General features: G+C 66.4%; 45 protein-coding genes, 1 tRNA gene and 3 pseudogenes (1 of these 49 only partly in view). 28 read left to right on the top strand and 21 right to left on the bottom strand.

Features of this window, described 5'->3' with window-relative positions; translation table 11 throughout:
* Positions 1–3178 carry the 5' portion of a pyruvate carboxylase gene (gene pyc / locus ACIDOCELLA78_RS000000101560; protein ID WP_201728099.1) on the bottom strand. 266 nt of this gene lie to the left of the window's left edge, so the window shows 3178 of its 3444 coding nt (coding positions 1–3178); the start codon lies at positions 3176–3178; its stop codon lies beyond the left edge, outside the window.
* A gap of 249 nt (positions 3179–3427) precedes the next feature.
* Between pyc and ACIDOCELLA78_RS000000101555 the strand changes: the two genes are divergently transcribed.
* Complete coding sequence (locus ACIDOCELLA78_RS000000101555) at positions 3428–4117, top strand: OmpA family protein (RefSeq protein ID WP_201728098.1); 690 nt, start codon at positions 3428–3430, stop codon at positions 4115–4117.
* A gap of 88 nt (positions 4118–4205) precedes the next feature.
* Here the strand turns inward: ACIDOCELLA78_RS000000101555 and gltX are convergent, their stop codons facing one another.
* Positions 4206–5540, bottom strand: coding sequence for a glutamate--tRNA ligase (gene gltX / locus ACIDOCELLA78_RS000000101550; RefSeq protein ID WP_201728097.1), 1335 nt, complete (start codon positions 5538–5540; stop codon positions 4206–4208).
* A gap of 92 nt (positions 5541–5632) precedes the next feature.
* Between gltX and ACIDOCELLA78_RS000000101545 the strand changes: the two genes are divergently transcribed.
* The 3 genes from ACIDOCELLA78_RS000000101545 (at position 5633) to ACIDOCELLA78_RS000000101535 (ending at position 7996) form a co-directional block, all read left to right on the top strand.
* Positions 5633–6823, top strand: coding sequence for an MFS transporter (locus tag ACIDOCELLA78_RS000000101545; protein WP_201728096.1), 1191 nt, complete (start codon positions 5633–5635; stop codon positions 6821–6823).
* A 60-nt stretch (positions 6824–6883) separates the two neighbouring features.
* Complete coding sequence (gene mntR / locus ACIDOCELLA78_RS000000101540) at positions 6884–7333, top strand: manganese-binding transcriptional regulator MntR (RefSeq protein WP_201728095.1); 450 nt, start codon at positions 6884–6886, stop codon at positions 7331–7333.
* 144 nt (positions 7334–7477) lie between these two features.
* Positions 7478–7996, top strand: a complete 519-nt coding sequence (locus ACIDOCELLA78_RS000000101535) for a hypothetical protein (protein ID WP_201728094.1) — start codon at positions 7478–7480, stop codon at positions 7994–7996.
* A gap of 114 nt (positions 7997–8110) precedes the next feature.
* Here ACIDOCELLA78_RS000000101535 and ACIDOCELLA78_RS000000101530 read toward each other — a convergent pair whose 3' ends face one another.
* The 7 genes and pseudogenes from ACIDOCELLA78_RS000000101530 to rfaE1 form a co-directional block, all read right to left on the bottom strand.
* A complete protein-coding gene (locus tag ACIDOCELLA78_RS000000101530) occupies positions 8111–9061 on the bottom strand; it encodes an ABC transporter permease (RefSeq protein WP_249675308.1) in 951 nt (316 codons plus the stop codon).
* Positions 9058–10062, bottom strand: a complete 1005-nt coding sequence (locus ACIDOCELLA78_RS000000101525; protein WP_201728093.1) for an ABC transporter permease — start codon at positions 10060–10062, stop codon at positions 9058–9060. Before ACIDOCELLA78_RS000000101525 ends, ACIDOCELLA78_RS000000101530 begins: the two co-directional genes overlap by 4 nt.
* On the bottom strand, positions 10049–11623 hold the full coding sequence (locus ACIDOCELLA78_RS000000101520) for a sugar ABC transporter ATP-binding protein (RefSeq protein WP_201728092.1): 1575 nt from the start codon (positions 11621–11623) through the stop codon (positions 10049–10051). Before ACIDOCELLA78_RS000000101520 ends, ACIDOCELLA78_RS000000101525 begins: the two co-directional genes overlap by 14 nt.
* Positions 11624–11658: 35 nt before the next feature.
* The gene (locus ACIDOCELLA78_RS000000101515; protein WP_201728091.1) at positions 11659–12750 is read right to left on the bottom strand and encodes a substrate-binding domain-containing protein; all 1092 of its coding nucleotides are present in this window, start codon (positions 12748–12750) and stop codon (positions 11659–11661) included.
* A 102-nt stretch (positions 12751–12852) separates the two neighbouring features.
* Positions 12853–13902, bottom strand: a complete 1050-nt coding sequence (gene pdxA / locus ACIDOCELLA78_RS000000101510) for a 4-hydroxythreonine-4-phosphate dehydrogenase PdxA (protein WP_249675291.1) — start codon at positions 13900–13902, stop codon at positions 12853–12855.
* 87 nt (positions 13903–13989) lie between these two features.
* On the bottom strand, positions 13990–15102 hold the full coding sequence (locus ACIDOCELLA78_RS000000101505; RefSeq protein WP_201728090.1) for a four-carbon acid sugar kinase family protein: 1113 nt from the start codon (positions 15100–15102) through the stop codon (positions 13990–13992).
* A gap of 30 nt (positions 15103–15132) precedes the next feature.
* A pseudogene (gene rfaE1 / locus ACIDOCELLA78_RS000000101500) lies at positions 15133–16592 on the bottom strand (D-glycero-beta-D-manno-heptose-7-phosphate kinase).
* Between the two features lie 145 nt (positions 16593–16737).
* Here rfaE1 and ACIDOCELLA78_RS000000101495 point away from each other — a divergent pair.
* The gene (locus tag ACIDOCELLA78_RS000000101495) at positions 16738–17700 is read left to right on the top strand and encodes an Hsp33 family molecular chaperone HslO (protein ID WP_249675287.1); all 963 of its coding nucleotides are present in this window, start codon (positions 16738–16740) and stop codon (positions 17698–17700) included.
* Complete coding sequence (locus ACIDOCELLA78_RS000000101490; RefSeq protein ID WP_201728088.1) at positions 17697–18383, top strand: hypothetical protein; 687 nt, start codon at positions 17697–17699, stop codon at positions 18381–18383. The genes ACIDOCELLA78_RS000000101495 and ACIDOCELLA78_RS000000101490 overlap by 4 nt, the downstream gene beginning before the upstream one ends.
* Before the next feature lie 183 nt (positions 18384–18566).
* Here ACIDOCELLA78_RS000000101490 and pheT read toward each other — a convergent pair whose 3' ends face one another.
* Together pheT and pheS are read right to left on the bottom strand one after the other, a co-directional pair.
* Positions 18567–21050 carry a phenylalanine--tRNA ligase subunit beta gene (pheT, locus tag ACIDOCELLA78_RS000000101485; protein ID WP_201728087.1) on the bottom strand — a complete coding sequence of 828 codons (2484 nt, stop codon included), beginning with the start codon at positions 21048–21050 and terminating at the stop codon, positions 18567–18569.
* Positions 21007–22119, bottom strand: coding sequence for a phenylalanine--tRNA ligase subunit alpha (gene pheS, locus ACIDOCELLA78_RS000000101480; protein WP_201728086.1), 1113 nt, complete (start codon positions 22117–22119; stop codon positions 21007–21009). The genes pheT and pheS overlap by 44 nt, the downstream gene beginning before the upstream one ends.
* A gap of 898 nt (positions 22120–23017) precedes the next feature.
* Between pheS and ACIDOCELLA78_RS000000101475 the strand changes: the two genes are divergently transcribed.
* The 5 genes from ACIDOCELLA78_RS000000101475 to ACIDOCELLA78_RS000000101455 all read left to right on the top strand — a co-directional run bounded on the left by ACIDOCELLA78_RS000000101475 (position 23018) and on the right by ACIDOCELLA78_RS000000101455 (position 28931).
* Complete coding sequence (locus ACIDOCELLA78_RS000000101475; RefSeq protein WP_201728085.1) at positions 23018–23521, top strand: OmpA family protein; 504 nt, start codon at positions 23018–23020, stop codon at positions 23519–23521.
* 169 nt (positions 23522–23690) lie between these two features.
* Positions 23691–24602, top strand: a complete 912-nt coding sequence (locus ACIDOCELLA78_RS000000101470) for a tol-pal system YbgF family protein (protein WP_201728084.1) — start codon at positions 23691–23693, stop codon at positions 24600–24602.
* Positions 24603–24646: 44 nt separating this feature from the next.
* Entirely contained in the window at positions 24647–25879 is a 1233-nt protein-coding gene (gene tilS / locus ACIDOCELLA78_RS000000101465) for a tRNA lysidine(34) synthetase TilS (RefSeq protein ID WP_249675270.1), read from the top strand.
* Between the two features lie 127 nt (positions 25880–26006).
* On the top strand, positions 26007–27932 hold the full coding sequence (gene ftsH / locus ACIDOCELLA78_RS000000101460) for an ATP-dependent zinc metalloprotease FtsH (RefSeq protein ID WP_201728083.1): 1926 nt from the start codon (positions 26007–26009) through the stop codon (positions 27930–27932).
* Between the two features lie 120 nt (positions 27933–28052).
* A complete protein-coding gene (locus ACIDOCELLA78_RS000000101455) occupies positions 28053–28931 on the top strand; it encodes an NAD(P)-dependent oxidoreductase (RefSeq protein WP_201728082.1) in 879 nt (292 codons plus the stop codon).
* Positions 28932–28934: 3 nt separating this feature from the next.
* Here ACIDOCELLA78_RS000000101455 and ACIDOCELLA78_RS000000101450 read toward each other — a convergent pair whose 3' ends face one another.
* Positions 28935–29696: an enoyl-CoA hydratase/isomerase family protein gene (locus ACIDOCELLA78_RS000000101450; protein ID WP_201728081.1), complete on the bottom strand. Its 762-nt coding sequence runs from the start codon at positions 29694–29696 to the stop codon at positions 28935–28937.
* 289 nt (positions 29697–29985) lie between these two features.
* Here ACIDOCELLA78_RS000000101450 and pnp point away from each other — a divergent pair, with 289 nt between their 5' ends.
* A complete protein-coding gene (pnp, locus tag ACIDOCELLA78_RS000000101445; protein ID WP_201728080.1) occupies positions 29986–32139 on the top strand; it encodes a polyribonucleotide nucleotidyltransferase in 2154 nt (717 codons plus the stop codon).
* A 107-nt stretch (positions 32140–32246) separates the two neighbouring features.
* Here the strand turns inward: pnp and ACIDOCELLA78_RS000000101440 are convergent, their stop codons facing one another.
* Together ACIDOCELLA78_RS000000101440 and ACIDOCELLA78_RS000000101435 are read right to left on the bottom strand one after the other, a co-directional pair.
* The gene (locus ACIDOCELLA78_RS000000101440; RefSeq protein WP_201728079.1) at positions 32247–33461 is read right to left on the bottom strand and encodes an MFS transporter; all 1215 of its coding nucleotides are present in this window, start codon (positions 33459–33461) and stop codon (positions 32247–32249) included.
* 30 nt (positions 33462–33491) lie between these two features.
* Positions 33492–34133, bottom strand: a complete 642-nt coding sequence (locus ACIDOCELLA78_RS000000101435; protein WP_201728078.1) for a 2OG-Fe(II) oxygenase — start codon at positions 34131–34133, stop codon at positions 33492–33494.
* A 107-nt stretch (positions 34134–34240) separates the two neighbouring features.
* Here ACIDOCELLA78_RS000000101435 and ACIDOCELLA78_RS000000101430 point away from each other — a divergent pair, with 107 nt between their 5' ends.
* Positions 34241–34615: a DoxX family protein gene (locus ACIDOCELLA78_RS000000101430; RefSeq protein ID WP_249675266.1), complete on the top strand. Its 375-nt coding sequence runs from the start codon at positions 34241–34243 to the stop codon at positions 34613–34615.
* 69 nt (positions 34616–34684) lie between these two features.
* Here ACIDOCELLA78_RS000000101430 and rpsU read toward each other — a convergent pair whose 3' ends face one another.
* On the bottom strand, positions 34685–34888 hold the full coding sequence (rpsU, locus tag ACIDOCELLA78_RS000000101425) for a 30S ribosomal protein S21 (protein WP_007421557.1): 204 nt from the start codon (positions 34886–34888) through the stop codon (positions 34685–34687).
* A 207-nt stretch (positions 34889–35095) separates the two neighbouring features.
* Here rpsU and def point away from each other — a divergent pair, with 207 nt between their 5' ends.
* Together def and ACIDOCELLA78_RS000000101415 are read left to right on the top strand one after the other, a co-directional pair.
* Positions 35096–35653, top strand: a complete 558-nt coding sequence (def, locus tag ACIDOCELLA78_RS000000101420) for a peptide deformylase (RefSeq protein ID WP_201728076.1) — start codon at positions 35096–35098, stop codon at positions 35651–35653.
* Positions 35650–36285: a COQ9 family protein gene (locus ACIDOCELLA78_RS000000101415; RefSeq protein ID WP_201728075.1), complete on the top strand. Its 636-nt coding sequence runs from the start codon at positions 35650–35652 to the stop codon at positions 36283–36285. Before def ends, ACIDOCELLA78_RS000000101415 begins: the two co-directional genes overlap by 4 nt.
* Here ACIDOCELLA78_RS000000101415 and ACIDOCELLA78_RS000000101410 read toward each other — a convergent pair.
* The gene (locus tag ACIDOCELLA78_RS000000101410; protein ID WP_201728074.1) at positions 36275–37510 is read right to left on the bottom strand and encodes a UbiH/UbiF/VisC/COQ6 family ubiquinone biosynthesis hydroxylase; all 1236 of its coding nucleotides are present in this window, start codon (positions 37508–37510) and stop codon (positions 36275–36277) included. The two genes, ACIDOCELLA78_RS000000101415 and ACIDOCELLA78_RS000000101410, sit on opposite strands and share 11 nt — an antisense overlap.
* Positions 37511–37902: 392 nt before the next feature.
* Between ACIDOCELLA78_RS000000101410 and ACIDOCELLA78_RS000000101405 the strand changes: the two genes are divergently transcribed.
* The 7 genes from ACIDOCELLA78_RS000000101405 (at position 37903) to ACIDOCELLA78_RS000000101375 (ending at position 46348) form a co-directional block, all read left to right on the top strand.
* Complete coding sequence (locus ACIDOCELLA78_RS000000101405; RefSeq protein WP_249675263.1) at positions 37903–39177, top strand: ammonium transporter; 1275 nt, start codon at positions 37903–37905, stop codon at positions 39175–39177.
* A gap of 124 nt (positions 39178–39301) precedes the next feature.
* The gene (locus tag ACIDOCELLA78_RS000000101400) at positions 39302–41743 is read left to right on the top strand and encodes a DNA translocase FtsK (protein ID WP_201728072.1); all 2442 of its coding nucleotides are present in this window, start codon (positions 39302–39304) and stop codon (positions 41741–41743) included.
* Positions 41724–42134: a hypothetical protein gene (locus tag ACIDOCELLA78_RS000000101395; RefSeq protein ID WP_201728071.1), complete on the top strand. Its 411-nt coding sequence runs from the start codon at positions 41724–41726 to the stop codon at positions 42132–42134. The genes ACIDOCELLA78_RS000000101400 and ACIDOCELLA78_RS000000101395 overlap by 20 nt, the downstream gene beginning before the upstream one ends.
* Before the next feature lie 52 nt (positions 42135–42186).
* Entirely contained in the window at positions 42187–43101 is a 915-nt protein-coding gene (locus ACIDOCELLA78_RS000000101390; protein WP_201728070.1) for a class I fructose-bisphosphate aldolase, read from the top strand.
* A complete protein-coding gene (thiE, locus tag ACIDOCELLA78_RS000000101385; RefSeq protein ID WP_201728069.1) occupies positions 43098–43721 on the top strand; it encodes a thiamine phosphate synthase in 624 nt (207 codons plus the stop codon). The genes ACIDOCELLA78_RS000000101390 and thiE overlap by 4 nt, the downstream gene beginning before the upstream one ends.
* A gap of 204 nt (positions 43722–43925) precedes the next feature.
* A complete protein-coding gene (locus tag ACIDOCELLA78_RS000000101380; protein ID WP_201728068.1) occupies positions 43926–45446 on the top strand; it encodes an alginate O-acetyltransferase AlgX-related protein in 1521 nt (506 codons plus the stop codon).
* A gap of 26 nt (positions 45447–45472) precedes the next feature.
* Positions 45473–46348, top strand: a complete 876-nt coding sequence (locus ACIDOCELLA78_RS000000101375) for a hypothetical protein (RefSeq protein WP_201728139.1) — start codon at positions 45473–45475, stop codon at positions 46346–46348.
* A gap of 148 nt (positions 46349–46496) precedes the next feature.
* Here ACIDOCELLA78_RS000000101375 and ACIDOCELLA78_RS000000101370 read toward each other — a convergent pair.
* Positions 46497–46572: transfer RNA gene (locus ACIDOCELLA78_RS000000101370), tRNA-Asn, on the bottom strand.
* A gap of 498 nt (positions 46573–47070) precedes the next feature.
* Positions 47071–49704, bottom strand: a complete 2634-nt coding sequence (locus ACIDOCELLA78_RS000000101365; protein WP_201728067.1) for a glycosyltransferase family 2 protein — start codon at positions 49702–49704, stop codon at positions 47071–47073.
* A gap of 273 nt (positions 49705–49977) precedes the next feature.
* Here ACIDOCELLA78_RS000000101365 and rpmI point away from each other — a divergent pair, with 273 nt between their 5' ends.
* On the top strand, positions 49978–50181 hold the full coding sequence (rpmI, locus tag ACIDOCELLA78_RS000000101360) for a 50S ribosomal protein L35 (protein ID WP_012040415.1): 204 nt from the start codon (positions 49978–49980) through the stop codon (positions 50179–50181).
* 13 nt (positions 50182–50194) lie between these two features.
* A complete protein-coding gene (gene rplT / locus ACIDOCELLA78_RS000000101355) occupies positions 50195–50551 on the top strand; it encodes a 50S ribosomal protein L20 (protein ID WP_174503753.1) in 357 nt (118 codons plus the stop codon).
* Positions 50552–50555: 4 nt separating this feature from the next.
* Here rplT and ACIDOCELLA78_RS000000101350 read toward each other — a convergent pair whose 3' ends face one another.
* The 3 genes from ACIDOCELLA78_RS000000101350 to ACIDOCELLA78_RS000000101340 all read right to left on the bottom strand — a co-directional run bounded on the left by ACIDOCELLA78_RS000000101350 (position 50556) and on the right by ACIDOCELLA78_RS000000101340 (position 52941).
* The gene (locus tag ACIDOCELLA78_RS000000101350; RefSeq protein WP_201728066.1) at positions 50556–51608 is read right to left on the bottom strand and encodes a glycosyltransferase family 1 protein; all 1053 of its coding nucleotides are present in this window, start codon (positions 51606–51608) and stop codon (positions 50556–50558) included.
* Complete coding sequence (locus ACIDOCELLA78_RS000000101345; RefSeq protein WP_201728065.1) at positions 51592–52419, bottom strand: UDP-2,3-diacylglucosamine diphosphatase; 828 nt, start codon at positions 52417–52419, stop codon at positions 51592–51594. The genes ACIDOCELLA78_RS000000101350 and ACIDOCELLA78_RS000000101345 overlap by 17 nt, the downstream gene beginning before the upstream one ends.
* A 108-nt stretch (positions 52420–52527) precedes the next feature.
* Positions 52528–52941: a ketosteroid isomerase-related protein gene (locus tag ACIDOCELLA78_RS000000101340; RefSeq protein WP_249675258.1), complete on the bottom strand. Its 414-nt coding sequence runs from the start codon at positions 52939–52941 to the stop codon at positions 52528–52530.
* A gap of 125 nt (positions 52942–53066) precedes the next feature.
* Here ACIDOCELLA78_RS000000101340 and ACIDOCELLA78_RS000000101335 point away from each other — a divergent pair, with 125 nt between their 5' ends.
* The 4 genes and pseudogenes from ACIDOCELLA78_RS000000101335 to ACIDOCELLA78_RS000000101320 all read left to right on the top strand — a co-directional run.
* Positions 53067–54071, top strand: a complete 1005-nt coding sequence (locus tag ACIDOCELLA78_RS000000101335) for an NADP-dependent oxidoreductase (RefSeq protein ID WP_201728063.1) — start codon at positions 53067–53069, stop codon at positions 54069–54071.
* A gap of 160 nt (positions 54072–54231) precedes the next feature.
* A pseudogene (locus ACIDOCELLA78_RS000000101330) lies at positions 54232–54989 on the top strand (ABC transporter ATP-binding protein).
* A complete protein-coding gene (locus ACIDOCELLA78_RS000000101325) occupies positions 54982–55674 on the top strand; it encodes an ABC transporter ATP-binding protein (protein ID WP_201728062.1) in 693 nt (230 codons plus the stop codon). Before ACIDOCELLA78_RS000000101330 ends, ACIDOCELLA78_RS000000101325 begins: the two are co-directional and overlap by 8 nt.
* A gap of 21 nt (positions 55675–55695) precedes the next feature.
* Positions 55696–56868 (top strand): annotated as a pseudogene (locus ACIDOCELLA78_RS000000101320) (ABC transporter substrate-binding protein); the annotation flags it as partial.

Here is a 56868-nt window from a genome sequence, read left to right as displayed (position 1 = left end):
TCGGCACCTTCACCATGCGTGGCTGGCCGTTCAGCTCGAAGAACACCCGCACATCGCCGTCATCGTCGGTTTCGGTCAGCGTCTGCAACCGGATCACCAGCCGTTTGCCCGGCTCGATATCCACGGCGATGTCCTCGCCCGGCTCCATCCCGTAGAAGAACACCGGCGTCGGCAGCACCGCCACCGGCCCGTAATGCCCGCGCGCCTTGCGGTAGGCGGCATAGACGTCCGGATACATCGCATAGGCGGCCAGCTCGTCCTCGTCGATCTTTGCGCCGCACCGCTTCTCCGCCTCGGCGCGCAGCGCGTCGAGATCGGCCGGCGCCAGCAGCGAGCCGGGGCGGACGGTGTAGGCCGCCTCGTCGCGCAGCGCCTTCGCCTGCAACGCCTCCGGCCATCCGCCCGGCGGCTGGCCGAGATCGCCGCGCAGCATCTCGATGGTCGAGGCCGGGAAGGCGATCTCCCGCGTCGGGTCGAGCACGTCGCCCACCGACAGCCCCTGGCTGACCATCATCAGCGCCATGTCCCCCACCACTTTCGACGACGGCGTCACCTTCACGATATCGCCGAACATCATGTTCACGTCGCGATAGGCGCGGGCGATCTCGTGCCAGCGCTCGGCCAGCCCCATCGAGGCCGCCTGCTCGCGCAGGTTGGTGAACTGCCCGCCCGGCATCTCGTGCAGATACACTTCCGACGCGCCGGACTGCAGGTCGCTCTCGAACGCCGCATACTGCGCCCGCACCGCCTCCCAGTAGAACGACAGCCGGCGGATCGCCACCGGGTCGAGCCCGGCGTCGCGTTCGGTATGCCGCCACGATTCCACCAGCGAGCCGAGGCAGGGCTGCGAGGTCAGGCCGGACATCGGGTCCATCGCCGCGTCCACCGCGTCCACCCCGGCCTCCACCGCGGCCAGCACCGTCGCCGCCGAAATCCCCGACGTGTCATGCGTGTGCAGATGGATCGGCAGCCCCACCGCCTCCTTCAGCGCCCGCACCAGCACGCCCGCCGCCGAGGGTTTCAGCACCCCCGCCATGTCCTTGATCGCGAGGATGTGGCAGCCCGCCGCCTCCAGCTCCTTCGCCAGCCCGACATAGTAGTTCAGCGAATATTTCGCCCGCTCCGGGTCGAGAATGTCGCCGGTGTAGCAGATCGCCCCCTCGGCGAGCCGCCCGCTTTCGCGCACCGCGTCGATGGCGACGCGCATGTTCTCCACCCAGTTCAGGCAGTCGAAGATGCGGAACAGGTCGATCCCGCCCGCCGCCGCGCGCCGCACGAAATGCCGCACCACGTTGTCGGGATAATTGGTGTAGCCCACCCCGTTCGCCCCGCGCAGCAGCATCTGCAACAGGATGTTCGGCACCGCTGCGCGGATCTCGCGCAGCCGCTCCCACGGGCTCTCGGTCAGGAACCGCATGGCGACGTCGAAGGTCGCCCCGCCCCAGCATTCCAGCGAGAACAGCCCCGGCAGCCCGGCGGCATAGGCGGGCGAGGCGGCGACGATGTCGTAACTGCGCATCCGCGTCGCCAGCAGCGACTGGTGGGCGTCGCGCATCGTCGTGTCGGTCACCAGCACCCGCGTCTGCTCGCGCATCCATTGCGCGAATCCCTCGGGCCCGAGCCGCTCCAGCACCTGCTTCGTCCCCTCGACCGGCGCCGCCGCCAGCCGCGGCACCTCCGGCCGCCGCGCGCTCGCCGCCGGCCGCCGCCGCCCCCGCGTCTCCGGGTGCCCGTTCACCGTCACGTCGGCGATGTAGCGCAGCAGCCGCGTCGCCCGGTCGCGCCGGCGGGGCAGGGCGAACAGCTCCGGCGTGGTGTCGATGAACCGCGTGGTGTAATCCCCGGCGCGGAACGCGGGATGCGTCAGCAGCGCCTCCAGGAAGGGCAGGTTGGTGCTCACCCCGCGGATGCGATACTCGCGGATCGCCCGCACCATCCGCGCGATCGCCTCCTCCGGCGTCGGCGCCCAGGCGGTCACCTTCTCCAGCAGCGCGTCGTAGAAGCGTGTCACCACCGCGCCGGAATAGGCCGTCCCGCCATCGAGGCGGATGCCGAAGCCGAACGCCCCGCGATAGGCGGAAATCCGTCCGTAATCCGGAATGAAGTTGTTCTCCGGGTTTTCCGTGGTGATCCGGCATTGCAGCGCGTGCCCGTCGAGCACGATCGCCTCCTGCGCCGGAATCCCGGTCTCGTCCGGCCGCCCGATCCGCCCGCCCTCGGCGATGCGGATCTGCGCCTTCACGATGTCGAGCCCGGTCACCACCTCGGTCACCGTGTGCTCCACCTGGATGCGCGGATTGACCTCGATGAAATAGAACCGCCCGGTCTCGCGGTCGAGCAGGAACTCCACCGTGCCTGCGTTGCGGTAATCGGTCGCCCGGCCGATCGCCAGCGCCGCCGCGCACAGCCCCGCGCGCGTCTCGGCGTCGAGATACGGCGCCGGCGCGCGCTCGATCACCTTCTGGTGCCGCCGCTGGATCGTGCAGTCCCGCTCGAACAGGTGCACGAGATTGCCGTGCGAATCGCCGAGGATCTGCACCTCGACATGCCGCGCCCGCCGCACCAGCTTCTCGAAATACACCTCGTCATTGCCGAACGCCGCCAGCGCCTCGCGCCGCGCCGTCTCCACCTGCTCGGCCAGCCCCTCCGCGCCCTCGATTGGCCGCATCCCGCGCCCGCCGCCGCCCCAGGAGGCCTTGAGCATCACCGGATAGCCGATCTCCGCGGCGATCCGCCCGATCTCCGCCGCATCCCGCGGCAGCGGTGCGGAGGCCGGCATCACCGGCACGCCCACGCTCTCGGCGAGCTGCCTGGCCGCCACCTTGTTGCCGAGCGTGCGCATCGTCTGCGGCGCCGGCCCGATGAACGCGATCCCCCGCGCCGCGCAGGCCTCGGCGAATTCCGGATTTTCCGACAAAAACCCGTAGCCCGGATGGATCGCGTCGGCCTTCGCCTCCTCGGCGACGCGCAGCACCTCCTCGATCGACAGATACGCCTCGATCGGCCCCATCCCCTCGCCGATCAGATAGGCCTCGTCCGCCTTGAACCGGTGCAGCGACAGCTTGTCCTGCTCGGCATAGACGCCGATCGTGGTAATCCCCAGCTCGGTCGCCGCCCGGAACACCCGGATCGCGATTTCCGACCGGTTCGCCACCAGCAGTCGCCTGAATGTCTGCACCGCCCTGTGCCTCCCTTGTCATTTTTTGAAGAGCCGAGCCTATGGTCTCCCGGCAACGAGGGCAAGGCGTTTTTGTGCGCTGCGAAAAACCCGGCGCGGGACGGGCGGTTTCCTCCTGACGGCGCATGCTTTAATAACGAAACAGAACATTAAGCACGTTCAAGACGAAACTTTAACCATTTCGCCGCGCCCAGCCGTTGGCGGCCACGGCCCCCGGCCCGACATGGCGGCAGGCGCAAGGAGCAGACAATGTCCGGATCGAAGTCCCTGAAACGAACCGCCTCGGCGCTGATCGCCGTCTCCCTGCTTGCCGGCTGCGCCCAGCAACCGGGCCAGGGCAATGGTGCCGTCACCAACACCGCCGGCGGCGCCCTGCTCGGGGCGGCCGGCGGCGCGCTGATCGGCGCGCTGGCCAGCGGCGGCCATGCGCGCGGTGCGCTGATCGGCGCAGCTGGCGGCGCCGCGGCCGGCGCTCTCGGCGGCTATCTCTGGAACCAGCATCTCCAGGCCCAGCAGCAGCAGCTCAGCCAAACCGCCCAGGGCACCGGGGTGCAGGTCAGCCGCACCGCGGACAACCGGCTGAAGATCAACATCCCCGCCAATGCCGGCTTCGCCACCGGCAGCGCCAATCTCAACCCGCGGATCGATCCCATCCTCGGGCAGCTCGCCAGCGGCCTCGCGCAGAACCCCGCCGAGACGGTCCAGGTGATCGGCTATACCGACAATACCGGCTCGAACGCGATCAACTATCCGCTCTCCCTGCACCGGGCCGACAGCGTGAAGGCGTTCCTCACCGCCCAGGGTGTCGCGCCGCAGCGCATCGCCACCTCCGGCATGGGCCCGCAAAACCCGGTCGCGAGCAACGCCACCGCCGCCGGCCGTGCCGCCAACCGCCGCGTCGAAATCTACGTCGCCGCTCCCGCCAGCCCCGCCGGCTGACCGGGCGCCTGCCTGCTGGCCCCGCGCCGGTTTCGCTCCGGCGCGGGCGCCGCGCCGATTATCCCGCGGCGCGTTCCAATCGCGTTGATTATCCTGCGGCGCGCTCCAGGCGCGCCGCGGCTCGCGCCCGGCCGATCAGCGGCAGCAGCGCCGCTAGCTCCGGCCCGTGGCTCTCCCCGGTCAGCGCCAGCCGCAGCGGCAGATACAGCGCCTTGCCCCGCGCCCCGCTCGCCGCCGCCACCGCCCCGGTCCATCCCTTCCAGGTCGCCTCGTCCCACGGCTCCGGCGGCAACAGCTCCAGCGCCGTCTGCAGCAGCGCGGCCGCCTCCGGCAGCGCTGGCGTCTCGATCTCGCCGCTCACCACCTCCCACCACAGCCGCGCTTCCGACAGCAGGTCGAGATTCCCCCGCACCGCCATCCAGAATTCTGCGCCGCACCCCTCGGGCAGGCGCTCGGCCACCGCCTCGAACGGCAGCCCATGCAGCACCCGCCGGTTCAGCGCCAGCAACTGCTTCGGATCGAAGCGCGGCGCCCCGCGCGAGAAATCGCCAATGTCGAACGTCCCGGCCAGCTCCTCCAGCGTCAGCGGCTCCGGGTCGCGCCGGCTGCCCAGCCGTGCGAGGTACGACACCAGCGCCATCGCCTCGATCCCGTCGCGCCGGAACTGCCGCACCGAAACGCTGCCCGCCCGCTTCGACAGTTTTTCGCCCGTCACATCCGAAATCAGCGGCAGATGGCCGAAAGCCGGCACCGCCCGCCGCGGCTCCAGCGCGCGCATGAGGTCGATCTGCACCGCCGTGTTGGTCACATGATCCTCGCCGCGGACCACATGCGTCACCCCCAGCTCCAGATCGTCCACCACCGAGGTGAAGGTATAGAGCGGCGTGCCGTCGGCGCGGATCAGCACCGGGTCGGATACGGTGCCGAGCGCCACCTCCCGCCGCCCCAGCACCAGGTCGTTCCACGCCACCGCCCCGTCCGACAGCTTGAACCGGAAATAGGGCCGCTTGCCGCCCGCCTCCGCCGCCGCCCGCTGCTCGGCCGTCAGGCTCAGCATCGCCCGGTCATAGACCGGCGGCAGATGCCGCTTCGCCCGCAGCGCCCGCTTCGCCGCGAGTTCCTCCTCCGACTCGAAACACGGATAGAGCAGCCCCGCCGCCTTCAGCCGCTCGGCCGCCGCCGCGTAGCGGTCCATCCGGTCGGACTGCCGCGCCGTCTCGTCCCAGGCGATGCCGAGCCAGCGCAGATCCTGTTCGATCCCCGCCTCGTATTCCGGCTTCGAGCGCTCGCGGTCGGTATCGTCGATGCGTAGCAGCAAACTGCCGCCCATCGCCCGCGCGGCGAGGGCGTTGACCACCGCGAGGCGTGCATTGCCCGCGTGCAGATGACCGGTGGGGGAGGGCGCGAAACGGAACTTGACCATGCCTCTCCGCTAGCATGGCATGATTGCGCCGGGCGAGAGGCCACGCGCGCATTTTCATGGCATAGTTGCAGCTCGTCCGGGAGAGCAAACACGTGAGCGCCACCGTCCAGACCCGCCCGCAGGCCGCCGGCCGCGCCACCATGGCCGTTCTCGTCGGCGTCAGCATCTGCCACATGCTGAACGACATGCTGCAGGTCCTGCTGCCGGCGGTCTATCCGCTGCTCAAGGGCGGCTTTCACCTGAATTTCGCGCAGATCGGGCTGATCACCCTGGTCTACCAGGCCACCGGCTCGCTGCTGCAACCGCTTGTCGGCCTCTATACCGATGCGCGGCCGCTGCCCTATTCGCTGCCGGTCGGCATGGCGCTGTCGATGTCCGGCATCGTCACCATCGCCTACGCGCCGAGCTACGGCATTCTGCTGGCCGGCGCCTGCCTGCTCGGCATGGGCTCCTCGATCTTCCATCCCGAATCGGCGCGCATCGCCCGTGCCGCTTCCGGCGGCCGGCACGGCTTCGCCCAGTCGATCTTCCAGGTCGGCGGCAATTTCGGCCAGTCGCTCGGCCCGCTGCTCGCGGCCTTCTTCATCCTGCCGCGCGGGCGGGCGAGCATGGCCTGGTTCGCCATCGCCGCGCTTTGCGGCATGGCGATCCTCACCGCGCTCGGCCACTGGTTCCGCGCCAGCGGCCACGCCCGCCCGCGGCAGCGGACAGCGCTCACCGCCGCCGACCTCGATACGCGCAAGGTGCTGGTGCCGCTGATCCTGCTCGGCGTGCTGATGATGTCGAAATTCGTCTATCTCTCGAGCATCAACTCCTATTACATCTTCTACCTGATGCACCGCTTCGGTCTGAAGGTGCAGGCCGCGCAGATCGACCTGTTCATCTTCCTCGCCTCGGCGGCGGCGGGAATCATGATCGGCGGGCCGATCGGCGACCGGGTGGGCCGGCGCACCGTGATCATCGGCTCCATCCTCGGCGTGCTGCCCTTCACCCTCGCGCTGCCCTACGCGGGCGAGACCATGACCGTCGTGCTCTCGATCATCATCGGCCTGATCCTCTCCTCGGCCTTCGCCGCGATCGTGGTCTATGCCAACGAGCTTGTGCCGGGCCGGGTCGGCGCCGTCTCCGGCCTGTTCTTCGGCCTCGCCTTCGGTCTTGCCGGGCTCGGTGCCGCCGGCCTCGGCGTGGTGGCGGACTGGACCAGCATCACCACCGTCTACCAGATCTGCGCGGTGCTGCCCGCGCTCGGCATTGTCGCGCTCTGGTTGCCGAAACTGCACTGAGCGCGCGCGGTTGGCGTTTCCCGGCCGGGGCGGCTATGCAGGGCCGATGCGGAGACCAAGATGCCAGCTGCCGTGAAATCCTCGCCCGCCGCCCTGCCCGCCGAGCCCACCCAGGCGCGCCGATTCGGCAAGGCGCGCACGGCGCAGGCGAGTGCCGTGCTCGAAGACTATGTCGAGCTGATCGCCGACCTGATCGCGATCAACGGCGAGGCGCGGCCGATCGACATCGCCCGCCGCCTCGGCGTCTCGCACCCGACGGCGGTGAAGACCATCGCCCGGCTCAAGCGCGAGGGGCTGGCCACCGCGAAACCCTATCGCGGCGTCTTCCTGACCGAGGCGGGCCAGGCGCTGGCCGAGCGCGTGCGCACCCGGCACCGGCTGGTGGTCGCCCTGCTCAAGGCTGTCGGCGTGCCGCCCGAAACCGCCGAGGCCGATGCCGAGGGCATCGAACACCACGTGTCGGACATCGCGCTGAACGCCTTCAGCCGCTACCTCCAGTCCCGCGGCTGATCAGCCCGGACGGGCATCGTCCAAACAGGCAGGGGGTCTGCTTGCGCTGGATCAAGGGGGGATCAGCTGTCGCCGCCTAGCCTCTGCCCGCCGGCGTGCCATGGGCGCGCCAGCGCAGCGCACAGGCAGAGGAGACCAGTTGCCATGTTCATCCATCGTCCCCGCCCCGCGGGATCGTTCCGCCCGGCCCGCCGCGCCGTGCTCGTGTTCACCGCGTCGGGCCTGGCCTCGCTCGCCGCCGGCCGTGCCTTCGCCCAGGACCAGACCCGTACCCAGGATCAGCTTCGCACCCTGGACCAGACCCGCACGCAGGACCAGCAGCGCCTGCTCGACCAGCAGCGCCTGCGCGAGCGTCAGCAGGATCGACTGCATCAGCGCGCCGACGCCGAGACCGAACGGCTCCGTGCGCGCGAGCAGGAACGCCAGCGCGAGCGCGATCGCGAACGCGAACACGCGAGGATACAGGAGCGCGAGAGAGCCCAGACCCAGGCCCGCGATCAGGCGCAGACCCAAACTCAGTCGCAGACACGCGGCGCGCCCGGCATGTCCGGCGGCGGCATCGGTGCCGGCACGGGGGCCGGCATGGGGGCCGGCATGGGTGGCGGTATCGGTGGCGGCATGGGGGGCGGTGGCGTGGGCGGCGGCGGGCGCGGCGGGCGCTGAGCGGGAAGAGCGAGAGCACTTTCCGATCCATCCGGATCGGATGTAGTGCTCCATGATATTGATAAACAGAGCATCTTTATCCGATCAGATGACACCATCTGATCGGATGACGCTCTATGTCCGGCGCTTCAGGAACAGCAGCGCCAGCGCGAGAAGTATGGCGCCGAAGATCAGCTGGCGCGCGCCCTCGGAAATGTTCAGCGTCACCAGGATGGCCTGAAGCAGAACAACGGTAAGCGCGCCGGCGATGCTGCCGGCGTAGCCGCCGTCGCCGCCGGAAAGCCGGGTGCCGCCAATGACCACGGCGGCGATCGGCGGCAGCAGATAATCGTTGCCCATGCCAAGATAGGCCTGCGAGGCATAGCCGCTCAGCAACAGCCCCACGAAGGCCGCGCAGAGCGCGCTGGTGATGAAGACCAGCGCATGCACGCGCCCGACCGGCACGCCCGAGAGCAGCGATGCCGCCGGGCTGTTCCCGATCGCATAGACCGAGCGGCCGAACGGCATCCTGCGCAAGGCCACGATCGCGGCGCCGCCGCAGGCGATCCAGACCAGGAACGCCGCCGGCATGACCCCCACATTGCCGAGGGCGAGGGCGCGCGCGGCGCCGGGGATATGGGTCGTGGGCGCGACCGCATTGGTATAGACCAGCGTGATCCCCTGAAGCATCAGGTTGACGCTGAGCGTCCAGATCAGCGAGTGCACCCGCAGCACGAACACGCCGAGCGTGTTCAGCAACCCCACGCTGACGCCGATCATGATGACGACCGCGAAGGCGACCCACTGATGGCCGTAGACCGAGGCGAGATTGGTGCTCAGGATGGCCGAGAGCGTGATCGTCCACGGCACCGAGAGATCGATCTGGCCGATCAGGATCGCCAGCGTCTCGCCGATCGCGATGAGGCCGATAAAGGTCGCCTGCACGAGTTGCAGCCGCAGCGTTCCCCAGGCGAGGAACTCGCGATTGACCGCGACGGCGCAGCCATAGACGAGCAGCAGGATGAGATAGGCGAGCAGCGCCCGCCGCGCCGCCGGCCGGATCGCGATGCCGGAGAGCGCCGTCACGACCGCAGAACCGTGAGCCAGTTGCCGCCACGCAGCAGGCGCAGCCCGCCAAGGGCCAGAACGGTCATCAGGATCAGCCCTTCGATGCAATCCTGCCAGAAGGCGGAGACGTTGAAGACGCCGAGGGCGTTGAGGATGATCGAGAGCAGGAAACTGCCGAGGATCGGGCCGATGGCCGTGCCGCGCCCGCCGGTGAGGGCGACGCCGCCAAGCACCGCGGCGGCGAGCGAGTTCAGCGTGTAGATGCTGCCGATGGTGGGATCGCCCGATGTCGTTTCGGCGGCGAGGAACAGGGCGGCGATCGCGGCGAACAGCCCGGCCAGCACGTAGCTGATCAGCTCCACGCGGCGGACCGGCAGGCCGGAGACGCGCGCGCTTTCGGCATCGTCACCGACCGCGACGATGAACCGGCCGAGGCGGGAGCGGAACACGGGAAGCCAGGCCAGCAGCACGGCCGCTGCCAGCAGCACCACCGAAAACGGCAGAATACCCCAGTTTCCGGTGAGCGCATTGGCGAAGCCGGCGGGAATGGTCCCGCCCGGGCGCGGCAGGACGATCAGTGCCGCGCCGCCATAGATGAACGAGGTGCAGAATGTCGCGATCAGCGGTTCCACGCGCCCGTAGGCGATGATCAGCCCGTTCACCGCGCCCAGCCCGAGCCCGATCAGCAGCGACAGCACGACGATGCCGCCGATGCCGAGCGGGCTGCCCTGCATCGTCGTTGCCGCGAAGCAGTTGACCAGGGTGATCTCGGCGCCGATCGACAGATCGAGGCCCGCGCCGAGCAGCACGATGGTCTGGCCGATCGCGGCGAGGGCGAGCGGCACCGAAACATTGGCGAGGCTGGCGAGGCCGAAGGGCGAGAGGATCAGCGGCTGGCGCAGCGCATAGAGGCCGATCACCACGGCAAGGCCGATGGCGCAGGAGACCGGCCCCAGATGCTTCTCAAGCCGCCCGCGCCGGCGATGTGCTGCGGGGTGTGCCGTTTCAGGCGGCTTCATGCGCGGCCTCGTGGAAGGAGAGATCGAGAATGTTCTGCTCGGTGATCGCCGCCCCTTCGAGCGTTCCCGAGACCCGGCCCTCGCGGAACACCAGAACACGGTTGCACAGCAGCGGAAACTCCGAAATGTCGGTGGAGTAGAACAGCACGGCGGTGCCCTGCGCCGCGAGGTCGCGGATCACGCCGAAAAGCTCGCGCCGCGCCCCGGCATCCACCCCCCGCGTGGGGTCGCAGAAGATATAGACCGGCATGCGCCGCGCCAGCCATTTGGCGACGACGACCTTTTGCTGGTTCCCGCCGCTCAGGCTGCCGAGCGGTGCAGCCGCACTGGAACACTTGATGCCGAGGCGGCGGACATACTCGTCCACGAGGTCCGCCTCGGCGCGCCGGCTGAGTAGCAAACCCCGGCGCAGCGAGCCGAGCACGGTGATGGCGATGTTTTCCGCGATGCTGAGGCCGAGAAAGCCGCCGAGCGTCTTGCGGTCATCCGGGATCATCGCGATCCCCGCCGCGATCGCATCGCGCGGCTGGCGTGGCCGCAAGGCCCGGCCGCCTACCTCGATGATCCCTTCCAGTCCGCGGCGGAACAGGCCGAACAGGGCGAAGAGGAATTCCTTCTGTCCCTGGCCTTCGAGACCGGCAAGGCCGAGCACCTCGCCGCGGCGCAGGTCGAATCCGATATCGGCGAAATGCGGCGCCAGGGTGAGGCCGCCCACGCGCAGGATCGTGTCGTCCGGCCGGCCGGCATAGGCGGCCGCGCGCGCGCCGGCCTGCCGCTCCTGCCAGGCCTCGCCCAGCATCAGCGAGAGCGCCTTGTCGCGGCTGAAATCGCCGGGCGGAAACTCGCCGACCTTCTCGCCGCTGCGCAGGATGGAAACGCGGTCCGCCAGCCGCTCGATTTCGCCGAGCCGGTGCGAGATCAGCACGATCGCCGCCCCACGGTCCCGCAGCCGTTCGATGACCGTGATCAGGTGCTCGACCTCGGCGATGGAGAGAGCGGAGGTCGGCTCGTCGAGGATCAGCACGCGCGGGTCGGTCGAGAGCGCCTTCGCGATCTCGACGAGTTGCGCCTGGGCCAGCGGAAGATCGCCGACGGTCGCATCCGGTTCGATATCTGACGCGCCCAGCATCGCCAGCAGGGCGCGCGCCCGCTCGCGCATCGCCGCGGCGTCGATCCAGTAGCCGCCGCGCAGCTTTTCCTGGCCGATGAGGATGTTCTCGGCAACGCTCAGGCTCGGGAACAGCGAGAGTTCCTGGTGCACGGTGGCGATGCCGGCGGCGAGGGCGGCGCGCGGGCTGGCGAACCGCATGGCGGCGCCGCCGACCTCGATGCTGCCATCGTCCGGCTGCTCGATGCCGGCGAGCAGCTTGACCAGCGTGCTCTTGCCGGCGCCGTTCGCGCCGAGCAGGGCGTGAACCTCGCCCGGATAGAGCGCGAGATCGGCCCGGCGCAGGGCAACGACGCCGCCAAAGCGCTTGGACAGGCCGGTTGCCGCCAGGGCCGGCGCGCAAGCGGCGCCCGCGCCGGCTGCCCGCCGGGTTCCGTCAGCCGCGATTGGCACCGGCCTTGCCCTTGTGTCCTCGTCCCCGCTTTGCCTCAGCTGCCGTGGACCACGGCGCCGACCGGGATCTTCACCCCGCATTGCGGAATGTCGATATCGGTGACGAAGCTGTTCGGCAGCTTCGGGAAGTAGTTGACGCCGGCCTTCATCTGCGCCGTCGTCACCGGATTGAGCGGGATGTTCGCGGTGCGCGGCAGGCTCTGGCCGTCGAGTGCGGCGATCGCAGCACGGATCGCGGCGGCAGCCAGCGCCGGCGACTGGCCGATGACCAGCGCCGGGATATGATGCGCGACCGCGAGCTTCATGAAGCCGTTATCCGACTCGCTCGTCATCGGCGCCAGCTTCGCCTTGACCTGCAGGAAGGCCTGGAGCGCGCCGGTGGCCCCTTCGGTGCCCCACACGCCGGCGATGTCGTGGCTGGTCGAGAGCGCATCGGCGGTGACCTTCTGGTTCACACCCACATCCCAGTTGCCATAGACCTGCTTGACCGTGATCCCGGCCGATGTCTTGAACACGGCCATGGCGCCGTCGCCCTGGTCGTTGTCGACAGTGGTGCCGGCCAGGCCGCGGACCATCAGGATCCTGCCCTTGCCGCCGGTTTCCTTCGTGAGAAACTGCGCCCACATGCGGCCCATCGCCGCCTGGTCCTCGTTGATGTTGATCGCCTTGTCGGTCGTCACCGTGTTGTCGAAGGCGACGACGACGATGCCGTGACTGACCGCTTCGTTGATCACGCTGTTGAGGCCGGAGGGCGAGGCGGCATCGACGACGATGGCATTGTAGCCGCTCAGGATCATCTGGCGGATCTGGGCCACCTGCTGGGCGACGTTGTTGCCGGCGTTCTGGATCTCGAATTTCGAGATATATTTCGCGACCGCCGGCTGCTTCACATAGGCGCGGGCGATGTTCAGCATCTCGGTGCGCCAGTTGTTGCCGTAATACGAGTTGCTGAACGCGATCTTGTAGGGCCCGTGCTTCGCCTTGGCCGCGACCATCGGGGTCGCTGCCGTCTGCGGAACGAAGCAGGCGGCGAGGCTTTTCGGCGCGACGAGGCTGTCGGCGGCGGCGGTGCCCGTCGCGGCGAGCATGGTCGCCGCGGCAAGAGCGGAAACGATGGAATGACGCATGTTGTTATCCTCCCTGTCTGGCTGCCCGGGCTTCTCCCGTGGCGGGCCGGTTGGTCGTTGATGGGTTGGCCTTGACCGGTGTGCTGCGGCGTTGCGGCCTCGTCATGCCCCCGTGCCGGCTTCCTGCCGGCCGCGGGAGAGCTGCATCGCGCAGTCGATCGCCTCGATCAGGCTCTGCTCGCTGGCGATCCCCTTGCCGGCAATGTCGAATGCGGTTCCGTGATCGACCGAGGTGCGGATGATCGGCAGGCCGAGCGTCACGTTCACGCCGCTCAGGGCCTGCCATTCGCCGGTCGCGGGATCGACCGAAAAGCCCAGCAGCTTGACCGGAATGTGCCCCTGATCGTGATACATCGCGACGACGGCGTCGAACTGGCCGGCCCGCAGCTTGACGAACACGGTATCGCCCGGAACTGGCCCGGTCAGGTCGTACCCGTCGCGGCGCATCTCCTCGATCGCCGGCGTGGTGATGTCGATGTCTTCCCGGCCGAACAGGCCGTTCTCGCCGGCATGCGGATTGAGCGCGGCAATGCCGATCCGCGGCCGGGCGATGCCCAGAAGGTGCAGCGCCCCCGATGTCAGCTCGATCACCTGGCGCAGCCGCTCGCGGGTCAGCCGCCCCGGCACGTCCCGCAGCGCGACATGGGTGCAGACATGGCTTACCCGCATGTTGCCGTGAACCAGCAACATCACCGAATTGCGCGCGCCGGTCAGGTCTGCGAGCAGCTCGGTATGGCCGCCATAGTGGTGGCCGGCGAGGTTGAGCGCTTCCTTGTTGATCGGCGCGGTGCAGATCGCATCGACCCGCCCCGCCATGGCCATCCGCACGGCGAGCGCGATGGACTGGTAGGCGATTTCGCCCGCCACCGCCGAAACCTTGCCGGGGACGATGCCGGCGGCGTCCGGCCCCGCTTCGACCACGGCCAGAGGCGGCAGCATGCCCCCCGCGCTGTCGGCCGGCACGGTCTCGAAGCCCGGGTGCAGGTTCAGCCGCTCGCACGTTTCCGCAAGACTGCGCGCCGATCCGGTCACCACGAGGGACAAGTCGCCGGCGGCGATGCGCCCCTGCAGCCGCGCCGCTGCCCTGACAACGATTTCCGGACCGATCCCGGCCGGATCACCCATCGTGATCGCGATACGCGCAACGCCCACCGGTCAGCCCCCAGACATTATGACAGCGCTACCATGGTCCAGCGCGCTTGTGCTGTCAACAATCGCGGCCCGGCCGTTGCCTCCGGTTCACGCGCCGGCGGCGAGCAGGCGGGCGAGGAAATCCGGCCCGCCGAAGGCGCCCGACCGCGAGATCAGCGTGGTCCCGTCCCAGGCGCCGCCGATCATCCGGGAAACCGGCACGCCGGACACGATCTCGCCGCCGGGATGCAGGGCGGCCGCCCCGACGGCCTTGCATACCGCGTCGAGCGTTTCGCCACCGATCACGATGATCTCGGCGGGCTTCGCCAGCCTCGGCAGGGTTGCGCGCAGGCGGGCCTCGATGGCGGCGGCGGCGGCATCGGCCGCCAATCCGTCGGGCAGCCCGGGTGTGACGATGCAGTTGCCATGCTCAAGGCTGGCCGCAATCCGAAGGGCCGCCCGTTCCGCATCCTCCCCGAGCGGTATCCGCGCCGCCACCGCTGCCGGAACCGCGGCGATCTGCCCGCGCGTCACACAATGGTTCGAGCCGATGATCGCCAGCCGCAGCCCGGGGCGCGGCACGATCAGAGGCGGCGCGCGCCCGGCGAGCGCCCGAGCAAGGCCGGCGCTGCCGCACCAGAGGATCGGTGGGCCGTCTCTCCGTGCTGCGGCGACGAGCCGGTCCAGATCGTCCTGTTCGATCGCATCGCAGACCAGCACCGTCCCCGGCGCGGCGGCGAGACCGGCGTCGGCCGCAATTCCTCCCGGTATCTGCGCGGTGCGAAGCCCCACCCTCGCAAGCTCATGCGCCGCGCTGCGCTCCAGCCGCACGAGCGCGCCATCCGCGCGGGGGGCGTATTGCCGCCCGCCCCGCGTGATCCGCTGCTGGGCAGGGAAGGCCGGCGCGAAAACGCAGAGCTGGTCCGGCCCGGCCTGCAGCGCCATCGCGATGGCCTCCGGCCAGTGTCCGCGCAGCAGGCTGTCGATCTTCAGGAACCTGAGTTCGGCCCCCGCGAGGAAGGCGGTCGCGCCGTCCATACGCGCAGCCGCCGCCGCAGCGTCCAGATCCCGCGCATTGGTGCTGATCGCGGCGCTGGCGGGCACGGCGCCGCCGGTGTCCGTGCCGAGCAGGACCGCAAGATCACGGTCGAGGACCGTGAATTGCACCGCCGCATCCAGGGCGCCGGTCAGGTCATCGGCAACAAGGCGTATGGATGTCATCCTTGCCCCACCAGCGCATCCCTCCGACGCTCAGCCGCGCAGGCGGGTGACTGTGGCCGTGGTGGAATGGCCGGGCAGGAGTTCGGCGAGCATCACGCGCCCTCCCCAGGATTCGACCTCGCGGGCGCCCACCACGGTGTCGTGCGTGTAGTCCGCGCCCTTGACGAGCACATCCGGCCGGATGACGGAGAGCAGGTCGAGCGGCGTGTCCTCTTCGAAGATCACTACGAGATCGACGCTCGCCAGCGATGCCAGGACCGCCGCGCGGGCCGCCTCCGGCTGGACCGGGCGGGTCGGCCCCTTGAGGCGGCGCACCGAACTGTCGGCGTTGATGCCGACGATCAGCCGGTCGCATCCGGCGCGGGCCTGTTCGAGCAGATGGACATGGCCGGGATGCAGCAGGTCGAAACAGCCATTGGTGAAGCCGACCCGCCAGCCGCGCTGCCGCCAGCGTTCCGCCGCTTCGGCGGCCGCCTGCCTGGTCACTACCTTGCGCAGCGCGCCGGATGCCGGCTTCACCGCATCCATCAGGTCGTTGGGGCGGGCCACGGCGGTGCCCACCTTGCCGACGACGAGACCGCCCGCGATGTTGGAGAGCCTGGCCGCCACCTCAAGGTCGAGCCCGCTTGCCAGCCCGGCCGCGAGCACGGCCACAACCGTATCCCCGGCACCGGAGACATCGTAGACCTCGGAGGCCTCCGCAGGATAATGCCGCACGGTGTCGGCGGTGACGAGGCTCATGCCGTCCTCCGAGCGCGTGCACAGCACGGCGCCGAACCCGAACCGGGCAATGGCCTCGCGGGCCGCCGCGACGATCGCGGCCTCCGTCGAGAGATCGCGGCCCGTCGCCTCGGCGAGTTCGCGGCGGTTCGGCGTGATGACGTCCGCCCCGGCATAATGCGACCAGTCCGCCCCCTTGGGATCGACGATCAGCATCCGGCCGATCGCACGCGCGCTGGCGATCAGGTTGCGGGCGATCGCGGGGCGAGCACGCCCTTGCGATAATCCGAGAGCACGGTGACCGAGGTCGCCGCCATCGCGTCGGAGGCGATCTTGAGCAGCCGTTCGCCGAGCTTTTCGGGCAGTGGCGCCGCCAGCTCGCGATCCGCGCGGATGAGATGCTGGCCGGCGGCGATGTAACGCGTCTTCACCGTCGTCGCCCGGCCGGTTTCCACCAGCAGCCAGGGCTCGACATTGGGCTGCCCGCCGATCAGCGCCGTAAGGTCGGACCCCTCCTGGTCGTCACCCACCACGGAGACGAACGCCGCCGCGGCATCGAGGGCGGTGAGATTGCGGACAACGTTTCCCGCCCCGCCCGGCATCGCGATTTCCCGCGTGACCGTCAGGATCGGAACCGGGGCTTCCGGACTGATCCGCTCGACCCGACCATATGCGTAGCGGTCGAGCATCAGGTCGCCCACCACCAGAACGTTCGCCCGCGCCAGACCCCGGATCGCCGAGATCAGGTCATACCCAACATGCTCCGACATGACTCTCTCGCTAGCTTGCGCGGCGGCAGCGGGCAAGCGGTTTCGTGCACTTTGCATGACACGGCGTTGCCCGGCGGCGTCATCGGCGTGCGCCAACAAATGCGCGGCGATGGCAAAATCGGCGCACTGCCTCTATTTAACGGCCATGACCGATCTGCCCCCTTTTCTCGACCGTACCCGCCCCGACGTCCCCGATATCGTCGTGCCACGGGGCGTTACGCCGTTTTTCCTGCCAAATCAGCCTGTTCGCGGCCGTCTGGTCCGTCTTGGCCCGCTGGCTGACGCGCTGCTCAACCGCCACGACCATGCCCCGCCGGTGCGGGCGCTGCTGGGAGAGGCGCTGGCGCTCGTCGCCAGCCTCGCCACCGCGCTGAAATTCACCGGCAGCTTCTCGCTGCAGGCCAAGGGCGACGGCGCCGTGCCGCTGCTGCTCGCCGACTGCACCGATGGCGGGGCGCTGCGCGGCTATGCCCGCCTGTCCGACGAGATCGCGCTGCCGGAAGAGGCCTTCGCGCGGGCGATGATGGGCGATGGCTATCTCGCCTTCACCGTGGATCAGGGGCCAGACATGGAACGCCACCAGGGCATCGTCTCGCTCGAGGGGCAAAGCCTGTCGGACATGGCGCATCATTATTTCGAGACATCCGAGCAGCTGCCCTGCCAGATCCACCTTGCCGCCGCCGAAACGCCGGCCGGCTGGCGCGCCGCCGCCCTCGTGATCGAGCGGATCGCCGGTGCCGGCGGCATCGATCCCGCCCTGAGCGAGGCCGAGCAGGAAGAGGCCTGGCGAACCGCCAAAATCCTCGCCGCCACCATCACCGACGCCGAATTGCTCGACGACGCGCTGCCGCCCGAACGGCTGCTCTACCGGCTGTTTCACGGCGAGGGCATTGCGGTCGACCGGCCGCGACCGCTCGCCTATGGCTGCCGCTGCTCGCGCGCCCGGCTTTCGGACGTGCTGGGCGGGTTTTCCGGGGACGATCTCGATCACATGACCATCGACGGGGACATCACGATGACCTGCGAATTCTGCAATGTCGATTTCCGTTTTCCACGCGGCGAGATCAGCGTCGCGACACAGGCCGACGGTCAGGGAGGCGTGTCATGAGGCGCCGCGTGTTCGCCGGAATGGTCATCCTGCCGCTCGCCCTTTCGGCCTGCGCGAGCGAGCCGCCCCCGCCGACCACGTTTGCCCGGCTCGACTACGCCTATCTGCCGCCGATCACCCTGAAAGTCGCCAGTATCCAGATTCGCAATGATTACCAGCCCGGGCCCGATGCCGCGCAGGTGATCGAGCAGGCGCCGGAAACGCCCGCGCGGGTGCTGGAGCGCATGGCGCGGGAGCGGCTGGTGGCCAATGGCAGCCCCGGTTCGGCCGTTTTCGTGATCCGCCAGGCCTCGCTCCGCCAGGTCGGCGATACGCTCGTCGGCACCATGACGGTTGACCTCAACGTCCGCACCAGCAACGGCCAGCGGGTTGGCTACGCCGAGGCGACGATCTCGCACAGCGTGACGGCCCCGGCCAATGAAACGCCGGACCGCATGCGCGCCGCGCTGTATGGTCTGACGAAATCGATGATGAACAGCATGAATGTCGAGCTGCAATACCAGATCCAGCGCACCCTGCCGGACTGGCTGGCCTTCGCGCCGAATTCAGGCGCCGGCGGCGCGGTGGCGCAGCCTTATTCGGCGGACCAGGGAATCCAGGCGAAACCCTTGCCCGTTCCCGATGCCGGCGCCGCGGATACCGGCGCGCAGCCGACGAGCCTGCCAACCGGCGCCGCGCGATAGCGCGCTTTCCGACCCATCCGGATCGGATATCGTGCTCTATGCTATTTATAAACAGAGCATCTTTATCCGATCGGATGATGCTCTGGGGACACCACCTCGCGCCTTGCCTGTCCAATGAAATACGCCTGCCCCCTGAAATGCGCCTGCCCTTGAAAGGCCTGGGTGAATTTCAGGGGCGGGCTGTCAGTTCCGAAGCGTCGCCCCGGTCGCCTTGGCCACCGCCGCGACGATCTTCGCCGATACGGCCTCGATCTCCGCATCCGTAAGGCTCGCCTCGCGCGGTTGCAGGGTCACCGCCACGGCCAGCGACACCTTGCCTTCCGGCAGTTTCTCCCCGGCATAGCGGTCGAACAGCGCGACATTGGTGATCAGGCTGCGCTCGGCCCCCTTCGCCGCGCGCAGCACCGCCTCGGCCGTCACCGTCGCATCGGCGATGAAGGCGAAGTCGCGGCGGAGCGGCTGGAACTGCGGCAGCGACGGCGCGGCCTTGCGCCGCCGTTTCGGATCGGCGATCGCGCCGAGATCGAGCTCGAACGCCACGCTGCCTTCCGGCAGATCGAGTTCGGCGCAGAGGGCGGGATGCAGCGCGCCGAACCAGCCGAGCCGTGTCTTCGGCCCCTGGCGCAGCGTGCCGGAACGGCCCGGGTGATAATGCGCCGGGGCATCGGCCGTCACCGTCACCGCATCGAGCGGCACGCCGAGTTCGCCGAGCACGGCGACGGCGTCGGCCTTGGCGTCCCACAGATCGGCAGGGCGCGCCGGCTCGATCCAGGAGAGCGGCGTCCGCCCGGCGCGCAGCCCTGCCGCGACCAGATCCTGTCCGTCGGGGGCGATATCGCGATAGGCCGGGCCGATCTCGAACAGCGCGAGATCGCCAAGGCCACGGGCGGCGTTGCGCGCTGCGGCGAGGGCGATGGTGGCCAGCGGCGTCGGCCGCATCTGGTCGAGATCGGCGGCGATCGGGTTTTTCAGCGCGAGAGTGTCGGGCGTCGCGCCGAAGCGCGCGGCGGTGGCGCGGTCGAGGAAGCTGAACGTCACGCATTCGGCCATGCCGCGCGCGGCGAGCACGCGTCGGGCGCGCACCGTGCGGGCCTGGCGGGGGGTGAGCGAGGCCGTGGGCACCGGTGCTGCGCCCGGCAGCGAGACCGGCTCGATCCGGTCCAGCCCGTCGATCCGCAGCACTTCCTCGATCAGGTCGACCTCCGGCTCGATCGTCCGCGCGCCAAGCCGCGCGGCCTCGGCGGTCGCCGCGGCGAGGCCGCCATGCTGGTCGAGCGCGCTGCCGCCGGGCAGGTCGGCCGCGGCGACATCGTTGCGCCAGCTCGGCACGGCGACGGTGACCGACGCCGCATCGCGCGCGACGGCGGCGAAGCCCAAGCGGTCGAGAATTTCCACGGCGCGGTCGGGTGTGACGGTCGAGTGGCCGAAACTGGCGAGGCGGTCGAAGCGCATCGTCGCGGTGCGATGCCAGTCGGGCTGCGCCCCGGCCTCGGTGATCTCGGACGCGGTGCCGCCGCAGAGCTCGATCACCATCGCGGTCGCCGCATCGAGGGCGGCGGGCAGCAACGCGAAATCGATGCCGCGCTCGAAGCGCTGCCGCGCGTCGGAATGGATGCCGGTGCGCTGGCCGGTGAGGGCGATCCGCACCCGGTCGAACAGGGCGCATTCGATGAACACGTCCCGCGTGGTCTCGTCGCACCCCGTCGCCTCGCCGCCGACGATCCCGGCGAGAGACTGCGCGCCCGCCGCATCGGCGATGACGCAGTCATCCGCCGTCGCGGTCACGTCCTTGCCGTGCAGGCCGCGGAAGCTTTCCCCCGCGCCGCGCCGCAAGGTGAGCGCGCTGCCGGCGATCTTGCCGACGTCGAACACATGCAGCGGCCGGCCGAGATCGATGGTGAAGAAATTGGTGATGTCGACCAGCGCGTTGATCGGCCGCAGCCCGATCGATTCGAGGCGGCGCTTCAGCCAGGCGGGGCTCTCGCCGTTGCGCACCCCGCGTACGGTGCGGCCGAGCACCCAGGGGCAGGCCTCGGAATAGGCGTTCTGCCAGGCGATCGCGCTCGCCCCGGCGGCGGCGGCGGCGGGCGGCGCCCAGGGCTTCAGCGTGCCGAGCCCGGCGGCGGCGAGGTCGCGGGCGACGCCGCGCACCGCGAAGGCATCGCCGCGATTGGGCGTCACGCCGATCTCGATCACCGGATCGTCGAGCCCCGCCCAGCTCGCGTACGGCGCGCCCACCGGCGCGTCGTCCGGCAGGTCGATGATGCCGTCATGGCTGTCGCCAAGGCCGAGTTCGCGCTCGGAGACCAGCATCCCGGCCGAGGGGACGCCGCGGATCTCGCCCACCTTCAGCGTGATCCCGGTGCCGGGCACGAAACTGCCCGGCGGCGCGAAGACGGCGCGCATGCCAGTGCGCGCGTTCGGCGCGCCGCACACCACGGTCACCTCGGCGCCATCGCCGGGATCGACGCGGCAGACCCGCAGCCGGTCGGCATTCGGGTGCTGTGTGGCCTCGATCACCCGGGCGATGCGGAACGGCGCGAGGCTGGCGCCGCGATCGGCGATGCTTTCAACTTCCAGCCCGATGGCGGACAGGGTTTCGGCGATGGCATCGAGCGAGGCATCAGTGTCGAGATGCGTCTTCAGCCAGGAGAGGGTGAATTTCATCGTGCGTCCCTTCGTGCAGGGTCACCGGCGCCAGTGGCGAGGTGCCGTAATGCGCGAGCCAGCGCACATCGCTCTCGTAAAAGGTGCGAAGATCGGGAATGCCATGCTTGAGCATGGTGATGCGCTCGACCCCCATGCCGAAGGCGAAGCCCTGGAACGCGCGCGGGTCGAGCCCGCAATTCGCCAACACGTTGGGATGGATCATCCCGGCGCCGAGGATTTCCAGCCAGTCGCTGCCGGCGCCGATTTCGCCGGATTTGCGGTCCCAGGCGATATCGACCTCCATCGAGGGTTCGGTGAAGGGGAAATAGCTTGACCGGAAGCGGGCCTTGAGGTCCGGCCGTTCGAAGAAGGCGCGCAGGAAGTCGATCAGGCAGCCCTTGAGATGGGCGAGGGTGATTCCGCGGTCGATCACAAGGCCCTCGCATTGGTGGAACATCGGGCTGTGCGTCGCGTCATGGTCCGAACGATAGGTGCGGCCCGGCACGATGACGCGGATCGGCGGCGCTTCCGCGAGCATGGTGCGGATCTGCAGCGGCGAGGTGTGGGTGCGCAGCACGACCGGGCGGCTGCCGGCCGCGGCGTCGAGATAGAACGTGTCCATCATCGCCCGCGCCGGGTGGTGCGAGGGGATGTTGAGCGCGCCGAAATTGTGCCAGTCATCCTCGATATCCGGCCCTTCCTTCACGCCGAACCCCATGGCGCCGAACAGGGCGGTGAGTTCTTCCATGGTGCGCGAGATCGGGTGGATCGTGCCCGCACGGTCGGGACGGCCGGGCAGCGTGACGTCGATTCGCTCGGCGGCGAGGCGTGTTGCGAGGGCCTCGGCCTCGAGCACCGCGCGGCGCGCCTCGATCGCGGCTGAAATCGCCGTTTTCAGCGCGTTCACCTCGGCGCCGACGCGCTTGCGCTCATCTGGCGTCAGGCTGCCGAGTGTCTTGAGCAGCGCGGTGACCTGGCCGGTCTTGCCCAGCAGGGCGATGCGGACGGCGTCGAGCGCAGCGAGATCGCCTGCGGCGGCGATGGCTGAGCGGGCCTGGGAGTCGATGGTCGGCAGATCGTCGGACATGGCCGGCAGGGAGCGTGAAGCGGGCGAAATGTCAAGCAAACGGGGCGATCGGAACCCGGTTGTCGATAAAAAAACCTCCGGAACATGTCCGGAGGTTTTGAGCGTCTGGATCAAAAGCTTGTGTCAAAAAGTACGTCGTATTCGAACCTGGCTTCACAAACCCGAGCCACGCGGTCGTCGGTAGGGGCAAGATTATTCCTTGCGATGACTTGCCTGGTTTTCTAATCCAGGCATCCAAAAAAACCCAAAGCCGAGACGGTGGATCGCCGTAATTTTTTGTCTTCACGGTGAGTATAATATGAAATCGTTACAATCTACAAACTATAAGTAGTATATGAGGCATCACGTGTATTAATAATAATAATTTTTCCTTAAAAAGATATATTGTCTCAGATTTTGAAAAATGAGCGTGACCGTTAGTACCGATCACGCTCGAAGGAGGGCTGGCATATGACCAGCCATCAGGGAGGAAACGGAGACCAGCGGCCTCGTTTTTCGTGTTTAAAGCAGGAAAGTTAAGAATAAGTTGCAAAACGGAAACGGCCGGGAAGGCGGCGCTCCAAAAGCTGCATTCAGGCGGTAATGTGTCAAAAAAGTCGCGTTGCTGGCGAATGACACGCCAATAAGCGCGAGCGGCCTCGTGATGCCAAAAGTCCGCTTGAATGGTCGGCACAATCCGAATAGATGAAGTAACGCGTTCTGGTCAGGCCGATACATCGGTCCGGCCGGGTTCGTCGTTTGCTCAGACTGTTTATCGAACGCCGCCCGCCAACCCGGCGAGGCCAGTCGGTGGGTATCTGGGCAATACGTCTGGCTAAAAGTTCAGGCTAACGGTTTCAACGCATCGGCATGGCGCCGGTGCGTCACAATACAGGCACCCAACATCGGGACGGTAAACATGAATATCAAAGCTCTGGGCGCGCTTGCGGCTGTTGCCCTGCTTGCGGCGTGCTCCAACGCCCCCAAGACCCAGTCCATGGCAACCGGCTCTGGCACGACCGCCGCGCAGTCCGGTCCCGCGCCGGGCAGCGAGCAGCAGCTTGTTGCCGACGTCGGCGATCGTGCCTTCTTCGGCTTCAACAAGTCCAACCTGACCGGCGCCGACAAGTCGACGCTCGACCGTCAGGCCAGCTGGCTTGCGAAGTATCCGAATGTCGACGTTCTGATCGCCGGCAACGCCGACCCGCGCGGCACGGAAGCCTACAACCTGGCCCTCGGCGCCCGCCGCGCCCACGCCGCCCGCAATTACCTGGTTGCCAAGGGCGTTGCGGCGTCCCGCATCCGCACGATCTCCTATGGCAAGTCGTGCCTGGTCTCGCCGGGTAACACCGAGCAGGACTACGCGCAGGACCGCGTGGCGATCACCTCGGTGCAGGGCTTCAACCCGCAGCATTGCCACTGAGAATGCCGTTCGGGGGATTTCCCCTGACAGCATGACGTGACCGATCGGCGGCTCGATCAACCCGAGCCGCCGATTTGCTTTCTGCCGGCCCGCGCTTCAACGACGCGGTCGTTCGCACTACATTGGGTCGGGGGCGCAATCCGGCGCGTCTCGCCGAACGAGGAAACCGATGCGCAGTTCCATGTTGAAATCCCTGACATCCGCCAGCATTGCCGTGCTGATCCTCATGCCTGCCGTGGTTCGGGCGCAGATGATCTCGAGCCGGGAAGGAATTGCCCTCGAAAACCAGATCCTCGAACTCAAGCACCAGCTTGCGCAGATGCAGCAGGGCGGCAGCAATGGCGGCTCCGTTCTGGGGTCCGCCGCGCCGCCGGCGCAGACCAGCCAGTCCGCGCGCCAGGGCAGTTCGGGGGGACTCGTCGCCTCGTTGCTTGAGCAGGTCGATACGCTGCACAACCAGGTCCAGGACCTGAGGGGGCGTGTCGATACGCTGGAACACGAGGTCGCCACGCAGCACGACGAAATCAACCAGCAAATCGGCAATCTGAAATTCCAGCTCGACCAGGCGGGGAAACCCGGCGCGACGCCGCCGGCCGCCAATACGTCGCCCGCTCCGGGTGCTACGGGGACGCTCGGCACGCTGCCGGCCGGGAAAACATCCGCGCGGCCGCAAAATCCGCAGTCGCAACCCCAGCCGCGGGCCACGGCCTCGCTCGCCGCCGCGCGCACGGCTCTCGCCCGGCATGACTACAAGGCCGCCGAGGAGGATGCTCGCGCGGTGATCGCGAAGCAGGGCAAACGCGCCGGCAAGGGCGAGGCTTCGATGATCGTCGCCGAATCGCTCTACCACCAGGGCAAGCATCAGGAGGCCGCGATCGCGTTCGACGATGCCTACAACGCCGATCGCGCCGGTCCGCATGCGCCCTATGCCCTGCTTGGACTGGCCAATTCCCTGTCCGCGATCCACCAGAACCAGGAAGCGTGTGACACGCTCGACTCCCTGAACAGCCAGTTCTCCTCGCCCTCGCCGGCGCTGAAGGCACAGATTGGCGCGGCGCGCCGGCGCGCCGCCTGCCGCTGAAGTCCGCGTTCGCGCCCAGCCTGCCCGCTCGGTTCGAGCGGGCCATGGCCCGGTTCGGCCCTTTCGGCCCCGCGCCATGCCTCGCCGCGGGTGTTTCCGGAGGGGCTGACAGCACGGCCCTCGTTCTTCTCGCCGCATCCTGGGCCCGCCAGCGTGGCGGAGAATGCATCGCGCTCATCGTCGATCATGGTCTCCGCCCCGAATCCGGCCGGGAAGCCGCCGAAACCGCCCAACGGCTTGCAGGGCTCGCCGTGCGCAGCCGCGTCCTGCGTCTGCGCCTGTCGCCGGGTGCCGCCTTGCAGGCCCGCGCGCGCGAAGCGCGTCACGCCGCGCTGGCCGGTGCGGCGCGCGAGGCTGGAATCGTTCATCTCCTCCTTGGTCATCATGCGGGCGATCAGGACGAGTTGCGGGTCATGCGCGCCCGCCGCGGCGTTCGCGGTCTCGCGGGGATGGCGGGCGTCTCGCCGCGCGACACGGTGATGATCCTGCGGCCCCTGCTCGGGATTCCGTCCCCGATGCTCCGCGATTTCCTGGTGGAGCAGGGCGTCGCCTGGGTGGAGGACCCTTCGAATCTCGACCCGCGCTTCGAACGGGTCCGGGTCCGGCGCGCCGGCGCATCGCAACCGCCCGGCGATGTCGGGACAGCGGCGGATGACCGCGCGGCGGCGGACCGCATCGCCGCCGCCGATCTGGCGTGCCACGTCACGCTTCGTCCGGAAGGATGGGCGATCATCCGCGGGGATGCGCTCCCGCCCGATGCGCTCGCCGCCCTGTTGCGGGTCGTCGCCGGACAGATCTACCCGCCGGCCCGCGCCGCGATCGGCCGGCTGGCGGGAGGATTGCGCCCCGCAACGCTCGGTGGCGTGCGGATTCTGCCCGCAGGGCGCCACGGTCCTGGCTGGATGCTCGTGCGCGAGGCCGCCGCTTGCGCACGCCCGATCCCGCGGTCGAGGGCGCGCTCTGGGATGGGCGCTTCCGTATCCGCCATGCGCCGCCAGGCGCGCGGACCCTCGGCGCCCTTGGCCCAAGCCCGGTCGACAGGCGTGCCGCCGCCCGCCTTCCCGCCGCCCTGCGCCAGACCCTGCCGGCCTTTTTCGGCGATCAGGGTGTGCTTGCGGTTCCGCATCTCGGAATTGGGCCTGCCTGCGCGGTCGCGTTCGTGCCTCCCGGCCCGGCTGCCCCGGCGCCATTCGAGCCAGCGTCCGGCGGCGGACAGATCTGCGCGTCCCGTTCACCAGAAGGATAGGAAAACGGCGTATCATCCCCACTCTCTATAGGGATTGGCGAACCGACCGGAGCCGTGCCAAGATGAGGCAAGACGCGGTTCGGCGGAATTTCTCGGCCGGTTTCCGCCGGCCCCCTCGGTTTTAGCCTTCCGGGGTGAACAGGACTGGATGAAGCTTGATGAACAATCTGGGGCGCAACCTGCTGGTCTGGGTGATCATAGCACTCTTCTTTGTGTTATTGTTCAACATGTTCCAGCCCACCACCACGGACACCAGCCACGGCACGCAAGTCGCCTATTCGACCTTCGTGTCCGAGGTCAACGCGGGCAAGGTGGATCATGTCACGATCCGCGGGCATGACATCACGGGCGCCCTCAAATCGGGCTCCACGTTCGAGACCTATGCGCCGGACGATCCGGGCCTGGTCAACACGCTGATCTCGAAGAAGGTCAGCGTCGTCGCCAAGCCGCTCAACCCGCCGGAAAACCCGCTGCTTCACTATCTCGTGTCTTGGGCGCCGATGATCCTGCTGGTGGGCGTGTGGATCTATTTCATGCGCCAGATGCAGGGCGGCGGCGGCCGGGCCATGGGCTTCGGCAAGTCCCGCGCGCGCCTGCTGACCGAGAAACAGGGCAGGGTGACATTCGAGGATGTCGCCGGCATCGAGGAAGCCAAGGGCGAGTTGCAGGAGATCGTTGACTTCCTGCGCGATCCGCAGAAATTCCAGCGACTGGGTGGCAAGATCCCGAAAGGCGTCCTGCTGGTCGGCCCGCCAGGCACCGGCAAGACGCTGCTTGCCCGCGCCATCGCCGGCGAGGCCAACGTGCCCTTCTTCACCATCTCGGGCTCCGATTTCGTTGAAATGTTCGTCGGTGTCGGCGCCAGCCGCGTGCGCGACATGTTCGAGCAGGGCAAGAAGAACGCGCCGTGCATCATCTTCATCGACGAGATCGACGCGGTCGGCCGCCATCGCGGCGCCGGGCTTGGCGGCGGCAACGACGAGCGTGAGCAGACGCTGAACCAGATGCTCGTCGAGATGGACGGGTTCGAGAGCAACGAGGGCGTCATCCTCATCGCCGCCACCAACCGCCCCGACGTGCTCGACCCCGCGCTGCTGCGCCCCGGCCGGTTCGACCGCCAGGTGGTGGTGCCGAACCCGGACGTGAACGGCCGCGAGCGCATCCTCAAGGTCCATATGCGCAAGGTGCCGCTGGCCGCCGATGTCGATCCCAAGGTGATCGCCCGCGGCACGCCCGGCTTCTCGGGGGCCGATCTCGCCAACCTGGTCAACGAGGCCGCCCTTCTCGCCGCCCGCATGGGCAAGCGCGTCGTCGCCATGGCCGAATTCGAATACGCCAAGGACAAGGTCATGATGGGCGCCGAGCGGCGCTCGATGGTGATGAGCGAGGACGAGAAGAAGATGACGGCCTATCACGAGGCCGGCCATGCGCTCTGCTCGATCTCGCAGAAGCACTGCGACCCCGTTCACAAGGCCACGATCATTCCCCGCGGCCGCGCGCTCGGCATGGTGATGAGCCTGCCGGAAGGCGACCGCTATTCGATGAGCAAGGCCAAGCTGCTCTCCGAACTGGTCAAGGCGATGGGCGGGCGCGCCGCCGAGGAGATCATCTTCGGGGCCGAGAACGTCTCCAACGGTGCGTCGGGCGACATCAAGCAGGCGACCGACATCACCCGCCGGATGATCACCGAATGGGGCATGAGCGACAAGCTCGGCATGATCGCCTATGGCGACAACGGGCAGGAACTCTTCCTCGGCCACTCGGTGACGCAGCACAAGAACGTCTCCGAGGCGACCGCGCAGGAGATCGACCGCGAAATCAAGTCCGTGATCGATCACGCCTATTCCGAGGCCCGTCGGATCCTGACCGAGCGGCTCGACGAGCTGCACCGCCTGGCCAAGGGGCTGCTGGAATACGAAACGCTCACCGGCGATGAAATCCAGACCGTCCTGCGCGGCGAGCCGGTGGTTCGCCAGGTCGTTGACGAGCCGGCGCCCGACAGTCGCCGCGCCTCGGTGCCGATGGCGCAGAAACCGGAAGTGCCGAAATCCGGCGGGCTCGGGCCGCTGCCCGCGCCGGGCTGAACGGCCCGGTCATTCTGGCCGGACTGACGGAAAGGGCCGGGGGCGATCGCCTCCGGCTTTTTTCATGGCTCGCCACCGCCCATATCCGGCGCTGAACCTATTGCGAACGGGAGCACGAACATGAGTCTGAAGATTGGCGTTATCGGTCTTGGCCGGATGGGTGCCGCGATGGCGGCGCGGCTGATCGAGCGCGGCCATCAGGTCTGCGGCTGGAACCGGACCCTGGCGCGGGCCGCGGCGGTCGAGGGGCTCGCGGTCAAGTCATCGCCGGCCGAGGTGGCGGCCGCGGCCGATTACGTCATTGTGATGCTGCTCGACGAGGCGGCTGCCCGCGCGGTCTATCATGGCGAGGGAGGTCTGCTCGGCGCCACTCTCCGCCAGGCCCTCGTGATCGACATGAGCACGCTGAAGCCCGCCGACATGCAGGCCAACGCCGAAGCGGTGACCGCGCAGGGCGGGCGGTTCGTGGCCTGCCCGGTGGGCGGCACGGTCGGCCCGGCGCGGTCGGGCAAGCTGCTCGGCCTTGCCGGCGGCGATGACGCGACGATCGCCGCCGCGACGCCGGTGCTCGACGAGCTGTGCGACCGGCTGGAGCGCTTCGAGACGCCGCAGGCCGCTTCGGCGATGAAGCTCGCGGTCAACCTGCCGCTGCTGGCCGCGTTCCAGGCGCTGGGCGAGGCCGCGCTGATCACCCGCGATTACGGGATCACGCCGGAACGGCTGCTCGGCATCATCGGCAAGAGCTCCGGCGGCGCGCCCGCCCTCGCCATCCGCAGCGCCGCGATCATTACCGAGATGGGCGGCACGCGGAGCGATTCGGTGGGCTTCTCGATCGAGGCGGTCGAGAAGGATCTCCGCCTGATGGACGAGGCGGGCGAGGGAGCCGGCTTCAACCTCAAGCTGGTCGAAGCCGTCCGCCGCACCGCGCATGACGCCGTGCGCGAAGGCTGGGGCGATCGCGATCTCGCGGCGCTGGCCGCCTTCAACCTGCGCGCCTGAAGCTCAGCCGCCGCGCTTCTTCGCCCGCAACGCCGCCATGGCCTCGATGAAGGCCCGGTCGCGATGCGCGGCGTCGAGCCCGGCGGCGAACGCCTCGCCATCCAGCCTGCCGGATGCGAGCCCGGCGATCGCCGCCTTCATGCCCCGCACGGCGAGGGGCGCGTTGGCTTCCAGCCGGGCGGCGAGGGCATCGACCGTGGCGTCGAGATCGTCGGCGCTGGCAAGCGCGGTCAGGTAGCCGATCCGCAGCAGCGTGTCCGCGTCGATCGTCCGCGCCGCGACGAAGAGCAGGCGCGTGGCGTCCGGCCCGATGCGCTCCACCGCGCGGGCGAGCCCCGAGCGATAGTAATGCAGGCCGATCCGCGCCGCCGGCATCAGCAGTTCCATGCCCGCCACGCCGATGCGGAAATCGCAGGCGAGCGCGAGATCGACCGCGCCGCCATACAGATTGCCGTGCAGCCGCGCGATCACCGGCTGGGGCAGGGCGGCGAGCGCCGTGCCCACGCGGCCGATGCCGCCCGGCCCGTCCTCGGCGTCCCCGGTCTCCCCGCGCGAGAGGGCATCGAGATCGAAGCCGGCGCTGAACACCTTCCCGGCGGCCTCGAACACGACGACGCGGATCGTTTCGTCCGCCGCGATCGTGGCGCAGTGGCCGAGCAGGGCGGCAAGATCATCCGCGCCGAGCCGGTTGCGCAGGGAAGGGCGGTTGAGACGCAGCCGGGCGATGCCGCCGCGGCGTTCGAGAATCGGGGGCGTTTCGGTCATGCGGGTCTCCTCACGCCCCCGCAGTAGCGGAGCGGCGGCAATTGGACTATAAGGATGATATGCGCCGCTGGCGCATCTTCAGCCGGGGGATCGTCCTCCGGTCGTGATCGGAACGGATCAGATCGTTCGGTTGCGCGCAACGCCGGGGTCTCTTCGGCGTTTCCGGCCACATGGCCCGTGGCTGTGACGAGACATCGCCCACAGCCCGACCCATGCCGCCCGAGACGCCGCGTCCCGCACCGCGCCACCGATGGTGTGACCGTACCGGTCCTGTTGTTGCAAGGACCGAATGATGTTTGACAAGTATTTCCGCAAGGAACTCGACTGGGGCGGGCGCAAGCTCATCCTCGAAACCGGCAAGGTTGCCCGCCAGGCCGACGGCGCCGTCGTCGCCTCCTATGGCGACACCGTGGTGCTCGCCACCGTGGTTGGCGCCCGCACGGTGAAGCCGGGGCAGGATTTCTTCCCGCTCACCGTGAACTACCAGGAGAAATTCTATGCCGCCGGCCGCATTCCCGGCGGCTTCTTCAAGCGCGAAGGCCGCCCGACCGAGCGCGAGACCCTGACCTCCCGCCTGATCGACCGGCCGATCCGCCCGCTCTTCCCGCACGGGTTCCGCAACGAGGTGCAGGTCATCGTCAACGTGCTCAGCCACGACCTCGAGAACGAGCCGGACATCGTCTCGCTCGTCGCCTCTTCGGCCGCGCTGACCCTTTCCGGCATTCCGTTCTTCGGCCCGGTCGGCGCCGCCCGCATCGGCTATATCGACGGTGAATACATCCTCAACCCGACCTCGGCGCAGATCGCCGAAAGCCGGCTCGACCTCGTGCTCGCCGGCACGGAAGAGGGCGTGCTGATGGTCGAGTCCGAGGCGCACGAGCTGTCGGAAGAAACCATGCTCGGCGCCGTCACCTTCGGCCATGCCGCGTTCCAGCCGGTGATCCAGGCGATCATCGAGCTTGCCGAACACGCCGCCAAGGACCCCTGGCCGCTGGTCGAGGAAAGCGACGAGGAAAAGGCGCTTGCCGCCCGCGTCGACGAACTCGCCCGCGAGGGGCTGCGCGCCGCCTATGCCGAGCGCGAGAAGACCGCCCGCCACGAAAAGATCGGCGCGGTGAAGGCCCAGGTGCTCGAGACGCTCGCCGCCGAGGAACGCCCGGTCGACAAGGCCAAGGGCATGTTCAAGGAGCTTGAGGCGGATATCGTCCGCAACGCGATCCTCGACAACGGCATCCGCATCGACGGGCGCGACACCCGCACCGTCCGCCCGATCCTCGCCGAGGTCGGCGTGCTGCCGCGCACCCACGGCTCCGCCCTGTTCACCCGCGGCGAAACCCAGGCCCTCGTGGTCGCGACCCTCGGCACCGCGCAGGACGAGCAGATCGTCGATGCGATCGAGGGCGAATACCGCGAGCGCTTCCTGCTGCACTACAATTTCCCGCCCTTCTCGGTGGGCGAGACCGGCCGCGTCGGCAGCCCTGGCCGCCGCGAAGTGGGCCACGGCAAGCTCGCCTGGCGCGCCATTCACCCGCTGCTGCCGGGCAAGGACAAGTTCCCCTACACCCTGCGCGTCGTCTCCGAGATCACCGAGAGCAACGGCTCCTCCTCGATGGCGACGGTGTGCGGCACCTCGCTCGCGCTGATGGATGCCGGCGTGCCGCTGCCGCGCCCGGTGGCCGGCATCGCCATGGGCCTGATCAAGGAGGACAAGGGCTTCGCCGTGCTCTCCGACATCCTCGGCGATGAAGACCATCTCGGCGACATGGACTTCAAGGTGGCCGGCACCGAGGCGGGCGTGACCAGCCTGCAGATGGACATCAAGATCACCTCGATCACGCCCGAGATCATGAAGATCGCGCTGGATCAGGCGAAGGATGGGCGCCTGCACATCCTCGGCGAGATGTCCAAGGCGCTGACCGGCGCGCGCGAGGGCGTCTCCGCCAACGCGCCGCGCATCACCGTGATCAACGTGCCGAAGGACAAGATCCGCGACGTGATCGGCACCGGCGGCAAGGTGATCCGCGAGATCGTCGAGTATTCCGGCTGCAAGATCGACATCGAGGACGATGGCACGATCAAGATCGCGGCAACCTCCGACGAACAGGCGCAGAAGGCGATCGACCGTATCCGCTCGCTGACCTCCGAACCGGAAGTCGGCCAGATCTACACCGGCAAGGTCGTGAAGATCGCCGATTTCGGCGCCTTCGTGAACTTCTTCGGCGCGCGAGACGGCCTGGTCCACATCAGCGAACTGGCGCAGGGCCGCGTCGCCCGCACCGGCGATGTGGTGAAGGTCGGCGATGCCGTGAAGGTGAAGATGATCGGGCTCGACGATCGCGGCAAGGTGAAGCTGTCGATGCGGGTGGTCGATCAGGCGACCGGCGCCGACATCACCGACCAGGTCGGCGGCAAGGGCGGCCGGCGCGAAGACGCCGCCGAGTAACGAGCGCGCAATACAAGGTCAGGTGGAAACACCTGACTGGATGCGCGTTCCAGACAGAAACGGCCCCCGTGCGCTGCGCGGGGGCCGTTTTCCATGTCGGCCGGATGTCAGAACCGGATCGTGCGCGGCCGCGCTGCCGCGAGGCCGAAGCCGAGCGTCGGCGCCTGCAAGATCACCAGGAACGCGACCGATGGCCACCAATGGCCGCTCAGCGTGTGGATCACCCCGAGCCCGAGCGGCCCCGCGATCGACACCGCATAGCCGACCATCTGCGAGAACGCCGACAGCGCCATGGCCTCGCCCGGGCCGCCGGTGCGCAGCACCATCAGCGTCAGCGCCAGCGGAAAACAGGCGCCCTGGCCGATGCCGATGAACACGACCCACACCCAGGGCGCCGCGGCCGGCACCAGCATCAGCCCGACATACCCGACGCTGACGATCGCGAGCAGGCTGGCGAGCAACAGCCGCTGGTCGCGGCTTCTCGTGGCGAGGCCCGGCGTGACAAGTGCGGCCGGAATCGCGACGAGCGTGGTCGTCGACAGCATGATCCCAGCCATGGTCGGGTTGATGCCGTGGGCATGCAGGATCGCCGGCAGCCATGACAGGATCGAGTAGAAGCCGAGCGATTGCAGGCCCATGAACATCGTCACCGCCCAGGCCAGCGGGCTGCGCGCCAGCTTGCGGAATGCGCCGGTCGTCGGCGTGTGGCTCAGCCGATGGGCGCCATGGGCAAGCTGCGGCAGCCAGATCAACGCCGCGACGATCGCCGGCACCGCCCACAGCCCCAGCGCGCCGCGCCAGGCGAACGGGTTGGCATTGGCCACCGGCACGCTGATCGCCGCCGCCACCGAGGCGATTGTCGTCATCACCGTGGTGTAGCAGCCGGTCACGAGGCCGACGCGGGTTGGAAAATCGCGCTTGACCAGCCCCGGCAGCAGCACGTTGCCCATCGCGATCGCCGCCCCGCCCATCACCGTGCCGGCGAACAGCGCGGCAACCCCGCCGAGCACGCGGACCAGCAGGCCGGCGGCGAGCAGCACCAGCACCGTCATCATCGCCGCTTCCAGCCCCACCCGCCGTTGCAGCACGATGCTGACAGGGGCGAGGGCCGCGAAGCAGACGACGGGGATGGTGGCCAGCGCGGTCAGCCCCAGCGGGCCGAGGCCGAGCGCCGCGCCGATCGGGGTCAGCAGCGGCGAGACCGAGGCCAGCGCCGCGCGCATGTTCATGGCGATGAGCAGGATTCCGGCGAACAGCAGGAGAGTTCGCAAGGGGCTTTCGGCGGCGGCGGCCGCTGTCGTCGTTTTCGTGTCAGGGGTCATGGGTGCGTTGCGGCGCCGGGCCGCAGCCTTTCAGGCGGCTGGCAAAAGACGTTTGACCAGCGCCGATATCCGGTGCCGGCGCATCTCGTAGCGCGCCTTGGCATCGGTGGTCATGTAGTTCATCTGCACCGTGTAGCGCTTGCCGACATAGGTGCGGTGGCCATGCCAGGTGGTCGGGCCGTTCGGGAACACCAGCAGCGTGCCATCGACCGGCGGCACCTCGACCGCGTAATTCTCCAGATCGTCCGGCCCACGCAGCAGCCGCAGGCAACCATCCTGCCGCGCCCAGGCCTCGCTGGCCGGGTTGAGATAGAGCAGGATGGTGACCCGCTTGGCGAGCGAATCGCAATGGATCTTGCCGTCCCGCGCATCGGTGCGGCCGCGCAGCGTCAGCATCACCGGCGCGCCGTCGAGGTCGAGGCCGAACTTCCCGGCGATGATTCGCCGCATCTGCTCGCCCTTCATGTCGTCCATCAGCCGCGCGGCGTTGGTCCCGAGCCGGACCGACTCGATCGGGAAACTGCCCCGCGCGCCGAGCGGCGGCAGATCGGCGACGACGCCGGCGAGCCGCTCGGGTCGAACGAAACCTCGCATTACCAGATGCGGAAAGGGATCGGCGGAGATCTCGGTCGCGGCGAGGCCTTCGAAATCGACGACGGGGCTGGCGGTCATGATGGCGTTCCGTTTAACAAGCGGCGGGGCAGGGCGCCCCGCTCAACGATAACTTACAGGGTCTGGATCGAAAGAAAACCATGCAGCGTGGCATATCGGATGTGGGAATGCTGGCCGGAAGGCTGGCGATCGCTTTACTCTTCGTGCAGGCGGGCTGGAGCAAGCTCGTGCACTGGCCCGGAATTGTGCATCTGCTCACCCATCTCGATGCCCCGGCGCCGACCCTGGGCGGCGTGATCGCCGTGGTCTGCGAACTTGGCGCCGGCGGCCTGGTCATGCTGGGCCTGCGGACCCGGCAGGCCGCCATCGTGCTGATCCTGTTCACGATCGCCGCGAACTGGCTGGCGCATCGCTTCTGGCTGATGCACGGCCGCGCCGCGGCGGCGGCGGAAATCCAGTTCTTCCTCGATCTGGCGATTTGCGGCGGTCTGCTGCTGCTGGCCTCCGCCGGCCCGGGGCGTTATTCGCTTGATCGTCGCTGAAACGGAAAAAGGCGCGTGCCCATATAGGCCGCGCCCTGTCCCGTCAGGAAAGCCGATCGCGTGGAGCGATCAGAACCCTTCGCGTTCGATCCGCTTGCGCTCCATCTTGCGGGCGCGGCGAACGGCTTCCGCCGCCTCGCGGGCGCGGCGTTCGGAGGGCTTTTCGTAGTGCCGGCGCAACTTCATTTCGCGGAACACGCCTTCACGCTGAAGCTTCTTCTTGAGCGCCTTCAGCGCCTGATCGACATTGTTGTCACGAACGAGAACTTGCACTTGGCCAGAGACTCCATAACGGTTGAAAGGCTTGCAGAGTAACGCAAAGAAGCCGCGCCAATCCGGACGCAGCCTTACGCAGTGCCGGGACGACCCCGTCATCGGGTCGCCCTTATAGCAAGATTCCAGGCTTTGCCAACCGTCTTGTTGAGGCTGTACGGCGTAATCCGCCTTTGCGATTCGGCGGATCTGCGCCATGTGTCGGTCATGGCGATTCTCAAACTTGCCCGGCTGGGGCATCCCGTGCTGCTCGAAAAGGCCGCCCCGGTGGCGGACCCGGCCGCGCCGGAAATCGCCCGCCTGCTGCGCGACATGGCCGAAACGCTGGAGGATGCCGGAGGTGTCGGCCTGGCGGCGCCGCAGGTGCATGTGCCGCTGCGGGTGTTCATTTACCGTGTGCCGGAAAGCCGGGCCGGCGGTGGCGCGCACGATACGCCGCGCGGCCTGTCCGCCGTGATCAATCCCGAACTCGTGCTGCATCCCGGCGATCCGGTCGAGAATTGGGAGGGCTGCCTGTCGATCCCGGGCATGAGCGCGCTGGTGCCCCGCGCCGAGGCGCTGACCCTGCGCGGGATCGATGCGACCGGGGCGCCCTTCAGCCGCGAGGCCACCGGGTTTCACGCCCGGGTCATCCAGCACGAGGCCGATCACCTCGACGGTATTCTCTACCCGCAGCGGCTGCGCGATCCGCGGCTGATGGGATTCAACGAGGAAGTGGCGCGGTTCCGCGACGAGATCGTGCGCAGCGCAGGAGAGGTGGAATGAACGAAACGGCGATGACCGGCGCGGACGAGGTCCGCGCGGATGACGATGCACTGCTCCGCGCCCTGATCGAGGAGGTGCCCTTCGATGGCTGGACGCGCACCGCCCTGCGGCGGGCGCTGGCGCGCCTTGGCCGCGACCCGGCGGAGGCGGAGTTGCTGTTCGAGGGCGGCGCTCCGGCGATGATCGAGGCCTGGGCCGCCCTGGCCGACCGCGAGATGGAGGCGGCCGCCGGCACGATCGACGAGCCCCGGCTCTCCGCGCGGGTGCGTGCCGTCATCCTCCTTCGGCTCGACCGTGCGGCGCCGCATCGCGAGGCGATCCGCCGCGCCCTCGCCATCCTCGCCCTGCCGCGCAACGCCGCGCTCGCGGCGCGGATCACCGGCCGCACGGTGGATGCGATCTGGCACGCGGCCGGCGACCGCTCGGCCGATTTCTCCTGGTATACGAAGCGGGCCATCCTCGCCGCGGTCTATTCGACGACGCTGCTCTACTGGCTGCGCGACACCTCGGAAACGGGCGAGGACACCAGGGCGTTCCTCGACCGGCGGCTGGCCAGTGTTGCGCTGATCACCCGCGCCCGCAAGCGCGTCGAGCAGCGGCTCGCCGGGCTGCGGCGCGGCCCTATGCGCTAGTGTCCCGAATCTGAAATCCATCGGATTTCAGATTCGGGACACTGAGGCCCATCGCCGTCCGCATGAAGCGGCGCTTGAGCCGGGGCATCCGGTTCACCGCGGCGAGCCCGATATCGCGCGCGAGGCGCACCGGCGGCAGGTCGGTCGAGAACAGCCGGTCGAGCCCGTCGGTCGCGGCGAGCATCGCGATGTTGGCCGGCCGGCGGATGCGCTGGTAGCGGGCGAGCAGATCCGGGCTGCCCGGATCGGCCGCGCCCTCGATCAGCGCGGCCAGCGCGATGCCGTCCTGCAATCCGAGATTGAGCCCCTGGCCGGCGATCGGGTGAACGCCGTGCGCGGAATCGCCGACGAGAACCAGCCGCGTCGCGTGATAGCGGTGCGCGTGCAGGGCGGAGAGCGGATAGGTCCAGCGCCGCCCCACCAGCCGGATGCGGCCGAGATGCGCGCCCAGCCGCCGCACCACCTCGATGGTGAAGCGCGGATCGTCCATCGCCGCGAGGCGCGCGGCATTGGCGTGGCTCTCGGTGAAGACGATGGCGGACAGATGGGCGCCGTCGGCATCGCTCATCGGCAGTTGCGCGAAGGGGCCGCCCGGCAGGAAATGCTCCAGCGCCACGTTGTGGTGCGGCCGCTCGTGTTCCACGGCGCAGACCACGGCGCTCTGGCGATAGGGGTAGCGGGTGACGGCGATGCCCGCCTCGGCGCGTAGCGCGCTGCCCCTGCCATCGGCGGCGACCACGAGGCTTGCCCGATAGACCGGCCCGCCCGCGATCGCGACGGTGGCGCCGTCGGCATCGCGGGTCACGCGCGCGGTCGCCGGCGCATGAAGAATGACCGGCGATTCCGCGAGGGCGCGGTTGATCGCCATCCGCAGCGAGCGGGCCTCGACAATCCAGCCGAACGGTTCCTCGCCGACATCTCGATGGTCGAAATCGAGAAACAGCGGCGAGGGCGGGCGACCCGGCTTGCCATCCGATACGCGGATGCGCTCGATCGGACAGGGCGGAAACGGCAGCCGCTCCCACAGCCCGGCACGCTCCAGCAGGTCGCGGGACCCGTAGGCGATGGCATAGGCGCGGCCGTCGAAATCCGGATGTTCCATCGGCGGCAGCGCCGCCCGGTCCACCAGAACGACCCGCTGCCCCGCCGCGGCCAGGCGCAGGGCGAGCGCCGCCCCGACCGGTCCCGCGCCGATGATCGCAACATCCGCTGTCTGCTCCGCCATGCCTCGCCTCCGCTGGAGCATCATCTGATCGGATGGAGTCATCTGATCGGATAAGGATGCTGCCATTATCAATAACATGGAGCACTACATCCGATCCGGATGGTTCGGAAAGTGCTCTGATGCCTCAGATGTCGCATCTGCGGCAGATCCTGCAAGCCGCTGGCGCGCTCATCTGCCCGGCGCCACGCCGATCTGGGCAAATCCGATAAATGACCGAAAAATATGCAGAATATGACTATAAAAACAACAATATTTACCTGGATTCCGGCTTGTGCCCAACAAACAAACTTGAGCGTGTCTGGCACGATCTCTGCATAAGGAGGCGTATGGTTAAACGTATCGCAGAGCAGGAAGGATAACGGCGGATGAAAAGACGATTGCTCATCGGGAGCATGGCGGCTGCCCTGGGGGTCATGGGCTGGAATGCTGTGGCCTTCGCGGACACGGCGCCGAAGCTCGACTCGGGCGATACAGCCTGGATGCTCACCTCCTCGGTCCTGGTGCTGATGATGACCGTGCCGGGTCTGGCGCTCTATTATGGCGGCCTGCTGCGCCGGAAGAACATCCTGGCCATGCTGATGCAGTGCTTTTTCGCCACAGCGCTCATCTCGGTGCTGTGGGTGGTGATCGGCTACTCGCTGGCCTTCACCAAAGGCACGCCGTTCATCGGCGGCCTGTCCAGGGTCATGCTGATGGGCGATGGCACCGGCACGCTCTCCGGCACCATCCCGGAAACCGTATTCTGCATGTTCCAGTGCACCTTCGCGATCATCACGCCGGTGCTGATCCTCGGCGGCCCCGCCGACCGGCTCAAATTCTCCTCGGCCATGGTCTTTCTCGGCATCTGGCTGATCGCGGTCTACGCCCCGATCGCGCACATGGTCTGGGGTCCGGGCGGCTTCCTCGGCAGCCAGGGCGTGCTCGATTTCGCCGGCGGCACCGTGGTGCACATCAACTCCGCGGTCGCGGGTCTCGTGGCCGCCCTCATGGTCGGCAAGCGCACCGGCTATGGCACCACCAACATGGCGCCCGCCGATCTCGGCTACACGCTGGTCGGCGCGTCCCTGCTCTGGGTCGGCTGGTTCGGGTTCAACGCGGGCTCGGCCCTCACGTCGGGCGGCCAGGCCGGGTATGCGATGATCAACACCCACCTCGCCACCGCCGCCTCGGTCCTTTCATGGACGGTCGTGGAGTGGATGACGAAGGGCAAGCCCAGCCTGCTTGGCGCCGTGTCCGGCGCGGTCGCGGGTCTCGTCGCCATCACCCCGGCCTGCGGCTTCGTGCCGGTCGGCGGCGCGCTGGTCATCGGGCTTGTCGCTGGCGTCGTCTGCTTCTGGGGCGTCACCGGGTTCAAGGGCATGTTCGGATATGACGACGCGCTCGATGTCTGGGGCGTGCACGGGCTCGGCGGCATTGCCGGCGCGCTGCTCACCGGCGTCTTCGCGGTCAAGTCGATCGGCGGCACCAACGGCCTGCTCGCCGGCAACCCGCACCAGATGGTCCTCCAGGCCGAGGGAATCCTCGTCACCCTGCTCTATAGCGGCGTCGTCTCCTTCATCATCCTCAAGATCATCGACCTGACCATGGGATTGCGGGTCTCGGCCGAGGCCGAACGCGAAGGGCTCGACATCTCCGAGCACGGCGAAGTTCTGCAGCACGGCTACTGAATTTAATACAAAAAATTGTCCAGCCGACGGGCCGGAGGGAAACCTCCGGCCATTTTCTTTGTCAGATCAGTGTGATTCGGGTTATAGTTCAACCTCCGCCGTATTGCCGGAGTCAGGCACCCGAATGTCCGCGACCACCGAAACCCGCCAATTTCTCTCGCCCGCCCTGAAAGCGCGCTTTGCCCGGCATCTCGCCGAGATCGCAGCACTCTGCGCCGGTCTCGCCGGCCTGACGGTTCTGGTGTCGCTCGCCTCCTATCATCCCGGCGACCCCTCCTTCGACACCGCCTCCTCTCTGCCGCCGCAGAACCTTGCCGGCCGGTTCGGCGCGATCCTCGCCGACCTGCTGCTGCAAGGCTTCGGCATCGCCGGCGCCCTGCCGGCGCTGGTGCTGCTCGCCTGGGGGTTCGCGCTGGTCAATCGCGGCGAGATCACCCGCTGGCGGCTACGCGCCCTGTCCACCCTGTTCGCGATGCCGGCCCTGGCCTGCACGCTGGGCGTCCTGCAATCTTTCGACGCCGGCTTCGCGCCCGGCTGGCCGGCCGCATCCGGCCCCGGCGGCGCCGTCGGCACGCTGCTCGGCTTCTATGGCGCCGATGTCGCCCACTCGGCGCTCGGCATGGTCGGCCGCGCCGCCTTGCTGGGCCTGTCCGCCCTGCTGGGCACGGGGTTTACCGTCTTCGCCTTTGGCCTGACATCCGGCGAGTGGCGCCTTGCCGGGCGCCGCGCCGCCGCCGCCGCGGCCGTCTCCGCGCGGCATGGCCGCCGCGCCGTCCGGGCCGCCGGCAGCACGTCCATATGGCTCAAGGAAATCGTCGCCTCCCAGCCGATGTCCGAAACCACGGCGGCGGACGATCGGGCCTCGCTCGTCATCCCCCGCGGCCCGGCCGATGCCGATGATCCCGCCGCGTCCTACCACGATGATCCCGGCGCGGCGCCTAGCCCACGTGCCGCACCCTTCACCGAAACGGAGGGCCGCGCCCCGCCCTCGCGGCTGACCCGCGCCGCGCCGCCGCGCAAGGCCCCGCCGCGTCAGGAACGGCTGCCCCTGCCGGACAATCTCTGGCGCCTCCCGCCCCTCGAACTGCTCAAGCAGGCGCCCTCGCGCCAGTCATCCGGCGGCCCCAATGCCGAGGCGCTGCAAGCCAATGCACGGCTGCTCGAAACCGTTCTCGGCGATTACGGCGTGCAGGGCCGCATCGTTGAAATCCGCCCCGGCCCGGTCGTCACCCTCTACGAGCTTGAGCCCGCCCCCGGAATCCGCTCCGCCCGCGTCATCGGTCTCGCGGATGACATCGCCCGCAGCCTCTCCGTCCTCGCCGTCCGCATCGCCACCGTGCAGGGCCGCAACGTCATCGGCATCGAGGTGCCGAATGCGAAGCGGGAAACCGTGTTCCTCTCCGAGCTTCTCGAATCGGCGGACTGGAACGCCACCACCGGCCGCCTCGGCCTCGCCCTCGGCAAGGATATCGGCGGCAAGCCCGTCATCGCCGATCTCGCGCGCATGCCGCATCTGCTGATCGCCGGCACCACCGGCTCCGGCAAGTCGGTCGGCGTCAACGCGATGATCCTGAGCCTGCTCTACCGCCTGTCGCCCGAAGAATGCCGCCTGATCCTCATCGACCCGAAAATGCTCGAACTCTCCGTCTACGAGGGCATTCCGCACCTGCTCGCCCCCGTCGTCACCGAGCCGGCCAAGGCCGTCGCCGCCCTCAAATGGGTCGTGCGCGAAATGGAGCGCCGCTACCGCGCGATGAGCGGCCTCTCGGTGCGCAACATCGCCGGCTATAACGACCGGGTGAACGAAGCCCTCGCCCGCGGCGAGGTCGTCACCCGCCGCGTGCAGACCGGCTTCGATTCCGAAACCGGCAAGCCGATCTTCGAGGACCAGCCCCTCGCCCTCGAACCCCTGCCGCTCATCGTCGTCGTCATCGACGAGATGGCCGACCTCATGATGGTCGCCGGCAAGGAAATCGAGGCCGCCGTGCAGCGCCTCGCGCAAATGGCCCGCGCCGCCGGCATCCACGTCATCATGGCCACCCAGCGCCCCTCGGTCGACGTCATCACCGGCACGATCAAGGCGAACTTCCCCACCCGCATCTCCTTCCAGGTGATCTCCAAATTCGATAGCCGCACCATCCTCGGCGAGCAGGGCGCCGAGCAGCTCCTCGGCATGGGCGACATGCTCTACATGGCCGGCGGCGGCCGCATCACCCGCGTCCACGGCCCCTTCGTCTCCGACCGCGAGGTCGAGGATGTCGTCGCCTACCTGCGCGAACAGGGCGAGCCCGACTACGTCGAGGCCGTGACCGAGGCGGTGGAGGACGATGCACCCTCGATGCCCGGCCTCGCCGCGGCCGAGGGCGGCGAGGGCGGGCTCTACCAGCAGGCCGTCGCCCTCGTCGCGCGCGAGGGCAAGGCCAGCACCTCCTTCATCCAGCGCCACCTGCAAATCGGCTACAACCGCGCCGCCAAGCTCATCGAGCAGATGGAAAAGGACGGCGTCGTCGGCCCCGCCAACCATGTCGGCAAGCGCGAGGTGCTGATTGCCGGCGAGCGCGACTGAGCCGCCCCCCCCGGCGCTGATCGTCCACAACGCCGCGGATATCGCCCGCGCGCTCGCCCCCGCCCGCCCGGTCACGCTGCTCTCGCCCCCCGGCTTCGCCCTCTATGCCGGCTGCCTCTGGTGGCAGAGCCTGCTGGCCGCCGCATGCTTCGACGGACCCGCTCTGCTCGACTGCGCCGACGCCCCCGCCCGCGCCCTCGAAGCGCTCCGGCTCGGCCTGCGCGGCGTCATCCTCGATCCCGCCGCGCCCGCCTTCCCCCGCATCGCCACCCTCGCCGATGAATTCGGCGCAACCTTGCTCGCAGCACCGCCGCCAGCGCTCGATCTCGCGGGCGAAATCGCCCCCGCCACCCTCGCCGCATGGCTGGACGCCGCGAAAAATCCGGCTTAACGGCATCCCGCTTGCCATCTTTCAGCCTGAATACATTCAAAGGGAGATCCCAATGCGCGTCACTCAACGGGTCAGGAAGATCCTGAGCTGGTACGAAAGCGACAATCCCGGCACCAAGGCCAACCTCGCCCGCATCCTCATGCAGGGCAAGCTCGGCGGCACCGGCAAGATGGTCATCCTGCCGGTCGATCAGGGCTTCGAACACGGCCCCGCGCGCAGCTTCGCCAGCAATCCGGCCGCCTACGACCCGCACTACCATTTCCAGCTCGCCCTCGATGCCGGCCTGTCCGCCTACGCCGCCCCGCTCGGCATGATCGAGGCGGGCGCCGACGCCTTCGCCGGCAGCATCCCCACCATTCTCAAACTCAACTCCTCCAACTCGCTGGCCACCGAAAAGGACCAGGCCGTCACCGGCTCGATCTCCGACGCCCTGCGCCTCGGCTGCGCCGCCATCGGCTTCACCATCTATCCCGGCAGCGAACACCAGTTCGCGATGATGGAGGAATTCCGCGAACTCGCCGAAGAAGCCAAATCCGCCGGCCTCGCCGTCGTGCTGTGGTCCTACCCCCGCGGCCCGATGCTCGACAAGAAAGCCGAAACCGCCATCGACATCTGCGCCTACGCTGCCCACATGGCGGCACTCCTCGGCGCCCACATCATCAAGGTGAAGCCGCCCACCGAGCATATCGGCCTCGATGCCGCGCGGAAGGCCTACGAAAAGGTCGATGTCTCGACGATGGCCAAACGCATCAAACACGTCGTGCAGTCCTGCTTCAACGGCCGCCGCCTCGTCGTCTTCTCCGGCGGCGAAGCCACCGATTCGGCCAGCCTGCTCGACACCGTCCGCGCCCTCAGCGACGGCGGCGCCTCCGGCTCGATCATCGGCCGCAACGCCTTCACCCGCCCGCGGGACGAGGCGCTGGCCCTGCTCTCGCAAATCGTCGGCATCTACCAGGGCAAGGCTTGACCGCGCTCTACCTCATCACGCCGCCACGCATCGGCCCCGATTTCGCCGATGCGCTGGCGGCGGCGCTGGATGCTGGGCCGGTCGCCTGCGTCCAGCTCCGCCTCAAGAACGCACCGCCAGACGAGCTGCGCCGCGCCATCGATGCCCTGCGCCCCATCGCACAGTCCCGCGGCGTCGCCTTCCTGCTGAACGACGACCCCCGCCTCGCGCTCGAAACCGGGTGCGACGGCGCCCATCTCGGCCAGGACGACCTCGCCGCCCACGGCGGCCTCCCCCACATCCGCCGCCTGCTCGATGGAATGAGCCTCGGCATCACCTGCCACGATAGCCGGCACCTCGCCATGGAAGCCGCGGAACACGGCGCGGACTACGTCGCCTTCGGCGCCTTCTTCCCCACCACGACCAAAACGCCGAAAACCCGCGCCGACATCGAACTGCTGCGCTGGTGGTCAGACCTGATGGAAATCCCCTCGGTCGCCATCGGCGGCATCACCCAAGACAATTTTTCGCTCCTGACCGAAGCGGGCGCCGACTTCATTGCGGTGATCGGCGCTGTATGGAATCATCCCGACGGCCCAGCCGCAGGTGTGCGGGGGTTTCTCGAACGAATTCACACTTAGCTGAACATGAAAATATTTTACAAAAAGGAGAAAATAATTTTACTTCGAATTTAAAAAAAATATGGAAAAATCAAAAATATTGGCGTTAAAAATATACCATTCAAAAATTCGAATTTAAAATAGTTATTTAGGTAGCGGCACCCGATCTGCATAGTACGATTTTTATCATTAGATGATGATTTAATTTAAATAATGGGGAAAAACATGAATAATGAACAGAAGTATTTATCTGTAAGTCCAGACGTACATATTGGTCTTGATGGATGGCTATTTCTTATTGGGGGTAGTAATGACGTATTAAATTTTTACACAGATCCTTCATTTTTTTCTGATAGTGACGCAGAAAATTGGATCAAACTTCTTGGAAAGCGAAATCAGATACTTTCCCAACTTGGGATCATATATCGTCATGTTGTGGCCCCAGAAAAATTATCTGTGTTTCCAGAATTTTTCGGAAAATCTCTTCCGCACCATGAAAGTGCTCCTGCGAATAAAATAGTAAAAAAATTAGAAGGGAGACAAGATTCGGAGATTTTTATAAATCCAACATATTTACTTAAAGCCGGCAACGGAGCGCTCCCATCATACTTCAAAACTGATACACATTGGACGGCATGGGGGGCTTATCTTGTCTTCATGCAGATATGTTGGTCATTGAATATCAAAGTAAATTTTGCCTTGAGGGAGACCTCGTTCTCACGATGGAATCAAACATTTGATCTTGGGTCTAAAATAACACCAAACATAACTGAAAATCAAATCTATTTCCCAATGTCAAAGAATGTTTCTAGAATATATGCCAATGAGATTGTTCTTGCGCGAGAGGCAGATATTCCGCACAGAGTTCCGCCAAGCCATCATGGAACGCATACTATTTTCAAAAATGAAAATGCAGAGTTAGACAAAACTATAATCATATTCGGAGACTCGTTTTCGGGATACGGCGAGTCAATGTTAACATCAATGTTCGTTGAAACATTTAAAAACGTACATTTCTTGTGGACTGAAAATATTGATTATGATTATGTAAAACGAAATAAGCCGGACATTGTCATATCGGAGCTGGCGGAACGTTTTATGGGGCGCTTGCCAACGGACAATACAAGTTTCAATGATTTGGTAGAAAGAAGAATGAATGAATTTTTAACGAAAAACGCGGAGGAGGCTACTTCTGTCGATTCAACTCAGTTCGAAATTTCTAAAAATGAAATTGGTGTTAATGTGGAAAATAACGGCACAACGAATTCTGTTATAGATTCACTAAAATCTTATAAATCAGACCAGGAGATACTTTCTATAGATTTTACGATTTATGGTAATGGAGATTCGTTTGAAACGGAGTCGATTGATCAACCAGAAGAAACTCACCGATGGTGTCTTAATGATAGTTCAAGAATAAAAATTTTAAACGCTCCACAGGAAATATTAGGTGGAGTTTTCTTGTTCGAGTTTGATTTTGCATTGTTTAATCCAATTACGGAATTAGGTGGTCAATATCTAAGAATCGTCTTTAATGAATATGTTGTATTCGGACAGAAAATCTATTCTGACGGAAAGATATCATGTCTGGTAAATATGCCGCCCTTGCAAAATAACAATGTCTTCGAAATAAATTTGTTTCATCCAGATCACCGTATGCCAAGCGAATTTTTAAATGTGGATGACCAGAGGCAATTATCGATTGCTCTTAAAAGAATGTCATTCATAAAGCTAATGGAGTTTTGATTATGACAAAAATATATGACTGATTTATTTTTTTCAATGAAATAGATATTCTAACTATAAGACTAAATGAATTATATGATGTTGTTGATTATTTTGTAGTATGTGAAGCAACTAAAACATTCCAGGGCGCTGATAAGCCACTTTATTTTAAAGAAAATATACAGTTATTCGAAAAATTTCTTCAAAAAATCATTCATGTAGTTGTTGACGATATGCCCGATGGCGACGCTTGGGCGAGAGAACATCATCAACGAAATTCATTACGCCGAGTCATACAGAATTGTGAGTCGAACGACTTTATTATTATATCTGACACAGATGAAATAATTCGACGAGAAACAATACAGGAACTAAGGCAAGATTTACCAAAATATGCAATGTTTGATATGCCAATGTTTCAGTATTTTCTAAATTTGCGCTCAGATGTGGCTGGATTGCGTACGCCGTTCGGATTTCAATATGATATGATTGACCAAATTGATGATTTCAATCAAGTCAGAAACGCTGAGAGCAGACATTTTTGCAAATTCGGCCGAGATGCAAAAATGTTCCATCAATCGGGATGGCATATGACCTACATCGGCGGCGTGTCGCGTATCAGATATAAGTTAAATTCCTACTCGCATACAGAGGAATGGGCTAGGTCTCTGCTGGAGCCAGATGGCTTAACTTTGCTAAAGCAATTTGTTATTGGCTATGGAGTGGGTAATGGTTGGCATCTTTCCCAATTTGTCGAAATCGACGAAACATTTCCGAAATTTGTACTGGAAAATAAATCCTACTTTATAGAAAAAGATATGATCCGTGATCCGTATATTGCTCTGAGGGAACTTCAGCGGCTTGCCAGATATCTTGATGATGAGAACAGGAATTTAAAAAAACAGATAGAACTCTTGCAATAGACAATGACTACAGCGCTATGATCAGGCCTCGCTATCTGGAGCGGGGGACGCACTCGTCAACAAAGTTACGCACAAACAATAAAGAGGGCATATTCCCACGGAAAATGACCAACGGGATTAAAATTTATAACAAGAGGCTTTGAGAATCTGGCTCCCGGAGTAGGACTCGAACCTACGACCGAGCGGTTAACAGCCGCTTGCTCTACCAACTGAGCTATCCGGGACCAGTGCGAAGCCTCATAGCGAAGGCCGCGGCGTATGGCAACAGGGAAGGTTCATATCCGCCTTGCAACGCCCGGTCTGGACGCCGCGACAGGAACGACATCTGCCCCAGGCCGGGAGATGGCGCGCAAGACAAGCGGGAAAATGGAATGGCCCTCCCCGGACTCGAACCGGGATGCCCGTAAGGGCGCGCGATTTTCGTACCACTTCGGCTTTCGCCGCCCCATCCGGGTTCGTGGTCTGGACTGTCCCTTCACCCTGTCACAAGCTCGCGCCGGTGATGTAGGTGCCGCCCGTCCAGTCTCTACACCTTCCCGTTTCCGGGCTTGGCTCGGGATTAGCAGTTAAGCCTTCCCCGACTTTGAGCGGTTCTACGCCGGGCATTTCCACCCGGGCACCCAATTTACGATGAGTCGCGTTCGTCTACCAATTCCGACAGAGGGCCGGTGCCCAACGATATATCCAATCCCGCCGTCCCTGCAAAGAGCCCCGCGCCCGCCTCAGCCGCCGCCCGCCTTCCGCCGCCGCTTGCGCGCCGGCACCCTGCCGCTGGCCCCTTCGCCCAGCGGAAACCGCGCCGGCGGAACCGGTCCCGCCGCCGCCACCGCCGCCGGGTCGATCACCCGCAAATCCCGATAGGCGCCGCCCTCGCGGCTGAAATGCGGGCTGTAGAACGGGTCCGCCGCCAGCTCCCGCCCCCAGCGCGACAGCATCGCCTCGTTCTCGAACATGAACCGCGCCACCTTCGAATCGTCGAAATCATCGCCCCGGCTCAGGCTCTCCCGATGCTCGCAAACGGCATCCGCCGCATAGATGATCCGATAGCCCGCCGCCCTGATCTTCATGCACAGATCGACATCGTTGAACGCAACCGTCAGCTCCGCCTCGTCGAACCCCCCGGCCGCCTCGAACGCCTCCCGCCGCACCAGCATGCAGGCCGCCGTCACCGCCGCAACCTCCCGCGTCGCGATCGCATGCGCGATATAGCCGGGAGTCTCCCCCGGCAGCCCGCGAAAGGCATGGTCCGCCACGCCCCCAACCCCCAGAACCACCCCGGCATGCTGCACCGTGCCGTTCGGATACAGCAGCTTGGCACCCACCGCCCCCACGCCCGGATCGGCCAGCGCCTCGTTCAGCATGGTCCGCAGCCAGCCCGGGTCGCGCACGAACACGTCGTTGTTCATGAACAGCAGGAACGGATGCCGCGCCGCCGCCGCCCCGAGATTGTTGATCCGCGAATAGTTGAACGGCTCGGCGATCCGCAGCACCCGCGTATCCGGCAGATTCCCCTGCTCGACGGCGAAGCGCTCCGCATCCGCCTCTTGCGACCAGTTGTCGAGCAGCAATGTTTCACATGAAACATTCTGCGTCACCTCGCGGAGCGCGCGCACGCATTGTTCCGTCATGCCGATATGATCGCGATACGGAATCAGGATCGACACGCCGGGATCGTCGTCGAGGGCGAAGCTCGTCCGGTAGCACGTCAGCGCGCCGCGCCGCGTGGTCTGCGCGGCAAGACCCCGGCGTTGCAGATGCGCCACGACCGCCCTGGCCCCCGCGCCCGCGGCGGCCGGCTTCGCCGCGCCCGAGCCGGCGGTGGAGCCCTGGGTGATGCGCCAATGATAAAGAATTTCCGGCACGTGATGAATCTCGTGCGCGCCAACCCGCTCGACCATCCGCAGCAGCAGGTCGTGGTCCTGCGCGCCGTCCAGAAGCGGGTCCAGCGGGCCGGCCTCGCGGATCAGCGCGGCATCGGCCACCACCAGATGGCAGATATAGTTGAGGTCGAGCAGCAGGCGGTAATTGAAATCCGGCTTGAAATTCGGCTCCGAAACCCGCCCGCGCCGGTCGATCTTGTCCTCGTCCGAATAAAGCAGGCGCGCCCCGGTCGCCGCCTGCGCCCGCATCATCGCATCGAGCGCGCAAGGCTCAAGCACGTCGTCATGGTCGAAAAACGCGATGAACGCGCCACGCGCCAGTTCGATCGCGCGATTGGTGGCGGCGGCGATGCCGCGATTGGCCGGCAGCCGCTCGACCCGGATGCGGGAGTCGCGCCTCGCGAGGTCGCGCAGCGAGCCCGTCAGCCCCGGATCGTCGCTGCCATCGTCGATCAGGATGAGTTCCCAGTTCCGGTAGCTCTGCGCCAGAACCGAGTCCACCGCGGCGATGAACGCGCCCTGCTCCGGCCGATACACCGGGCAGAGAACCGAGACCAGCGGCGCGTCCTCCCGCGTGCCGTAGCGCGCCGCGATGCGCGCCGGGGCCAGCTTCTGGCTCTCCGCGGCCCAGTCGCGATAGCTGGCGAGGGAGAACCTTTCGGCCGGCAGCACCGCCTTGAGATCCCGCCGCAGCCCATAGGCATAGCGCAGCAGGTCGTCCGCCTTTTCGATCAGCGCGTTGATGCGCGCGCGTTCCGACGTTCCCGGCACGCGGATCTCCACCGGGCTGCCCCGCAGCGCGATACGATCCGGCATCATGTGAAAATCGAACGTCACCGCGCCATGGGCGTGAAACGAAGCCGGCGGTGTCCAGGAAAACCCGCATGACGGATCGGCGCCGAGCGCCTCGGCCACGTCGGCGCGGAACTGGTCGGCCAGCAGTTCGGCAACCGGCTGGCCGCGCGTGGAGACGAGAATGCGCAGCCCGCCCGCCTTCAGCCCCGCCTGCTCGTCGACCCGCAACGCCCAGCCCTGCACCGCCCCGTCCACGAGACCATCGAGCACCCCTTCGACATGCACCCGCCGCGTCAGGCAGAAATGCAGCTCCGGCAAGGCAAAGCCGGCCCGGCTCGGCAGCGATACGGGCTGTCCATCCATCGTCGCGAGCGACAGCACATGCCGCAGACCGTCCTGGTGGATGTAGGGAATCGCGAAGTGAAATCCGACCCTTGTGTTCGGCAGATGCAGGCGGTGCAGATCCGGCCGGTCGAGGTCGCAGGTGATGACGTCGGCGATCTGGCCATCGATCATGACGCGGAGCGACAGCGGCCGCGACATGTCGGCGGGGTCGACGGCCCATCCGGCCAGCGAGGCCTCTTCGATCCGGTCGAGAAACCCGAGAATGGTGGAGCCGGTCTTCGCGCTGACGGGTGGTATGGCCCCGCTTCGCCCGGAATTCGCCGAAGGTTTTGCCATGAAATATTTCCTGTCAAATGGCCGCTGCGTGCCGCGTCGGTACGCTCAAATGCCAGAACCATATCGAATAATATTTAAGCATTGTTTACCGATGTCGGCCGGGGGCGGCAAGCAGGCGGCGAACCGGCGGCGGGCCGAGTTGCCAAGCCCGGCGCGATTGCCTATACCGCCCGCTTCCAGCGCGATCAGGTCGCGAGCCCGGGCCTTTTTGGCATGCCCGGCCGCACGCCGCGCCCCCGGCCAAAGCCGGGTATGGACGAGAAGGAGTATGAAATGCCGAAGATGAAGACCAAGTCGTCGGTCAAGAAGCGGTTCAAGATCACCGCGACCGGCAAGGTGATGGCGGGCCATGGCAACAAGCGCCACGGCCTGATCAATCGCTCCCAGAAAATGAAGCGCACCAATCGCGGCACGATGGCGCTGCCCGAGCAGGACGGCAAGACCGTCAAGCAGTGGGCCCCCTACGGTCTGGATTGAGGAGCGATAAAGCATGGCACGTGTCAAACGGGGTGTGACGACGCACGCCCGTCACAAGAAGGTCCTCAAGCAGTCCAAGGGGTTTGTCGGCCGCTCGTCGACCAATTACCGGATTGCGCTCGAACGTCTCGAAAAGGCGCTGCGCTACGCCTATCGCGACCGCCGGAACAAGAAGCGTGAATTCCGCGCGCTCTGGATCCAGCGCATCAACGCCGCCGTGCGCGAGCAGGGCATGACCTACAGCCAGTTCATCGCCGCGCTCAAGGCCGCGAATATCGAGCTGGACCGCAAGGTTCTCGCCGCGATGGCGTTCGACGACCCCGCCGGTTTCACCGCGATTGTCGAGGCGGCAAAGGCCGTCCGCGCCTGAATAATCAATCTGGTGCCGGTCCGTCGACGCGGGTCGGCACCAGATGCTGCATGAACAACGCCGCGCATGACGCCCAGTCATGCCGCTCGGCAAAGCGCCGGCAGTCTTCACGGTCGAGCTGAAGTGCTTTCAGCGCCGCCACCCCCAGATTGTCATCCAGAATGCCGACCTCCGGGGTCTCGCCGCCAATGATATCAGCCGGTCCGGGAACCGGGAACGCGGCAACCGGCGTTCCGCTCGCCAGCGCCTCCAGCACGACAAGGCCGAACGTGTCCGTCCGGCTCGGAAAGACGAAGACATCGGCGCTCGCGAACAGCGCGGCGAGATCCGGCCCCTGCCGCGTGCCGAGAAACACGGTGCGCGGTCCGGCGTAACGGCGCTCCAGCGCTGCGCGCGCCGGCCCGTCGCCGACCACGAGCCTGGTGCCCGGCAGGTCCAGATCGAGGAAGGCCGGCAGGTTTTTCTCCACCGCGAGCCGCCCCACCGACAGGAAGATGGGCCGCTCATACGGCAGATCGATCGCCCGCGACGGGTTGAACAGCTCGGCGTCCACCCCGCGTGACCAGAGTTTGGTATCGGCGAAGCCCCAGCGGCGCAGCTCGGCCGCGATCGAGGCGGTGGCGACCATGGTGCCCGCGCCGTGGCGATGGAACCGCCGCAGCCATGCGTGCGACAGGCTGACCGGCAGGCCGGTCCGCGCCGCGAGATATTCCGGGAACCGGGTGTGATAGGCCGTGGTGAAGCGCCATCCCCGGCGGCGCGCCAGCCGCAGCGCCGCAAGGCCGAGCGGCCCCTCGGTCGCGATATGCAGCGCATCGGGCGCGAACTCGTCGACCATTCTGCGCAGCCGCCGGCCCGGCGCGACCGAGAGCCGGATTTCGGCATAGAACGGGCAGGGCAGTGTCATGAACCGGTCGGGCCCGATCACCACGACCTGCTGACCGTCGCGCCGCAACTCGTCGGTCAGCATCGAGAGGGTGCGCACGACACCGTTCACCTGGGGGTGCCAGGCGTCGCTGACGATCATGATCCGGGCAGGCTCAGGCAGGAGCGACATCCATCGCGCCCGGCTGCACGACGGCGCCGCGGGGGGCAAGGAAGGACAGCCGGTTCAGGGCGGCCCAGTCGAGCAGTTCGAGCTGCCCGTCGTGATGTTCGACCAGCGCCGTGCAACTCTCCACCCAGTCGCCGTCGTTGATGTAGCGGATGCCGTTCACGTCCCGCATCTCGGGGTGGTGGATATGGCCGCAGACCACGCCATCGAACCCGCGCGCCGCCGCTTCCGCCGCGAGCGCGACCTCGAACCGGTCGATCGCCTTGACCGCCTCCTTCACCTGCCGCTTCAGATAGGCGGACAGCGACCAGTACGGATAGCCGAGCCGTGCTCTCGCGGCATTGAACCAGCGGTTCAGCACCAGCGCCGCGCCATAGGCCCAGTCGCCCAGCACCGCCAGCAGCCTCGCATAGCGCACCACGGAGTCGAACTGATCGCCATGGATGATCAGCAGCCGTTCCCCGGCCGCGGTGACGTGTTCGGCTTCGTCGGCAAACCGGATACCGGCGATTTCAAGGCTCAGATGAAGATAGCGCCGCACGGCTTCATCGTGGTTGCCGGGAACATAGGTGATCTTCGTGCCGGCGCGGGCGCTGCGGAGCAGTAGCGTGATGACATCGTCGTGGTGTTTGTCCCAATACCATCCGCGCCGCAGCCGCCAGCCATCGATGATGTCGCCGACGAGATAGATATGTTCGGCGCTAGTCCGGCGGAGGAAATCGGCGAGGAAATCAGCCCGGCAGCCGCGCGTGCCGAGATGGGTGTCCGAGATGAACACGCTGCGATAGCGTGTGATCGCGCCGGGAGCTGTCATGCCGCGCTCACTACGGCAGGGGAACGCGCCGCTCCTAATGAAACTCTGGTGACAGATCCTCGATCTTTACAGGATCATGACGATTTTCGTGCCTCTTGCGCCGCCGCCTCAGGCGCTGACCTGGCGCAGCCAGTCCTGCAAATTGTAATAATTGGAAACGCGGGCGATCTTGCCGGCGCGCACCTCGAAGAACGCGCCGGCCGGCAGGATGTAGCGCTGGCCGCACGCCTCCGGCAGGCCGGGGTCGGTTTGCAGATATTCGCCGTGGACGACGAATTCCGCGGCCGCCCGGCTGCCGTCCTGGTTAGCCATGATGACGATATCCGCGAGCCGCTCGCGATAGGACACGTTCATGTGGCCAAGAAACCTCGCAAAGGCCGGCCGCCCGGTTTCGCGCTCCCCCTGGTTGATGTCGTGCGCGACGTCGTCGGACAGCAGATCGAGCATCGCCTGCGGCTGCCCGTCGTTGAACGCCGCGTAATAGGCCGCGATCAGCGCGGTCGTCGTTTCGGCCGGTGTCATCTGCATGGTCCTTCATCCCCTTGCGCGCCCCGAACATTCCAGACTTCCCGGCCCGCTTCAAGATTCGGCCCCTTGCTGTCGTCCGGACAACGGCCTACCCTTTACGTCAACATATGGAGCGAACCATGAGCCAGCCCGAATCCCGCCAGTTCCGCCTGATCCGCCGCCCCGTCGGCCTGCCGAAGCGCGATGATTTCGAATATCGCGTCGAGCCGGCGCGCAAGCCCGACGAGGGCGAGATCATGGTCGGCGTCGAATACATCTCGCTCGACCCCGCGATGCGCGGCTGGATGAACGAGGGCAAGTCCTACATCAAGCCGGTCGGGCTCGGTGAGGTCATGCGCGCCGGCGCGGTCGGCACCATCATCGAGAGCCGCGCCGCGGGGTTTGCGGCCGGCGATGTCGTCACCGGCCCGTTCGGCGTGCAGAGCGTGGCGACGATCGCGGCGAAGGACTGCCTGAAGGTCGACCCGACCCTGGCGCCGAAGCCGCTGTTCATCTCCACCCTCGGGATGCCCGGCATGACCGCGTATTTCGGCCTGCTCGCGGTCGGCGAACCGAAGGCGGGGGAAACCGTGGTAGTGTCGGCCGCCGCCGGTGCCGTGGGCGCGCTGGTGGGGCAGATCGCGAAGATCCAGGGCTGCCGCGTGGTGGGCATTGCCGGGCGTGAAGACAAATGCCGCTACATCGTCGACGAACTCGGGTTCGACGCGGCGATCGACTACAAATCCGAGAGCGTTCCCGAAAGGCTGCGCGAAACCTGCCCCGACGGGATCGATGTCTATTTCGACAATGTCGGCGGGCAGATCCTCGATGACTGCCTGGCCCGCATCAACCTGCGCGCCCGCATCGTGATCTGCGGCGCGATCTCGCAATACAACAACACGACGCCGGTGCGCGGGCCGGCGAACTATCTTTCGCTTCTGGTCAATCGAGCGCGCATGCAGGGCATGATCGTTTTCGATTGGGCGGATCGCTACCCCGAAGGGATGCGGGCCATGGCGGGGTGGCTGCGGCAGGGAAAGCTGAAAAGCCGTGAAGATATCGTCGACGGTCTGGAAAATTTCCCGGAAACGCTTCTGAAACTTTTCTCCGGCGATAATTTCGGAAAACTCATAACGAAAGTGTGAAATCATATCCGGCGGCGTTCAGGCTCTTGCGTGAGCGCGGCCGATATGCCACGAGGCCGTCACAATTCAGTGACCGGCCATGGTGGGGCCGACGAGGGGAAAATGTCGTTTATCGTCAACTCGGCCCCCGCCTTCGTGGCGGCAGGGTGTCGGTCGATCCATGGCCGATAACATACTCGAGGCGCGCGGTCTGGCGAAGGGTTTTCGCGGCTTCATGGCTGTGCAGGACGTCGATCTGTCGATCGAGCGCGACAGCATTCATGCGCTGATCGGCCGAATGGCGCCGGCAAGACCACCTGCTTCAACCTGCTGACCAAGTTCCTGCAACCCAGCGCGGGCCAGATCATGTTCGAGGGTCGGGACATCACCGACCTGAAGCCGGCCGATGTCGCGCGTCGCGGCCTGGTGCGCAGCTTCCAGATTTCCGCGGTTTTCGGCCATATGAGCGCGCTTGAGAACGTGCGCGTCGCCCTGGCCCGCTCGCGTGGCGGCAATTTCGATTTCTGGCGCAGCGAACGCGCGCTTTCGGTGTTCAACGACCGGGCGCACGAACTGCTCTACGATGTCGGGCTTTCGGACAGTGTCGAGGTGCCGGCGGCGGAACTCTCCTATGGCCGCAAGCGCGCGCTGGAGATCGCGACCACGCTGGCGCTCGATCCGAAGCTGATGCTGCTCGACGAGCCGACGGCCGGCATGACCGAATCGGATGTTGCCCGGATCGTGGCACTCATCCGCCAGATCCGGAAGGGGCGCACGATCCTGATGGTGGAGCACAATCTCTCCGTCGTCTCCGGCCTGTCGGACCGGATCACCGTGCTCGCGCGCGGCCGCGTGCTGGCCGAGGGCGATTACGCCAGCGTGTCCACCAACGAGGCGGTCATCACCGCCTATCTCGGCTCGGAGCACGCCGATGCTTGAAATCGCCGATCTCAACGCGTGGTACGACGAGAGCCACGTTCTGCACGGCATGAAGTTCGAGGTGCGCGAGGGTGAGTGCGTCACCCTGCTCGGCCGCAACGGCGCCGGAAAATCGACCACGCTGAAGGCGATCATGGGGCTGGTTCCGAAGCGGACGGGCAGCATCCGCTTTCGCGGCGCCGAACTGATCGCAGCCCGCCCCGATACGATCGGCCGGGCCGGCATCGGCTTCTGTCCGGAAGATCGCGGCATCTTTGCCGGTCTGACGGTCGAGGAAAACCTCATGCTGCCGCCGGTTGTCGCCCCCGGCGGCATGAGCATCGCCGATATTCACGAGCTGTTTCCCAATCTGCGCGAGCGCGCGAAAAGTCCGGGGACGAAACTCTCCGGCGGCGAACAGCAGATGCTGGCCATCGCCCGCATCCTGCGCACGGGCGCGAAACTGCTGTTGCTCGACGAGCCGACCGAAGGGCTGGCGCCCGTCATCGTCCAGCAGATCGGCCACATGATCGCCGAGATCAAGCGCCGCGGCTTCACCGTGCTGCTGGTGGAGCAGAATTTCCGTTTTGCCGCCAAGCTTGCTGATCGGCACTACCTCGTCGAGCATGGACAGGTCGTCGACATGATCCCGGCCCATGAGCTCGCCGCCCGCGCCGAGTCGCTCAACCAGCGACTTGGCATCTGAACCTCAACGAAGGAAACATCCATGGACCTGAGCAGAAGAAACCTTCTCGGCGGCGCCGCCGCCGGTGTTGCCGCGGCCTCGCTGCCCGGCGCGCGGGCGCGCGCGGCCTCGGCGAAGAAGCTCAAGATCGCCGTGATCAGCGATTTCTCCGGCCCCTATCGCGACATTGGCGGCCCGACCTCGGTGGCGTGTGTCGAGCAGGCGATCGCGGATTTCGGCGCCAAGCAGAAGGGCTATGACGTCGAGGTGATCCGTGGCGACCACCAGGAGAACCCGGGTGTCGGCACCGCGCTGGCCGCCGCTTCTACGACCAGGGTGCGGATCTCGTGATCGACGTGCCGAACTCGGCCATCGGCATCGCCATCGAGGGCGTCGCGCACGACAAGAACCGCGCCTACATCAACACCAACTCCGCCTCTTCCGAGATCACCGGCAAGTTCTGCAACGCGCAGACCGTGCACTGGACCTACGACACTTACATGCTGTCGCACTCCACCGGCGGCGCCATCGTGAAGTCGGGCGGCAAGAAGTGGTTCTTCATCACGGCCGACTACGCGTTCGGCCATCTGCTGCACGAGCAGACCGCCGCGGTCGTCAAGCAGATGGGCGGTCAGGTTCTCGGCAACATCAATTATCCGTTCCCGACCACGACCGACTTCTCCTCCTACCTGATCCAGGCGCAGGCGTCCGGCGCCGACGTGCTCGGCCTCGCCAACGCGGGCAAGGACACGGTGAACTCGATCAAGCAGGCGCACCAGTTCGGCCTGAACAAGAAGATGCACATCGCCGGCCTGCTGATCTTCCTGAACGACGTGCATGGCATGGGCCTCGAGGTTGCGCAGGGCCTGACGCTCACCGAGAGCTTCTACTGGAACCTGAACGACCGCACCCGCGCCTTCATGAAGCGGGTGAAGCCGCGCACGCCGAACAACTATCCTTCGATGGGCCAGGCCGGCAGCTATTCCGGCACGCTGCACTTCCTCAAGGCCGTCGAGGCCATGAACAACATGAAGGATGTGAAGAACGGCGCCGCCGTCGTCGCGCAGATGAAGAAGATGCCGACCGACGACGATGCCTATGGCAAGGCCTATATCCGTGAGGATGGCCGCTTCATGTGCGATGCCTACCTGTTCCGCGTGAAGTCGCCTTCCGAGAGCAAGGAACCGTGGGACTACTACGAGCTCCTCGCCACGA

This window comes from Acidocella sp. C78 (genome assembly GCF_907164655.1).
The sequence above is the reverse complement of the archived record's forward strand: the minus strand, read 5'-3'. Positions and strand labels throughout refer to the sequence as shown.

What these genes read in the sequence shown, in the direction of transcription:
- ACIDOCELLA78_RS000000101555 (WP_201728098.1), top strand. Translation starts at nt 3,428, where the DNA reads ATGTCCGGATCGAAGTCCCTGAAACGAACCGCCTCGGCGCTGATCGCC.
- gltX (WP_201728097.1), bottom strand. Translation starts at nt 5,540, where the DNA reads ATGGTCAAGTTCCGTTTCGCGCCCTCCCCCACCGGTCATCTGCACGCG.
- mntR (WP_201728095.1), top strand. Translation starts at nt 6,884, where the DNA reads ATGCCAGCTGCCGTGAAATCCTCGCCCGCCGCCCTGCCCGCCGAGCCC.
- ACIDOCELLA78_RS000000101535 (WP_201728094.1), top strand. Translation starts at nt 7,478, where the DNA reads ATGTTCATCCATCGTCCCCGCCCCGCGGGATCGTTCCGCCCGGCCCGC.
- ACIDOCELLA78_RS000000101525 (WP_201728093.1), bottom strand. Translation starts at nt 10,062, where the DNA reads ATGAAGCCGCCTGAAACGGCACACCCCGCAGCACATCGCCGGCGCGGG.
- ACIDOCELLA78_RS000000101515 (WP_201728091.1), bottom strand. Translation starts at nt 12,750, where the DNA reads ATGCGTCATTCCATCGTTTCCGCTCTTGCCGCGGCGACCATGCTCGCC.
- ACIDOCELLA78_RS000000101505 (WP_201728090.1), bottom strand. Translation starts at nt 15,102, where the DNA reads ATGACATCCATACGCCTTGTTGCCGATGACCTGACCGGCGCCCTGGAT.
- ACIDOCELLA78_RS000000101495 (WP_249675287.1), top strand. Translation starts at nt 16,738, where the DNA reads ATGACCGATCTGCCCCCTTTTCTCGACCGTACCCGCCCCGACGTCCCC.
- ACIDOCELLA78_RS000000101490 (WP_201728088.1), top strand. Translation starts at nt 17,697, where the DNA reads ATGAGGCGCCGCGTGTTCGCCGGAATGGTCATCCTGCCGCTCGCCCTT.
- pheT (WP_201728087.1), bottom strand. Translation starts at nt 21,050, where the DNA reads ATGAAATTCACCCTCTCCTGGCTGAAGACGCATCTCGACACTGATGCC.
- pheS (WP_201728086.1), bottom strand. Translation starts at nt 22,119, where the DNA reads ATGTCCGACGATCTGCCGACCATCGACTCCCAGGCCCGCTCAGCCATC.
- ACIDOCELLA78_RS000000101475 (WP_201728085.1), top strand. Translation starts at nt 23,018, where the DNA reads ATGAATATCAAAGCTCTGGGCGCGCTTGCGGCTGTTGCCCTGCTTGCG.
- ACIDOCELLA78_RS000000101470 (WP_201728084.1), top strand. Translation starts at nt 23,691, where the DNA reads ATGCGCAGTTCCATGTTGAAATCCCTGACATCCGCCAGCATTGCCGTG.
- tilS (WP_249675270.1), top strand. Translation starts at nt 24,647, where the DNA reads ATGGCCCGGTTCGGCCCTTTCGGCCCCGCGCCATGCCTCGCCGCGGGT.
- ftsH (WP_201728083.1), top strand. Translation starts at nt 26,007, where the DNA reads ATGAACAATCTGGGGCGCAACCTGCTGGTCTGGGTGATCATAGCACTC.
- ACIDOCELLA78_RS000000101455 (WP_201728082.1), top strand. Translation starts at nt 28,053, where the DNA reads ATGAGTCTGAAGATTGGCGTTATCGGTCTTGGCCGGATGGGTGCCGCG.
- ACIDOCELLA78_RS000000101450 (WP_201728081.1), bottom strand. Translation starts at nt 29,696, where the DNA reads ATGACCGAAACGCCCCCGATTCTCGAACGCCGCGGCGGCATCGCCCGG.
- pnp (WP_201728080.1), top strand. Translation starts at nt 29,986, where the DNA reads ATGATGTTTGACAAGTATTTCCGCAAGGAACTCGACTGGGGCGGGCGC.
- ACIDOCELLA78_RS000000101440 (WP_201728079.1), bottom strand. Translation starts at nt 33,461, where the DNA reads ATGACCCCTGACACGAAAACGACGACAGCGGCCGCCGCCGCCGAAAGC.
- ACIDOCELLA78_RS000000101435 (WP_201728078.1), bottom strand. Translation starts at nt 34,133, where the DNA reads ATGACCGCCAGCCCCGTCGTCGATTTCGAAGGCCTCGCCGCGACCGAG.
- ACIDOCELLA78_RS000000101430 (WP_249675266.1), top strand. Translation starts at nt 34,241, where the DNA reads ATGCTGGCCGGAAGGCTGGCGATCGCTTTACTCTTCGTGCAGGCGGGC.
- def (WP_201728076.1), top strand. Translation starts at nt 35,096, where the DNA reads ATGGCGATTCTCAAACTTGCCCGGCTGGGGCATCCCGTGCTGCTCGAA.
- ACIDOCELLA78_RS000000101415 (WP_201728075.1), top strand. Translation starts at nt 35,650, where the DNA reads ATGAACGAAACGGCGATGACCGGCGCGGACGAGGTCCGCGCGGATGAC.
- ACIDOCELLA78_RS000000101410 (WP_201728074.1), bottom strand. Translation starts at nt 37,510, where the DNA reads ATGGCGGAGCAGACAGCGGATGTTGCGATCATCGGCGCGGGACCGGTC.
- ACIDOCELLA78_RS000000101405 (WP_249675263.1), top strand. Translation starts at nt 37,903, where the DNA reads ATGGCGGCTGCCCTGGGGGTCATGGGCTGGAATGCTGTGGCCTTCGCG.
- ACIDOCELLA78_RS000000101400 (WP_201728072.1), top strand. Translation starts at nt 39,302, where the DNA reads ATGTCCGCGACCACCGAAACCCGCCAATTTCTCTCGCCCGCCCTGAAA.
- ACIDOCELLA78_RS000000101390 (WP_201728070.1), top strand. Translation starts at nt 42,187, where the DNA reads ATGCGCGTCACTCAACGGGTCAGGAAGATCCTGAGCTGGTACGAAAGC.
- ACIDOCELLA78_RS000000101380 (WP_201728068.1), top strand. Translation starts at nt 43,926, where the DNA reads ATGAATAATGAACAGAAGTATTTATCTGTAAGTCCAGACGTACATATT.
- ACIDOCELLA78_RS000000101365 (WP_201728067.1), bottom strand. Translation starts at nt 49,704, where the DNA reads ATGGCAAAACCTTCGGCGAATTCCGGGCGAAGCGGGGCCATACCACCC.
- rpmI (WP_012040415.1), top strand. Translation starts at nt 49,978, where the DNA reads ATGCCGAAGATGAAGACCAAGTCGTCGGTCAAGAAGCGGTTCAAGATC.
- rplT (WP_174503753.1), top strand. Translation starts at nt 50,195, where the DNA reads ATGGCACGTGTCAAACGGGGTGTGACGACGCACGCCCGTCACAAGAAG.
- ACIDOCELLA78_RS000000101350 (WP_201728066.1), bottom strand. Translation starts at nt 51,608, where the DNA reads ATGTCGCTCCTGCCTGAGCCTGCCCGGATCATGATCGTCAGCGACGCC.
- ACIDOCELLA78_RS000000101345 (WP_201728065.1), bottom strand. Translation starts at nt 52,419, where the DNA reads ATGACAGCTCCCGGCGCGATCACACGCTATCGCAGCGTGTTCATCTCG.
- ACIDOCELLA78_RS000000101340 (WP_249675258.1), bottom strand. Translation starts at nt 52,941, where the DNA reads ATGACACCGGCCGAAACGACGACCGCGCTGATCGCGGCCTATTACGCG.
- ACIDOCELLA78_RS000000101335 (WP_201728063.1), top strand. Translation starts at nt 53,067, where the DNA reads ATGAGCCAGCCCGAATCCCGCCAGTTCCGCCTGATCCGCCGCCCCGTC.
- ACIDOCELLA78_RS000000101325 (WP_201728062.1), top strand. Translation starts at nt 54,982, where the DNA reads ATGCTTGAAATCGCCGATCTCAACGCGTGGTACGACGAGAGCCACGTT.